This is a genomic window from Nocardioides exalbidus (genome assembly GCF_900105585.1).
GTDB lineage: Bacteria > Actinomycetota > Actinomycetes > Propionibacteriales > Nocardioidaceae > Nocardioides > Nocardioides exalbidus.
This window is the reverse complement of sequence record NZ_FNRT01000002.1, coordinates 3,386,811-3,444,481: the sequence shown is the minus strand read 5'-3', so window position 1 is coordinate 3,444,481 and position 57,671 is coordinate 3,386,811. Positions and strand designations below refer to the sequence as shown.

Annotated in this window: 39 protein-coding genes (2 of these 39 cut by a window edge); 15 read left to right on the top strand and 24 right to left on the bottom strand. The window is 71.6% G+C overall.

The window, feature by feature from the left end; translation table 11 throughout:
• The 4 genes from BLV76_RS16810 to BLV76_RS16795 all read left to right on the top strand — a co-directional run.
• A protein-coding gene (locus tag BLV76_RS16810; protein ID WP_139306610.1) for an HNH endonuclease crosses the window boundary here: on the top strand, nucleotides 1-1,057 show its 3' portion. It extends 296 nt beyond the left edge of the window; 1,057 of the gene's 1,353 nt are visible here — the last part of the coding sequence; its start codon lies beyond the left edge, outside the window; it ends in the stop codon at nucleotides 1,055-1,057.
• Between the two features lie 62 nt (nucleotides 1,058-1,119).
• Nucleotides 1,120-1,884 carry an HNH endonuclease family protein gene (locus BLV76_RS16805; RefSeq protein WP_217630371.1) on the top strand — a complete coding sequence of 255 codons (765 nt, stop codon included), beginning with the start codon at nucleotides 1,120-1,122 and terminating at the stop codon, nucleotides 1,882-1,884.
• A gap of 10 nt (nucleotides 1,885-1,894) precedes the next feature.
• Nucleotides 1,895-2,302 (top strand): NAD(+)--rifampin ADP-ribosyltransferase, encoded by a 408-nt coding sequence (gene arr / locus BLV76_RS16800; RefSeq protein ID WP_090972848.1) that lies wholly within the window; start codon nucleotides 1,895-1,897, stop codon nucleotides 2,300-2,302.
• A gap of 35 nt (nucleotides 2,303-2,337) precedes the next feature.
• Nucleotides 2,338-3,225, top strand: coding sequence for an NAD-dependent epimerase/dehydratase family protein (locus BLV76_RS16795; RefSeq protein ID WP_090970462.1), 888 nt, complete (start codon nucleotides 2,338-2,340; stop codon nucleotides 3,223-3,225).
• Here BLV76_RS16795 and BLV76_RS16790 read toward each other — a convergent pair.
• Nucleotides 3,215-4,300, bottom strand: coding sequence for an SDR family oxidoreductase (locus tag BLV76_RS16790; protein WP_217630370.1), 1,086 nt, complete (start codon nucleotides 4,298-4,300; stop codon nucleotides 3,215-3,217). The two genes, BLV76_RS16795 and BLV76_RS16790, sit on opposite strands and share 11 nt — an antisense overlap.
• Before the next feature lie 136 nt (nucleotides 4,301-4,436).
• On the opposite strand from BLV76_RS16790, the gene BLV76_RS16785 reads away from it, so the two are divergent.
• Entirely contained in the window at nucleotides 4,437-6,839 is a 2,403-nt protein-coding gene (locus BLV76_RS16785; protein WP_175539502.1) for an FdhF/YdeP family oxidoreductase, read from the top strand.
• A gap of 7 nt (nucleotides 6,840-6,846) precedes the next feature.
• On the opposite strand, the gene BLV76_RS16780 is transcribed toward BLV76_RS16785, so the two are convergent.
• Together BLV76_RS16780 and BLV76_RS16775 are read right to left on the bottom strand one after the other, a co-directional pair.
• Nucleotides 6,847-8,574, bottom strand: coding sequence for a DEAD/DEAH box helicase (locus BLV76_RS16780; RefSeq protein WP_090970457.1), 1,728 nt, complete (start codon nucleotides 8,572-8,574; stop codon nucleotides 6,847-6,849).
• Between the two features lie 9 nt (nucleotides 8,575-8,583).
• Nucleotides 8,584-9,156: a TerD family protein gene (locus BLV76_RS16775; protein WP_175539713.1), complete on the bottom strand. Its 573-nt coding sequence runs from the start codon at nucleotides 9,154-9,156 to the stop codon at nucleotides 8,584-8,586.
• An 84-nt stretch (nucleotides 9,157-9,240) separates the two neighbouring features.
• Between BLV76_RS16775 and BLV76_RS16770 the strand changes: the two genes are divergently transcribed.
• Both BLV76_RS16770 and BLV76_RS16765 read left to right on the top strand, forming a co-directional pair.
• Nucleotides 9,241-13,794, top strand: a complete 4,554-nt coding sequence (locus BLV76_RS16770; RefSeq protein WP_090970455.1) for an ATP-dependent helicase — start codon at nucleotides 9,241-9,243, stop codon at nucleotides 13,792-13,794.
• The gene (locus BLV76_RS16765; protein ID WP_090970454.1) at nucleotides 13,787-14,578 is read left to right on the top strand and encodes a DNA-formamidopyrimidine glycosylase family protein; all 792 of its coding nucleotides are present in this window, start codon (nucleotides 13,787-13,789) and stop codon (nucleotides 14,576-14,578) included. The genes BLV76_RS16770 and BLV76_RS16765 overlap by 8 nt, the downstream gene beginning before the upstream one ends.
• A 7-nt stretch (nucleotides 14,579-14,585) precedes the next feature.
• Here BLV76_RS16765 and BLV76_RS16760 read toward each other — a convergent pair whose 3' ends face one another.
• Nucleotides 14,586-14,912, bottom strand: coding sequence for a helix-turn-helix domain-containing protein (locus tag BLV76_RS16760; RefSeq protein WP_090970452.1), 327 nt, complete (start codon nucleotides 14,910-14,912; stop codon nucleotides 14,586-14,588).
• A gap of 83 nt (nucleotides 14,913-14,995) precedes the next feature.
• The gene (locus tag BLV76_RS16755; protein WP_245734712.1) at nucleotides 14,996-15,487 is read right to left on the bottom strand and encodes a CinA family protein; all 492 of its coding nucleotides are present in this window, start codon (nucleotides 15,485-15,487) and stop codon (nucleotides 14,996-14,998) included.
• An 18-nt stretch (nucleotides 15,488-15,505) separates the two neighbouring features.
• Here BLV76_RS16755 and BLV76_RS16750 point away from each other — a divergent pair, with 18 nt between their 5' ends.
• The gene (locus tag BLV76_RS16750; RefSeq protein ID WP_090970450.1) at nucleotides 15,506-17,284 is read left to right on the top strand and encodes a glycoside hydrolase family 15 protein; all 1,779 of its coding nucleotides are present in this window, start codon (nucleotides 15,506-15,508) and stop codon (nucleotides 17,282-17,284) included.
• A gap of 50 nt (nucleotides 17,285-17,334) precedes the next feature.
• Here BLV76_RS16750 and BLV76_RS16745 read toward each other — a convergent pair whose 3' ends face one another.
• From BLV76_RS16745 to rimO, 5 genes are all read right to left on the bottom strand, one after another.
• Nucleotides 17,335-22,227 (bottom strand): ExeM/NucH family extracellular endonuclease, encoded by a 4,893-nt coding sequence (locus BLV76_RS16745; protein ID WP_090970448.1) that lies wholly within the window; start codon nucleotides 22,225-22,227, stop codon nucleotides 17,335-17,337.
• Nucleotides 22,228-22,519: 292 nt separating this feature from the next.
• On the bottom strand, nucleotides 22,520-24,859 hold the full coding sequence (locus tag BLV76_RS16740) for a bifunctional metallophosphatase/5'-nucleotidase (RefSeq protein WP_139306608.1): 2,340 nt from the start codon (nucleotides 24,857-24,859) through the stop codon (nucleotides 22,520-22,522).
• A gap of 110 nt (nucleotides 24,860-24,969) precedes the next feature.
• Nucleotides 24,970-28,437, bottom strand: a complete 3,468-nt coding sequence (locus tag BLV76_RS16735) for an ExeM/NucH family extracellular endonuclease (protein WP_090970444.1) — start codon at nucleotides 28,435-28,437, stop codon at nucleotides 24,970-24,972.
• A 141-nt stretch (nucleotides 28,438-28,578) separates the two neighbouring features.
• Entirely contained in the window at nucleotides 28,579-29,223 is a 645-nt protein-coding gene (pgsA, locus tag BLV76_RS16730) for a CDP-diacylglycerol--glycerol-3-phosphate 3-phosphatidyltransferase (RefSeq protein ID WP_090970442.1), read from the bottom strand.
• A complete protein-coding gene (gene rimO / locus BLV76_RS16725) occupies nucleotides 29,220-30,680 on the bottom strand; it encodes a 30S ribosomal protein S12 methylthiotransferase RimO (protein ID WP_217630498.1) in 1,461 nt (486 codons plus the stop codon). The genes pgsA and rimO overlap by 4 nt, the downstream gene beginning before the upstream one ends.
• Before the next feature lie 145 nt (nucleotides 30,681-30,825).
• Between rimO and BLV76_RS16720 the strand changes: the two genes are divergently transcribed.
• Nucleotides 30,826-32,373, top strand: a complete 1,548-nt coding sequence (locus BLV76_RS16720) for an APC family permease (protein WP_090970439.1) — start codon at nucleotides 30,826-30,828, stop codon at nucleotides 32,371-32,373.
• Between the two features lie 5 nt (nucleotides 32,374-32,378).
• Nucleotides 32,379-32,795, top strand: coding sequence for a universal stress protein (locus BLV76_RS16715; RefSeq protein ID WP_090970437.1), 417 nt, complete (start codon nucleotides 32,379-32,381; stop codon nucleotides 32,793-32,795).
• A 5-nt stretch (nucleotides 32,796-32,800) separates the two neighbouring features.
• Here BLV76_RS16715 and BLV76_RS16710 read toward each other — a convergent pair whose 3' ends face one another.
• Both BLV76_RS16710 and BLV76_RS16705 read right to left on the bottom strand, forming a co-directional pair.
• Nucleotides 32,801-34,420, bottom strand: coding sequence for a helix-turn-helix domain-containing protein (locus BLV76_RS16710; protein ID WP_090970435.1), 1,620 nt, complete (start codon nucleotides 34,418-34,420; stop codon nucleotides 32,801-32,803).
• Nucleotides 34,420-37,032, bottom strand: coding sequence for an FtsK/SpoIIIE family DNA translocase (locus BLV76_RS16705; RefSeq protein ID WP_175539712.1), 2,613 nt, complete (start codon nucleotides 37,030-37,032; stop codon nucleotides 34,420-34,422). The genes BLV76_RS16710 and BLV76_RS16705 overlap by 1 nt, the downstream gene beginning before the upstream one ends.
• A gap of 227 nt (nucleotides 37,033-37,259) precedes the next feature.
• Here BLV76_RS16705 and BLV76_RS23370 point away from each other — a divergent pair, with 227 nt between their 5' ends.
• Nucleotides 37,260-40,697: a M4 family metallopeptidase gene (locus tag BLV76_RS23370; RefSeq protein ID WP_175539711.1), complete on the top strand. Its 3,438-nt coding sequence runs from the start codon at nucleotides 37,260-37,262 to the stop codon at nucleotides 40,695-40,697.
• A 75-nt stretch (nucleotides 40,698-40,772) separates the two neighbouring features.
• Here BLV76_RS23370 and BLV76_RS16695 read toward each other — a convergent pair whose 3' ends face one another.
• Both BLV76_RS16695 and BLV76_RS16690 read right to left on the bottom strand, forming a co-directional pair.
• A complete protein-coding gene (locus tag BLV76_RS16695) occupies nucleotides 40,773-41,642 on the bottom strand; it encodes a M56 family metallopeptidase (RefSeq protein ID WP_090970431.1) in 870 nt (289 codons plus the stop codon).
• Between the two features lie 10 nt (nucleotides 41,643-41,652).
• On the bottom strand, nucleotides 41,653-42,015 hold the full coding sequence (locus BLV76_RS16690) for a BlaI/MecI/CopY family transcriptional regulator (RefSeq protein ID WP_090970429.1): 363 nt from the start codon (nucleotides 42,013-42,015) through the stop codon (nucleotides 41,653-41,655).
• A gap of 106 nt (nucleotides 42,016-42,121) precedes the next feature.
• On the opposite strand from BLV76_RS16690, the gene BLV76_RS16685 reads away from it, so the two are divergent.
• The 3 genes from BLV76_RS16685 to cydD are packed head-to-tail and all read left to right on the top strand — an operon-like array spanning nucleotide 42,122 to nucleotide 47,951.
• Complete coding sequence (locus tag BLV76_RS16685) at nucleotides 42,122-43,540, top strand: cytochrome ubiquinol oxidase subunit I (RefSeq protein ID WP_090970427.1); 1,419 nt, start codon at nucleotides 42,122-42,124, stop codon at nucleotides 43,538-43,540.
• Nucleotides 43,541-43,575: 35 nt separating this feature from the next.
• Entirely contained in the window at nucleotides 43,576-44,592 is a 1,017-nt protein-coding gene (gene cydB / locus BLV76_RS16680) for a cytochrome d ubiquinol oxidase subunit II (protein ID WP_090970426.1), read from the top strand.
• On the top strand, nucleotides 44,589-47,951 hold the full coding sequence (cydD, locus tag BLV76_RS16675) for a thiol reductant ABC exporter subunit CydD (protein WP_090970424.1): 3,363 nt from the start codon (nucleotides 44,589-44,591) through the stop codon (nucleotides 47,949-47,951). Before cydB ends, cydD begins: the two co-directional genes overlap by 4 nt.
• On the opposite strand, the gene BLV76_RS16670 is transcribed toward cydD, so the two are convergent.
• The 3 genes from BLV76_RS16670 to dapA form a co-directional block, all read right to left on the bottom strand.
• Entirely contained in the window at nucleotides 47,886-49,661 is a 1,776-nt protein-coding gene (locus tag BLV76_RS16670; RefSeq protein WP_139306607.1) for a sensor histidine kinase, read from the bottom strand. The genes cydD and BLV76_RS16670 overlap by 66 nt on opposite strands.
• A 68-nt stretch (nucleotides 49,662-49,729) precedes the next feature.
• Nucleotides 49,730-51,415 (bottom strand): ribonuclease J, encoded by a 1,686-nt coding sequence (locus BLV76_RS16665; RefSeq protein WP_090970420.1) that lies wholly within the window; start codon nucleotides 51,413-51,415, stop codon nucleotides 49,730-49,732.
• Between the two features lie 52 nt (nucleotides 51,416-51,467).
• Nucleotides 51,468-52,358: a 4-hydroxy-tetrahydrodipicolinate synthase gene (gene dapA, locus BLV76_RS16660; protein WP_090970418.1), complete on the bottom strand. Its 891-nt coding sequence runs from the start codon at nucleotides 52,356-52,358 to the stop codon at nucleotides 51,468-51,470.
• 55 nt (nucleotides 52,359-52,413) lie between these two features.
• Between dapA and BLV76_RS16655 the strand changes: the two genes are divergently transcribed.
• Complete coding sequence (locus BLV76_RS16655; RefSeq protein WP_217630369.1) at nucleotides 52,414-52,764, top strand: TfoX/Sxy family protein; 351 nt, start codon at nucleotides 52,414-52,416, stop codon at nucleotides 52,762-52,764.
• A gap of 18 nt (nucleotides 52,765-52,782) precedes the next feature.
• Here the strand turns inward: BLV76_RS16655 and BLV76_RS16650 are convergent, their stop codons facing one another.
• From BLV76_RS16650 to BLV76_RS16620, 7 genes are all read right to left on the bottom strand, one after another.
• On the bottom strand, nucleotides 52,783-54,609 hold the full coding sequence (locus BLV76_RS16650) for a M12 family metallo-peptidase (RefSeq protein ID WP_090970415.1): 1,827 nt from the start codon (nucleotides 54,607-54,609) through the stop codon (nucleotides 52,783-52,785).
• 152 nt (nucleotides 54,610-54,761) lie between these two features.
• Nucleotides 54,762-55,172 carry an NUDIX hydrolase gene (locus BLV76_RS16645; RefSeq protein WP_090972838.1) on the bottom strand — a complete coding sequence of 137 codons (411 nt, stop codon included), beginning with the start codon at nucleotides 55,170-55,172 and terminating at the stop codon, nucleotides 54,762-54,764.
• 22 nt (nucleotides 55,173-55,194) lie between these two features.
• Complete coding sequence (locus tag BLV76_RS16640) at nucleotides 55,195-55,989, bottom strand: phosphotransferase enzyme family protein (protein ID WP_090970413.1); 795 nt, start codon at nucleotides 55,987-55,989, stop codon at nucleotides 55,195-55,197.
• A 41-nt stretch (nucleotides 55,990-56,030) separates the two neighbouring features.
• Nucleotides 56,031-56,573 (bottom strand): AAA family ATPase, encoded by a 543-nt coding sequence (locus tag BLV76_RS16635; protein ID WP_090970411.1) that lies wholly within the window; start codon nucleotides 56,571-56,573, stop codon nucleotides 56,031-56,033.
• Between the two features lie 7 nt (nucleotides 56,574-56,580).
• Nucleotides 56,581-56,931, bottom strand: a complete 351-nt coding sequence (locus tag BLV76_RS16630) for a GntR family transcriptional regulator (protein ID WP_090970409.1) — start codon at nucleotides 56,929-56,931, stop codon at nucleotides 56,581-56,583.
• The gene (locus BLV76_RS16625) at nucleotides 56,928-57,434 is read right to left on the bottom strand and encodes a dihydrofolate reductase (RefSeq protein ID WP_090970407.1); all 507 of its coding nucleotides are present in this window, start codon (nucleotides 57,432-57,434) and stop codon (nucleotides 56,928-56,930) included. Before BLV76_RS16625 ends, BLV76_RS16630 begins: the two co-directional genes overlap by 4 nt.
• Before the next feature lie 9 nt (nucleotides 57,435-57,443).
• On the bottom strand, nucleotides 57,444-57,671 hold the end of the coding sequence (locus BLV76_RS16620; RefSeq protein WP_090970405.1) for a thymidylate synthase. Its footprint extends 567 nt past the window's final position; the window shows 228 of its 795 coding nt (coding positions 568-795); the start codon falls outside the window, past its right edge; the stop codon is at nucleotides 57,444-57,446.

The window sequence follows — 57,671 nt, the reverse complement described above, 5'->3', positions numbered from 1 at the left end:
CGAGCAGCGCCTGCTGCTCTCCCGCCGACTGCACGACGACCTCCCCGGTGTGCACGCGAGCCTCGCCCGCGGCGACATCAACGAGACCCAGGCCCTGGCGGTCGCACGTCAGGTCGCGCACCTCGACCCTCGACAGCGTGGGCTCGTCGACACCGACATCACCGGAGGTGCCTCCGGACTGGTCGGGCTCGGCGACGAGAAGATCCGTCGGCGCGTCCGCCGCTCGTGCCTCACCGTGGCCGCCGACACCGAGACCCGACGCTACGAGCGCGCCCGGGCCGACCGCCACGTCACGGCACGCCAGCTCGACGACGGAACCGGACGCATCACTGCTGTCGTGCCGATCGAGCACCTCGCCGCGGTGCGGGCCCGCCTGAGCCAGGCGGCCGCCACCGCACGAGCCGCCGGAGACGAGCGGACCAGCAGCCAGGTCCGGGCCGACACGCTCGTGGAGCGGATCACCGGCCACGACCCCGCCACTCCCCTGCCCGTCCGGGTCAACCTGGTCATCAGCGCCGAGTCGTTGCTCGGTGACGACGACGAGCCCGGCGACGTGGACGGCGTCGGCTGGCTGCCTGCCTCGTTGTGCACCGATCTCGTGCGACGCGCGTCCGCGGCCGCCCGGGCGAGCCTGCGCAGGCTCTTCGTCACGCCGGCAGAGCGCCACCTCGTCGCGCTCGAGTCCCGGAGTCGCACGTTCCCGGCCGGGCTGGCCGAGCTCCTCGGACTCCGTGACGGCGGAGCCTGCCGCACGCCGGGTTGCGGTGCGCCCGTCCGTCACCGTGACCACGTCGTCCGCGACAGCGACGGTGGACCGACGTCCGCACACAACGGCCAAGGCCTCTGCGAGCGCTGCAACTACGTCAAGGAGACGCCCGGCTGGACCAGCTGGACGGCCTCGCCGCCCCAGGGACGACATGAGGTCCATGGCGTCACCGAGCACCTCCGCATCTTCCGATCGACGTCACCACCGATGCCCGGAGGGACAGGCACGCCGACACCGGCACGATCACCCGGCGAGCTCCACGTCCTGCGAGCCCTCAGGCTCGCGGCCTGACACCTCACGCGATGGACCCGAAAGCCCTGCCTGAACGGCCGAGGACGCCTAGGGTCGCGCCCATGGGCGGGATGCGGTGGCGTACGAGCGTCGCCACCGCCGCCCTCGCAGTCCTGGCTCTGGCGGGGTGCAGCCTCGACGGCGGCCAGGCTCCGGCGATCGCCGCCGACGGGATCGAGGCGTCCCCCGCGGCCGGGTCGAGCGGGCCCGTGCGACAGCTCCTGGGCTCGATCGAGGTGAAGGGCCGCGCACCGATGACCGACTACGGCCGGGACCGTTTCGGGCAGGCGTGGCTGGACGCGGACCGCAACGGCTGCGACACCCGCAACGACGTGCTCCGCGACCACCTGACCGACCTGGTCCTCGAGCCGGGCACCGGTGACTGCGTGGTCACGTCCGGGACGCTCGACGACCCCTACACCGCGGCCACCATCCACTTCGTGCGCGGCGACGGGACGCTCGTGGACATCGACCACGTCGTCGCGCTCGGCAACGCGTGGGCGACCGGCGCGGCCGCGTGGGACGTCCGCCAGCGGGCCGCGTTCGCCAACGACCCGATGAACCTGCTGCCCGTCGACGCCTCGGCCAACCGGCAGAAGGGCGACGGTGACGCCGCCACCTGGCTCCCGCCGAACAAGGCGTTCCGCTGTGCGTACGTCGCCCGCCAGGTCGGCGTGAAGGCGAAGTACGGCCTGTGGCTGACGCCGCCCGAACGCGCGGCGGTCGAGCGGGTGCTGGCGACCTGCCCCGACCAGGCTGCCGTCCCCGACTCGGGAGCGCCGCTCCTCGTCGACCACGACATCTCCGACCCCGGACCGCCGTCCTAGGGTGGTCGACGTGACCCAGCCCCTCGACGACGGGCCGTTCTTCCACGGCACCAAGGCCGACCTCCGGGTCGGCGACCTGCTGACCGCCGGGTTCCGGTCCAACTACCGGCCCGAGATCGTGATGAACCACATCTACTTCACCGCGCTCCCCGACGGCGCCGGGCTCGCGGCCGAGCTGGCGGCCGGCGACGGCGAGCCACGGGTCTACGTCGTCGAGCCCACCGGCCCGTTCGAGGACGACCCGAACGTGACCGACAAGAAGTTCCCCGGCAATCCGACGCGCTCGTTCCGCAGCACCTCACCGATCCGCGTCGTGGGCGAGAAGACCGACTGGACGCGGCTCACGCCGGAGGCTCTCCAGGCGTGGCGCGACCGGCTGGCGGTCATCGAGCGCGAGCGCGGCGAGATCATCAACTGACGAGGGCGCAAGGACCACCCGGGTAAGAAGAGAGCATGCGCATCTTCTTCACCGGCGGCAGCGGCAAGGCCGGCCGACACGTCGCCCCCTACCTCGCCGAGCAGGGCCACCAGGTCACCAACGCCGACCTCGTCCCCCTCGACCACGCGGACGTGGCGGACCTGCGGGTCGACCTCACCGACCCGGGCGAGGTCTACTCCGCACTGGCCGGGCTGGCGACCTTCGAGGAGCTGGACCTCCCGGAGAAGCCGTCCTACGACGCGGTCGTGCACTTCGCCGCGATCCCGGCGATCCTCAAGCAGGCGGACGCCGCGACGTACGCCACGAACGTCCTCAGCACCTACCACGTGCTCGAGGCCGCGACCCGCCTCGGCATCCCCAAGGTCATCTTCGCCTCCTCCGAGACCACCTACGGCGTGTGCTTCGCGCAGGGCGAGCGCAAGCCCCTCTACGTGCCCGTCGACGAGGAGCACCCGACGGTCCCCGAGGACTCCTACGCCATGTCGAAGGTCGCCGGCGAGGTGACGGCGCGCTCCTTCCACGCCCGCACCGGCGCCGACATCTACGGCCTGCGGATCAACAACGTCATCGAGCCCCACGAGTACGCCGAGATGTTCCCGGCGTTCCTCGCCGACCCGTCCCTGCGGCGCCGCAACATCTTCGCCTACATCGACGTCCGCGACCTGGGCCAGATGGTCCAGCGCTGCCTCGAGACCGACGGCCTGGGCTACGAGGTCTTCAACGTCGCCAACGCCGACATGTCGGTCTCGGCCTCGACGTCGGAGGTCATCGAGAGGTTCTACGACGGCGTCGAGGTGCGCCGCGAGATGGGACCGGACGAGACCTTCTACGCCATCGACAAGGCGCGCCGGCTCGTGGGCTTCGAGCCGCAGCACTCGTGGCGCGACGAGCTCACGGGATGATGCGGGCGTCGCGGTAGCGCTCGGCGTAGTCGAAGAACGCTGCCCGGGTGTCGCGGGTCGCGGAGAATCCCGCGGTGCGGCTCTTGTTCATGTCGGTGACGACCTCCATCTCGCGCCCGAGGTCGGCGTCGGAGTGCCACCACGACGCCACGCGCGACAGGTCCGCCTCGACGAGGCCGTGGTCGGCGGCCAGGCGGCGCCACACCGGCTCCAGGCCGGCCATCGACTCCTCCAGCGTGCGCGGTGCGTCGGCGTACCCCTCCCACTCCAGGTCGAACCACGCCGCGACCTGAGGCCAGAGCCAGCGCCACCGGAAGACGTCGCCGTTGGCGGTGTTGAACGCCTCGTCCTGGCCGGCGGGCGTGGTGGCCGCCCACGTCATCTGCTGGGCGAGGAGGTCGGCGTCGGTGACGTCGGTGAGGCCGTTCCACTGCTGCTCGGAGCCGGGGAAGACGAACGGCCGGCCCGTCTCGCGGCACAGCGAGGCGTAGGCGCACAGCGTGGCGACCATGTTCATCGCGTTGCCGGTGGCGAAGCCGAAGACCGTGTGGGAGCGGTGGACGCTCCAGGTGAACCCGTCGCGCTCGGCGGCGGCGAACAGCTCGTCCTCCTGCGCGTAGTAGAAGTTCGGGTAGGGCAGCCGCGGCTCGTCCTCGTGGAAGGGCGTGTCGGGCATCTCACCCTTGCCGTAGGCCTCGAACGGGCCGAAGCAGTGCTTGAGACCCGTCATCAGGGCGACGTGCCGCACCGAGCCGCCGGGCGACAGCGCCGCCAGGAGGTCACGCACGGCGCCACCGTTGACCCGGATGTTCTCCGCCTCGGTCTCCATCCGGGTCCAGGCGGTGATCGCCACGAATTCCGGACGCAGGTCGGCCAGCGCCTCCGCGAGCCCGTCGGCGTCGCCGAGGTCTGCCTGGACCGGGCGTATGTCGGGGTGCGGCGAGGTGCCGCTGCGGGACAGGCCGTAGGTCTCCCAGCCCTTCTCGACGAGGCGGCGCGCGACCGCCTGCCCGACGATCCCGGTGGCTCCCACGACCAGTGCGCGGCGCTGCGGGGTGATGGGTGACTCGGACAACGGGACGTCCTCTCGGTGGCGGGCGGCCGCCGTGCGACGGCCGTTCCACCAACCTACGGAGCGCCGCCGCACGAGGGTCCGACAGGACACCCCTCCGAACCTGCCGCCCCGCCCACGGGAGGCGCACTCTGGAGGTGTGACCCTCCTCGACGCGCTCCGTGACGTGCCCACCCGCCTGCGCAACGCAGCTCGACAGGTGCCGACCGACGACATCGACGAGCGTGACCTCGACATCGACTCCTCGGCGCACGCCGCCGCAGGCGCGACGGCCGTGACCGTGGCACTGCGCCGGGCGGTCGGCCAGATGGGCGTACGCCGCACCGGCAGCGCGCTGCTCCGGCTCAACCAGGTCGACGGATTCGACTGCCAGGGGTGCGCCTGGCCCGACCCGGCGCCCGGCCACCGGCACACGGCCGAGTTCTGCGAGAACGGCGCCAAGGCGGTCGCCGAGGAGGCGACCAAGGAGCTGCTCGACCGCGAGTTCTTCGCGACCCACTCCGTGGCCGACCTGTCCGACCGGTCGGAGTTCTGGCTCGGCAAGCAGGGTCGGATCACCGAGCCGATGGTGCTGCGGCCCGGGGCGACCCACTACACGCCGATCTCGTGGGACGACGCGTTCGCCACGATGGCCGGTCACCTCACCGGGCTGGCCAGCCCGGACGAGGCGGTCTTCTACACCTCCGGCAAGGCCTCCAACGAGGCCGCCTTCACCTTCCAGCTCTTCGCCCGCGAGCTCGGCACCAACAACCTGCCGGACTGCTCGAACATGTGCCACGAGTCGTCGGGCTCGGCCCTGACCGAGACCATCGGCATCGGCAAGGGCTCGGTCAGCCTCGACGACGTCCACCGCGCCAAGCTGATTGTCGTCGTCGGGCAGAACCCCGGCACCAACCACCCGCGCATGCTGTCCGCGCTGGAGGAGGCCAAGGCCAACGGAGCCAGGATCATCTCGGTCAACCCGCTCGAGGAGGCCGGACTCGTCCGCTTCAAGAACCCCCAGCACGCCAAGGGGCTCACCGTCGGCACGGCCCTGGCCGACCTCCACCTGCCCGTCAGGCTCAACGGTGACCTCGCACTCTTCCAGGCGATCGGGCACCTGCTGGTCGAGTGGGACGCGCTCGACCACGACTTCCTCTCGCGCTACACCACCGGCTTCACCGAGTACGTCGCCCACGTCGCCGACCTCGACTGGGACAAGGTCGAGGCGTCGACCGGGCTCTCTCGCGAGCAGGTCACCGAGGCGGCCCGGATGTTCGCCGACTCCCCCGCGACCGTGACGTGCTGGGCGATGGGCATCACCCAGCACCACAACGCCGTGGCCACGATCAAGGAGATCGTCAACGTGGCGCTGCTCCGCGGCGACATCGGCAAGCCCGGGGCCGGCCTGTGCCCGGTGCGCGGGCACTCCAACGTGCAGGGCGACCGGACCATGGGCATCTGGGAGCGCGTGCCGGACCACTTCCTCGACGCGATCCGCGACGAGTTCGGCTTCGAGCCACCCCGCGAGCACGGCTACGACACCGTCAACGCCATCCGCGCGCTGCGCGACGGCAAGGTGAAGGTCTTCATGGCGCTCGGCGGCAACTTCGTCGGCGCCACGCCCGACACCGACGCCACCGAGGCGGCGATGCGCCAGGCCGACCTGACCGTGCACGTGTCCACCAAGCTCAACCGGTCGCACGTCGTCCACGGCCGCGAGGCGCTCATCCTCCCCGCGCTCGGACGCAGCGAGAAGGACCTGACCGGCGGCATCGTCCAGCGGGTCACCGTCGAGGACTCGATGTCGGCGGTGCACGCCTCGCACGGCCCCCTGGAGCCCGCGTCCCCGCACCTCAGGTCGGAGGTCGACATCATCTGCTCGCTGGCCCTCGCCACGCTCCCCGATTCGACGGTCCCGTGGGCCGCCATGCGTGCCGACTACCGGGAGATCCGCCGCAGGATCGCCCGCGTCGTCCCCGGCTGTGCGTCGTACGACGACAAGGTCGAGCAGCCCGGCGGTTTCGTGCTGCCCCACCCGCCCCGCGACAACCGGATCTTCGAGACCGACAGCGGCCGGGCCGTCATCACGTCCACCCCGCTAGAGGTGCTCGACGTGCCTCCCGGGCGCCTGCTCCTGCAGACCCTGCGCTCGCACGACCAGTTCAACACCACGATCTACGGCCTCGACGACCGCTACCGCGGCGTCAAGGGCGGCCGCCGCGTCGTCTTCGTGCACCCGGCCGACATCGACGAGCTCGGGTTCCGCGACGGTGACCAGATCGACCTCGTCAGCGAGTGGGAGGACGATGTCTCGCGGATCGCCCGGGACTTCCGGATCGTCTCCTACGACCAGCCCCGCGGCTGCGCGGCGGCCTACTACCCCGAGGCCAACCCGCTCGTGCCGCTCGACTCCACCGCCGACAAGAGCAACCAGCCGGTCTACAAGTCACTCGTGGTCCGCCTGGAGCGTCCCGGCACCGCGACGGGTGGTGACGGTGGCGGGTCCGCGGACCAGGGCTCCGGGTCGTCGCGCACGGACACGCCGCACCACATGGCGTAGTCCCGCGTCAGGCGCCGTCCTCGGTCAGGGTCGTGACCGGCAGCCAGTCGGCACCGAGGAGCTGAGCGACGTCGGCCAGCCCGCTCGTGTCGCCGCCGACGGTGTCGGAGGCCGCGGCGATCCGTTCCACCATCACCTTGCCGACCTGCTCCTCGACGGTGCCCTCGGCGTAAGCGATGTGCCAGGGCGACACCTGGTGGTCCCGGTGGGTGCGGCCGGTGACCTGCCGTCCCGCGATGCCCGAGAAGCGGGCCTGGTGGAAGACCCCGACCCGGGGTTCGGTGCTGGCGACGCGGCCGTCGGCGAGGGTCTCGCCGGCGTGCAGGCTGATCGAGGCGACCGTGGTGAAGACGCAGACCTTCGCCTGTCCGGTCTGGAACCGGAGCCGCTCGGCCTCGGGGTCGAAGCGGTCCCGGCCGTAGATCGTGGCGACCTCGATCCCGGAGTCGCGCAGCCGGTCGGCGATGGGGTCGGCGGCGGTCGCGACGAACTCGACCGAGCAGGCCACCTGCCGCTCGGCCTCGACCTGCTGGGCGATCCACGCGACCGTCGAGTCGACGCGGATCAGCCCGGCCTTCTGCCGGAAGCGCAGGAGCGCCGCCCGGCCCTTCGCGGTGTTGCGACCGCGCCGGGCGAGGTCCATCTCGCGGCAGAACTCGCCCCACTCGGCGTCGTACGCCGTCCGCTCCGCGGGTGTGAGCTCCACCGGCATCCCCGAGAGCGGCACCGGCCCCCACGGCGCCGCGCGGTGCAGCATGGCCGGCGGTCGCTCGTCGTCGAGCCAGCCCCGGACGAGCTCGAGGTCGGCGGCGCGCCGGGCCGGGTCGGTGGTCCAGCTCGCGCCGTAGCGGCCCCGCTCCACGCCCACGCCGTGGCGCTCGAGCGCGGTGGCGAACGACTCCCCCGGGCTCGACGCGGAGGTCCACTCCCGCATCGGCTCGCCCAGCGCCTGCGCGTAGGCCGGGGCGAGGTACGGCAGCTCGAGCGGGGTGTGCCCCGGTGTCGCCGTCGTCGCGATGACGAACGGCGCCTGGTCGTGCGGGCGGCCGTGCCCGGAGATCCTCGCCCAGTGCTTCCACCGCTTGGTCGTCGTACGACGCAGGGCGTGCGCCTCGTCGGCGATGATCACGTCCCACGTGTGGTCCGCGACCTTCTCCAGCCGGTCCCACGTGATCACGACCCACTCGAGGCCGCCGTGCCCGAGCGCCGCGATCGTGCGGCACCAGTGGCCGATCGTGATTGCGGCCGGCCGGTCGGCCACGACGAGGACCCGGCGCGCTCCGCGCAGGTCGCCCACGGCTGTCGCGCCCAGGACCGCGGAGATCGTCTTGCCGACGCCGGGCTCGTCGGCCAGCAGGAACTGCCGCCCGCCGGCCCCCGCGTGCGCCGCGATCGCGTCGGCGGCCTCGAACTGGAGCCGCCGCGGCTCGAGGGCGTCGGTCGGCTCGGGGTCGGGCGTGGGGTCGTCGGGGTTGAGGGTGTTCTCGACGAAGCGCCCGAGCGTGAACGGACCCGGGGAGTACGGCGCGAGGTGCTCCGGCAGCCTGCGTCCGACGTGCAGGTGCGTCCTGACCGCCGGGTGCCAGGTCGCGCCGTCGACCTGGGTGCCGTAGGGCACGTCGAGCACCCACAGCCTCTCCCCCGGGCCGGTGACCGGCAGGGCCCGCGGCTGCCTGCCTCCGCGGCGCGCCGACGACGTACGTCGACGCGTCCCGGATCGTCGAGTGCTGGCCACCGGGGAACGCTAGCCTCGGACGAAGGGCAGCAGTGCTTCCAGGTCGTCCGTGGGCGTCTTGAGGGCGATGCCGGTCCCGACGGCACCGAGCTTCCAGCCATCGCCGTCGCGGAACAACCTCGCCATGACGAGCCCGGTCTCCCGCACGCCGAGCGTGAGGGTGAAGCGCGCGAGCTCGGTGCCGTCGTCGTCGAGGACCCGGCAGTAGGCGTTGCGGATGAACTCCAGGGAGTGCCCCTGGTAGCTGCTGACCAGGAAGAGGATCGACTCGACCTTGGCGTAGACGCGGCTCAGGTCCACGGTGATCACCTCGTCGTCGCCCTCGCCCTTCCCGGTGGTGTTGTCGCCGAGGTGGACCACCGAGCCGTCGCGGGTCTCGAGGTGGTTGAAGAAGGCGAGGTCGAAGAACTGTCCGCCGGCGAACTGGATCGCCGACGCGTCGAGGTCGATCGGCGCTGCGCCGCTCCCGATGAACCCGGCCGTCGGGGCGTGGTCCCAGCCGACGGCCATCTGCACCCTGGTCAGGGTCTTCCCACCCTCGGCGGTGAGGGCGAGCTCCTGGCCCTCGGTCAGCTCGATCACGGGTTGCTCCTCGGGTAGGCGTCTCCTCCGAACGTACAGGCGACCCGGCGTCCGCTGTCGTACGCCAGTGGCAGACTCCAGAGCATGACCGCACTCGACCGCTTCAGCGCACCGACGCGCGCGTGGTTCGAGGCGTCGTTCGCGGGTCCGACCCCGGCCCAGGAGGGCGCCTGGACCAGCATCGCCGAGGGTCGGCACGCGCTCGTCGTGGCACCGACCGGCAGCGGCAAGACGCTGAGCGCGTTCCTCCACGCGATCGACCGGCTGATGACCAGCGAGCGGCCCGACGACAAGTCGAAGCGGACCCGTGTCCTCTACATCTCCCCGCTCAAGGCGCTCGGCGTCGACGTCGAGCGCAACCTCAGGGCCCCGTTGACCGGGATCCGCAACACGGCGGAGCGGCTCGAGGCGACGGTCCCCGACGTGACCGTCGGCCTGCGCTCCGGCGACACCAGCCCGGCCGATCGGCGCAAGCTCGGCTCGGCGCCGCCCGACATCCTCATCACGACGCCCGAGTCGCTGTTCCTCATGCTGACCAGCCAGGCGCGCGAGACGCTGCGCGGTGTCGACACGATCATCATCGACGAGGTGCACGCCGTCGCCGGCACCAAGCGCGGCGCCCACCTCGGCATCAGCCTCGAGCGCCTCGACGCCCTGCTCGACAAGCCCGCCCAGCGCATCGGGCTCAGCGCGACGGTCCGCCCGCTCGAGGAGGTCGCGCGCTTCCTCGGCGGCACCCAGCCGGTCGAGATCGTCGCCCCGCCCAGCACCAAGGAGTGGGACCTCAAGGTCGTCGTGCCGGTCGAGGACATGACGATGCCGGAGGAGTACGACGAGGAGGCGGGCGACCCGGGCCGCTCCCAGAGCATCTGGCCCCACGTCGAGGAGCACGTGGTCGACCTCGTCGAGCAGCACCGCTCGACCATCGTCTTCGCCAACTCCCGCCGGCTCGCCGAGCGGCTGACCGCCCGGCTCAACGAGATCGCCGCCGAGCGGGCCGGTGTCGAGCCGGAGGACCCCCTGGCCGGGAAGCAGCCCGCCCAGGTCATGGCCCAGTCCGGCCAGAGCAGCGGCGCCGAGGGCATCATCGCCAAGGCCCACCACGGCTCGGTGTCCAAGGAGCAGCGGGCGATCATCGAGGACGACCTCAAGCGCGGCCGGCTCCCCTGCGTCGTCGCGACCAGCAGCCTCGAGCTCGGCATCGACATGGGCTCGGTCGACCTCGTCATCCAGATCGAGTCGCCACCCAGCGTCGCCAGCGCCCTCCAGCGCGTCGGTCGCGCCGGCCACCAGGTCGGCGAGACCAGCAGGGGCGTGCTGTTCCCCAAGCACCGCGGCGACCTCGCGCAGACGGCGGTCGCGGTCGAGCGGATGCGCAGCGGTGCGATCGAGAAGATGGCGATCCCGGCCAACCCTCTCGACGTCCTCGCCCAGCAGGTGGTCGCCATGCTCGCGATGGACGAATGGCAGGTCGACGAGATGTTCGCGCTGATGACGCGCGCCGCGTCCTACACCCAGCTCCCCCGCTCCGCCTACGACGCGACCCTCGACCTCCTCAGCGGCCGCTACCCCAGCGACGAGTTCGCCGAGCTGCGTCCCCGCATCGTCTGGGACCGCGTCACCGGCGCACTGAGCGGACGGCCGGGCGCCCAGCGCCTCGCCGTCACCAGCGGCGGCACGATCCCCGACCGCGGGCTGTTCGGGGTCTTCCTGGTCGGCGAGAAGGCCTCTCGGGTCGGCGAGCTCGACGAGGAGATGGTCTACGAGTCGCGCGTCGGCGACGTCTTCGCCCTGGGCGCGACCAGCTGGCGGATCGAGGACATCACCCACGACCGCGTGCTGGTGACACCTGCGCCCGGCATCCCGGGCAGGTTGCCGTTCTGGAAGGGCGACGCCCTCGGCCGGCCCGCCGAGCTCGGCGCCGCCGTCGGCGCCTTCACCCGCGAGCTCGCCGCCAAGCCCCACGCCAAGGCGGTCGCCCACGTCCGCGAGCGCGGTCTCGACGACTACGCGGCCAACAACCTCGTCACCTACCTCGGCGAGCAGCGCGAGGCCACGCAGGTCGTCCCGAGCGACACCCAGATCGTGGTCGAGCGCTTCCGCGACGAGCTCGGCGACTGGCGCCTGGTCGTCCACTCGCCCTACGGCACCCCCGTGCACGCACCCTGGGCGCTCGCGATCAACGCCCGGCTGCGCGAGCGCTTCGACGTCGACGGCCAGGCGGTGGCCTCCGACGACGGCATCGTGATCCGGATCCCCGACACCGACGCCGAGCCCCCGACGGGCGAGGTCATCGTCTTCGAGCCCGAGGAGATCGACCAGATCGTCACCCAGGAGGTCGGCGGCTCGGCGTTGTTCGCCAGCCGGTTCCGCGAGTGTGCCGCTCGCGCCCTCCTGCTGCCCCGTCGCGACCCCGGCCGGCGCAGCCCGCTGTGGCAGCAGCGCCAGCGCAGCGCCCAGCTCCTCGAGGTGGCGTCGCAATACCCTGCGTTCCCGATCGTCCTCGAGGCCGTGCGCGAGTGCCTCCAGGACGTCTACGACCTGCCGGCGCTCGTCGCGCTGCTCGGCCGGGTGCAGCGCCGCGAGATCACCGTCGTCGACGTCGCGACGACCCAGCCCAGCCCCTTCGCGCGCAGCCTGCTCTTCGGCTACGTCGCCCAGTTCGTCTACGAGGGCGACTCCCCCATCGCCGAGCGCCGTGCGGCCGCGCTGTCCCTCGACCAGGGCCTGCTCGCCGAGCTGCTCGGCCGCGCCGAGCTCCGCGAGCTGCTCGATCCCGAGGTCCTCACCGAGGTCGAGGCCGAGCTCCAGTGGCTCGCCGACGACCGGCGCGCCCGCGACGCCGAGGCCGTCGCCGACCTGCTCCGGCTCGTCGGCCCGCTGTCGACCGAGGAGATCCGCGCGCGGTCCGTCGACGGGGCCGACGTCGAGGGCTGGCTCGCCTCGCTGTCCGACGTCCGCCGCGTCGTCGAGGTCCGCATGGCCGGCCAGGACCGGTGGACGGCCATCGAGGACATCGGCCGGCTGCGGGACGGGCTCGGCGTCCCGGTCCCGGTCGGCACGCCCGACGCCTTTCTCCAGCTGCCCGAGGACCCGCTCGGCGACCTCGTGTCGCGCTACGCCCGCAGCCACGGCCCGTTCACCACGACCGAGGTCGCCGCGCGGCTCGGCCTCGGCGAGGCCGTCGCCCGCCAGACCCTCCAGCGGCTCGCGCACCGCGGTCGCGTGCTCGACGGCGAGTTCCGGCCCTCCGGCTCCGGGAGCGAGTGGTGCGACGCCGAGGTCCTCCGCAAGCTGCGCAGACGCTCGCTCGCCCGGCTGCGGCAGGAGATCGAGCCGGTCAGCCACGACGCGGTCGCCCGCTTCCTCCCCAGCTGGCAGAAGGTCGGCGGCCAGCTCCGCGGGCTCGACGGCGTGGTCGCCGCGATCGACCAGCTCGCCGGCTGCCCGGTCCCGGCCAGCGCCCTCGAGCCGCTCGTCCTGGCGGCTCGCGTTCGCGACTACGAGCCCTCGATGCTCGACGAGCTCACCGCCTCCGGCGAGGTCATCTGGGCCGGCCACTCCCCGCTGCCCGGCAGCGACGGGTGGGTCAGCCTCCACCTCGCCGACCAGGCGCACCTCACGCTGCCCGAGATCGAGTCGCCCGAGGAGCCGGACGGCCTCCAGCGAGCCGTCCTCGACGCGCTCGACCCGGGCGGCGCCTGGTTCTTCCGCCAGCTCTCCGACCGCGTCGGCGCGACGAGCGACGCCGAGCTGAGCACGGCCCTGTGGGAGCTGGTCTGGAGCGGCCGGGTCACCAACGACACGCTCGCCCCGCTGCGCAACCTCGTGCGCAGCGGCACCCCGTCCCACCGCACCCGCCGCACGCCGCCACGGCTCGGCAGGACGACCACCGGGCGGGGCGGTGCCTCGCGGGGGGGCCGGATGCCCGCCCGCACCGGCCCGCCCGAGACGGCCGGCCGGTGGGCCCTCCTGCCCGAGCGCGACGGCGACCCGACGCGGCGTGCGCACGCACGCGCCGAGCACCTCCTCGAGCGGCACGGCGTGGTGACCCGGGGAGCGGTGATGAGCGAGCGGGTGGTCGGGGGCTTCGCCGGCGTCTACAAGGTGCTGAGCGCCTTCGAGGACACGGGCCGCTGCCGCCGCGGCTACTTCATCGAGGGACTCGGCGCGGCGCAGTTCGGCAGCGCGGGGGCGATCGACCGGCTGCGGACGTTCTCCGAGCCCGAGAGCCGGAAGTCCGGTGCCAAGCCGGCCGTCGTCGCGCTCGCCGCGACCGACCCGGCCAACGTCTTCGGCGCCGCCCTGCCCTGGCCCGAGCCGGTCGATCCCGAGCGGGCCGGCCACCGACCGGGCCGCAAGGCGGGCGCCCTGGTCGTGACGGTCGACGGCGAGCTGACCGTCTACGTCGAGCGGGGCGGGAAGACGCTGCTGACCTGGAGCGAGGACACCGAGCTCCTCACCCCGGCGATGACCGCGCTCGCCGAGTCGGCACGTCGGGGAGCACTGGGCCGGTTGACCGTCGAGAAGGCCGACGGCCAGCAGCTCATCGGCAACGGCGGCGAGACACCGATCCGGCTCGCGCTGTCGGCCGCCGGGTTCGTCGCGACCCCGAAGGGACTGAGGCTCCGTGCCTGAGGGTGACACCGTCTACCGTGCGGCCGCGAAGCTCGACCGAGCGTTGACCGGGCACCGGCTGACGGTGACCGACTTCCGGGTGCCGGCCTTCGCCACCGTCGACCTCCGCGAGGGCGAGGTCATCCGCACGCTGTCGCGCGGCAAGCACCTGCTCACCCGCATCGACCACCAGCGCGCCTGGACGCTCCACACCCACCTCAAGATGGAGGGGTCGTGGCACGTCTACCCCGACGGTGAGAAGTGGCGCCGGCCGAACGACCAGGTCCGCATTGTGCTCGGCATCGAGGGTCGCAACGCGGTCGGCTTCCAGCTCGGCATCGTCGAGCTCGTGCCGCGTGAGGCGGAGGCCGACCTGACCTCCCACCTCGGTCCCGACCTGCTCGGTCCCGACTGGGACGAGGAGCGGGCGGTCGCCAACCTCCGCAGCGAGCCGGGTCGCCCGGTCGCGCAGGCCCTCCTCGACCAGCGCAACCTCGCCGGCATCGGCAACATGTACATGGCCGAGCTGTGCTTCACCATGGGCGTCAACCCGGCCAACGCCGTGTCCACCGTCGACCAGCTGCCTCGCCTCGTGCGGCGTGGCAGGCAGATGCTCGAGGTCAACAAGGAGCGCGCGATCCAGACCACGACGGGCGACCTGCGCGAGCGGGAGCGGTTGTGGGTCTACCGGCGCGACAAGTCGCCCTGTCGCCGGTGCCGGACACCGATCGCGGTGACGATGCTCGGCGAGCCGGGGCGGGAGCGGGCGACCTACTGGTGCCCGAGCTGCCAGCCGGAGAAGTAGCGGCGGGTCAGGCAGCGGAGGCGACGACGTCGCCGGCCGTCGCGATGGGGGTCGTGATCGGTGCGGGCTTGATCGTCGGCACGGCCAGGCCGAGCGCGACCTCCTCGAGGGCCACCGCGTCGGCGACCTCGCGCAGGACGTCGGACAACGGCAGGTCCATCGCCTGGCACAGCGACGCGAGCAGCTCGGAGGACGCCTCCTTCTGCCCGCGCTCGATCTCGGAGATGTAGCCCAGGCTCACCCGCGCCTCGGCGGAGAGCTCGCGAAGGGTCATCCCGCGCTGCATCCGCGCGCCGCGCAGCACCTCGCCGAGCAGTCGTCGGAAGAGCACCATGCGCGAGTCCTTCTGTTCGATGTCGGATGAGTCGAGGGGAAGTCGTCTGGCCCAACGCTACCCGAGGGCCCATTCTTCCCGGGTCACAACCTCGGATCCGGGGCGAGCACGTCCCCCAGGACCGACAGCACCTCCGCGCACGTCGCCTCACGGATCGCCCGGCGATCACCGGCCAGGGCCAGCAGCCGGGTCTCCACGGAGCCCGGCCCGGCGACGGCGACCCACACGGTCCCCACGGGCTTGCCGTCCTGCGGGTCCGGCCCGGCGACCCCGGTCGTGGCCAGGCCCCACGTCGCGTCGAGACGACGGCACACGCCCGTGGCCATGGCGGCGGCGCACTCCTCGGAGACCACCCCGTGGGCGTCGACGACCTCTGCCGGCACGTCGAGCGCGGAGATCTTCACCCGGGTGGCGTAGGAGACCACGCCTCCGACGAAGCTGCGCGAGGCGCCCGGCACGTCGGTCAGCATCGACGCCAGCAGGCCCCCGGTCAGCGACTCGGCGGTCGCGACCGTCTCGCCGCGCCGGGCCAGCTCGTCCAGGATCTCGGGCAGCATCAGCTCGGGCAACCGCATGTCCGCGACACTAGCGACATGGCACTCCCCATCGAGGACTACGCCCTGATCGGTGACCGCGGCACGGCCGCGCTGGTCGGGAAGGACGGATCGATCGACTGGCTGTGCTTGCCGCGCTTCGACTCCCCGGCCTGCTTCGCCGCCCTGCTCGGCACCGAGGACAACGGCCGGTGGCTGCTCGCGCCGGCCGACGAGGTCGTCTCGACCAGCCGGAGGTACGTCGACGGCACGGCGATCCTGGAGACCACCTTCACCACCGCCGACGGCGAGCTGGTGCTGCTCGACGTGATGCCGGTCGGCGACGACCGCGCGGACGTCGTACGCCGCGTCACGTGCACCCGGGGTCGGGTGCTGGTCCGCCACGACTGGGTCGTGCGCACCGACTACGGTCGCGTGCGGCCGTGGGTCACGCGCGAGCACGCGCACGGCAACGAGGTCGTGATCGCGGTCGCCGGCCCCGACAAGCTGGTGCTGCGCGGACCCCGGCTGCCGGAAGGACACCGCGGCCACCACCGCGACGAGTTCGAGATGCGCGAGGGTGAGGAAGCGACGTTCTCCACGACCTGGGTGCGGTCGTGGCGCGACGTGCCGAAGCCGCTGGGCTTCGACGAGCGCATCGAGGCGACCAGCGACCAGCAGCGCGAGTGGTCGGCGCGCTCGCCCAGCGACGTGCCGCACGCCGACCTGGTGCGGCGCAGCCTGCTCACCCTGATGCTGATGACGCATGCCGACACCGGCGGCATCGTCGCGGCGCCGACGACCTCGCTGCCGGAGGACTTCGGTGGCGAGCGCAACTGGGACTACCGGTTCTGCTGGCTGCGCGACGCCGCGCTGACGCTGGAGTCGCTGCTCGGGGCCGGCTACGCCGACGAGGCGCTGGAGTGGCGGCACTGGCTCCTGCGCGCGGTGGCGGGCGACCCGGCAGACCTGCAGATCATGTACGCCGTGGACGGCGGTCGCGACCTGCCCGAGCGCGAGCTCGACCACCTCGCCGGCTACGCCGACAGCCGCCCCGTACGGATCGGCAACGGTGCGGTCACGCAGCGGCAGAACGACGTCCTCGGCGAGGTGATGATCGCCCTCGAGCTGGCGCGTGAGGCCGGGCTCCACGAGACCCGCAACTCGTGGGCGCTGCAGCGCGCGCTGGTCGACGAGCTGGCCGACCACTGGGACGAGCCCGACAACGGCCTGTGGGAGATCCGCGGTCCGCAGCGTCACTTCACCCACTCACGGGTCATGGTGTGGGTCGCCTTCGACCGCGCCGTGCGGGCGGTCGAGGAGCACGGCCTCGAGGGTCCGGTCGAGCGCTGGCGCGACCTGCGTGACCGGGTGCGCGAGGAGGTCCTCGACAAGGGCTGGGACGCCGAGCGGGGCACCTTCACCCAGCACTACGACACGCGGGAGGTCGACGCCTCGCTGCTCAACATCCCGCTGGTCGGCTTCCTCCCCGGCGACGACCCCCGCGTGCTCGGCACGATCGACGCGATCACCGAGGACCTGATGCGCAACGGCCTGCTGGTGCGCTACCGCACGCAGACCGGGGTCGACGGCCTGGAGGGTGGCGAGCACCCGTTCCTGGCGTGCTCGTTCTGGCTGGTCTCCGCCCTCGCGAGCGCCGGGCGCCGCGACGAGGCCGAGTCGCTGATGGAGCGGGTGTGCGGCCTGGCCAACGACGTGGGCCTGCTCGCCGAGGAGTACGACACGACGTACGACGACGGGCGGGGCCGGATGGCCGGCAACTTCCCGCAGGCGTTCAGCCACCTCGCCCTCGTGCAGGCGGCCCTCGCCCTGCGGTAGCAGGACGAGGGCCGCGAGCCCTGCCGGTGCGCGGACCGGCAGCGGGTGGGTCAGCGCGTGATGCGCAGCTTCACCACGGTCCTCTCGGCGGCGACGTCACCGTTGCCCCGGTAGCGGACGACGATCTTCTTGGTGCCAGGGTTCGCGAAGGCCGGCAGCTTGATGATCGCCACGCCCTTCTTGTTCACCTTCACCTTGACGACCTTCTTGGTGCCCTTCACCTTGGCGGTGACGGTGCCCTTCGGGCTCGCACCATCGGCCTTCACCTTCACCTTGAACCGGACCTTCTCGCCGACCTTGCCCTGGGTGTTGAAGGACTTGATCGTCGCCTCGGCCTTCTCCTCCGGGGACGGCGTCGGCTCCGGGTTCGGGGTCGGGGTCGGCGTCGGGTTCGGCGTCGGGTTCGGGTTCGGCGTCGGGTTGGGGGTCGGGTTGGGGGTCGGGTTGGGGGTCGGGTCGGTGGTCGGCGGGGTGGTCGTGCCCGCCTTCACCGGGAGCGTGACCCGCGTCCTCGACGGAGCGGCGACGAGCTCGACCGTGGCACCCGTGGGCGTCCCGGCCGGGACCGTCAGGTTGATCGACGCGACGCCGGACGTCACCGGGAACTCGCCGATCACCGTGCGCGTCGTGCCGTTCACCAGGGTCGCGGTGACCTTGGTGGTGGCGGGGCTGCCCTGCGAGGTCAGGTCCAGCGTGGTGCCGGTGATCGGCGCCACGGTGTCACCGGTCGCCGTCCCGAGCCGGAACGTCGCGGCCTGGCCGGCGGTCAGCTCGGTCGGCAGGCTCGTGGCGAAGACCTGCTGGCGCGCGAAGTCGGGCGACAGCGGCTTGTTCGCCGCGAGGTAGTCCCGCCAGAGCTGGCCGTCGAGCACACCGGTGTCGACGGACCTGCCCTGCGTGAACGCACGGAAGTTGTCTCCGCCGGCCGCCAGGAAGGACAGCGTCGAGACCGTGTAGGTCCTGGCCGGGTCGAGCAGCACGCCGTTGATGCGGACAGACGTGATCCGCTCGCCCGCGGGCTTCGACTTGTCCGCCGTCACCTCGACGTTGTCGGACAGGGCGAGCTGGAGGTAGGGCCGGCTCGGGGCAGGCCCGCTGAGCACGGTCTGCCACTGCTGCTCGAGGACGGCCTTCAGGGTCGCACCCGACATCTCCACGATCGCGACCGTGTTGTTGAACGGCAGGACCGCGTTCGCCTCGGCGTAGGTCACCACGCCGTCGACGTTGGCCGCGTTGGAGCTGGTGTCGCCCTTGTAGAGCAGCTCGGCGCGCAGGCCACCCGGATTGGTGATGCCCAGGTCCGGCTTGGCGAACTTCGCCGCGCCGTCGCGGAGGGCGTTGGCCACCAGGTCGCCGAGGGTGGACTCCGAGGCCCGGTCGTCGCGCGTGCCACCGGTGTAGCCACCGGCGCCCTGCGTGCCGCCCGTGTGGGCGGTCGTGATGTCACCGGTGATCCGGCCGATCTCCTGGTTGCCCACGACCGCCGCCTTCGCCAGGGCAGCGTCGACGATGGTCTTGACCTGCGAGACCGCGCCGAGCTCCAGGTTCGCCTCGGCCGCGCGGGCCACGTTCTTCTGCGTGTGCGAGGTGACCTTGCCGGTCGCCGGGTCGAAGGTCAGGACGATCTGACCCACGAACTCGCCGTAGCTGCCGGTCTGGAGGACCGGACGCGTGGTGCCTGCAGGGGCACCGGGCACCGGGGCGTCCCAGGCGTACTGCTTGTGCGTGTGGCCGGTGAAGATGGCGTCCACCTCGGCGGACGTCTTGGTCACGATGTCGGTGAAGGCGCCCGGCTGTGCGAGCTCCTGCTCCAGGGTCGCGCCCTCAGGGGTGCCGGCACCGGCACCCTCGTGGTACTCGGCGACGATGATGTCGGCCTCGCCGTTGGCCCCGCTGCCGTCACTGAGCTGCTCGGCGACACGGTTGACCGCGGCGACCGGGTCACCGAACGTCACGTCGGCCACACCGGCCGGCGACACGAGCGAGGGGGTCTCCGACGTCACGACGCCGATGACACCGACGGTGACACCGCCGACCTCGTAGGTCTGGTACTCCCGCAGGGCCGGGGTCGTGGTGCCCTTGCGGTAGACGTTGGCACCGAGGTAGTCCCAGCTCGCAGCAGGCTCGACGCGGCCGGTCAGGTCGGCGAAGCCCTGGTCGAGCTCGTGGTTGCCCACGGCAGAGGCCTCGAGGCCGAGGACGTTGAGGACGTCGATGGTCGGCTGGTCCTTGTCGAGCGACGAGGCGAACAGCGACGCCCCGATGTTGTCACCGGCGGAGAGGAACAGGGTGCGGGCGTTCTGGGCCCGCAGCTGCTCGACCGTGGTGGCGAACCTGGTCGTGTTGGCGTCGATCCGACCGTGGAAGTCGTTGATGTTCAGCAGCTGGACGTCGACCGGCCCGGTGGGCGCCGCGCTGGTGGACAGGCCGACCTTGATCGGGTCGTGGTCCGAGGCACGGAACTGGTCGGGCTCGTAGAAGTCGGTGACGTTGTAGTTGTAGCGGCTGTACTCGAACGCGATGGCCTCACCGGAGTTGATGTTCCAGATGTCCGAGCCGGTCACCATCTCCACGCCCGCCGGGTTGGCGAGCACGTGGTCGAGCGAGCCGGACTGGCCGCTGAACGAGTAGGTGTACTCGCCCTCGGGGGCGAGGCTCTCGTAGTCGTCGCCGTAGAGGACCTGCATCGGGTCCTCCATGGAGTAGGAGTTGAAGTCACCCGTCAGGAAGATCGCACCGTTGCCGCCGAGGTCGTCGGAGAACGCCGTCGCGAAGTCGGACAGCGCGCCCGCCTGCGCGATGCGGTCGGGGTTCGAGAGACCTTGGCCCGTGCCGTCGTCGGTGCCGGAGCCCTTCGACTTGAAGTGGTTGACGACGACGGTGAAGGCCTCCGAGCTCGGGGCGCCCGCCTCCTTGAAGCCCTGGGCGAGGGGTTGGCGCGCGTTGTTGAACGCGGCGTTGCCGACCAGCACCTTCGAGCCACCGACCATGGCGACCTCGGCGGGCTGGTAGATGAACGCGTTGCGGATGACGTCCTGGGCGCCGACGGCCGGGAGCCCGGACGCGTCGGGCGACGGCACGAGGGCCCACCTGGTGGAGCTGGCCGCCTGGTTGAGCGCGGCGACGAGCGTCGAGAGCGCCTGGTCGCGGTTCTTGCCGAACTTGACCGAGTTCTCGATCTCCTCGAGCGAGACGACCGAGGCGTCGAGCTTGTTGATGGCCGCGACGATCTTGGCCTGCTGGCGCTGGAGGTTCACGTCGTTCGCCGCACCGCGCGGACCGGTGTCACCACAGGAGTTCGCGGTGATCGGGTTGCCGGCGCGGTCGTTGTACGTCGACGTGCAGCCCGCGAGCGCAGCGGTCTGGGTGAAGTAGTTGAGCACGTTGAACGACGACAGCGAGATGTCGCCGCCGACCTCGGCTGGGGTGGCCTCGGCGAGCCGCGTGTTCTGGAAGGTCGCGGTGCTCGCGCCGGCGCCGGTGACCTGCTGGCGCGGCTGGAACTTCCAGAGGTTGTTGCGGTACTCGAGGATCACACCCCCGTTGCCCAGCGTCGCCCTGGCGCCCACCCGGACGGGGTTCGCCTTCGACAGCCACGGCAACGCGATGGCCTTGGTGGTGGCGCTGCCCAGGAAGTTGGTCGACGCGCCGTCGTCGAGGACTACGCCGCGCGCGAAGTTGTCCGCGTTGGCGCGTGCGATCGCCGCGGCGTCCTGCGCGTCGGCGACCTCGGTCGGCGTGAGCAGCGGGCTGTCGCCCGTCGCGAGGCCGATCTCGGCGTACTGGTTGGTCGAGTAGGTGTTGCTGACCGTGAAGGTGTCGGTCGGCGCGAGGAGCATGCCCTCCTGCGCCTCACGACCGGCCTCGGTCGTGGGGTAGGCGATCGCCAACGGGGTGACCGGCGCCAGAGCGGTCGAGAGCTCGCTGATGCCACCCGAGGCGGGGGTGATCTGCGTGGTGCCGTTGAACTCCGACACGGGCCCCGTGACCTTGACCGAGTCGCCGATCTCGAGGCCCTGCGGGTTCGTGAAGCCGGTCCCGCCGTAGACGAAGATCGCGTCCGAGGCGCCGGGGGTGGCGTCGGTCGTGCCGCCGGTGCCGGCCGTCTGGACGTACATGCCGTTGTAGCCGCCGGTGGCGTACATCGCGGTGACGACGCCCTCGACCGTGACGGTCTGGCCGACCATCGGGCTCGTCGCGGTGTCGGTGCCCTGGACGGCCGCGATCGCGACGGGCGTGCCGGGCTCGGGCTGCGGGTCGGGGTCGGGGGTCGTGCCACCGCCGCCGGACGGCGTCGGTGACGGCGCGGCGGTCGTGAAGTCCGCGGAGTTGCTGTCGGAGTCGGCACCGGTGGCGTTCCGGTTGAGGGACACCGTCGTCGACGCCGAGCCTGCCGCAGCCGTCTCGAAGGTGTTCGATCCCGAGGCACCAACCATGTCGACGACGCCGGCGTTCGCGCCGGTGGTCCCCGCGACGTTGCCGGACACCGTCAGGGCCGACGCGCTGGTCTGGAGCAGGACCTGGCCACCGGCGGCAGCCATGGTGAAGGCGGGGTTGGCCGTCTGGTCCGGCGCCGGGAGCGCGGAGCCGTTGGCGCCGGTGGCGGACATCTGGACGAGCCAGGTGCCGTTGGCGGGGACCGTTCCGGCGAGGGCGAACGGCGTACCACCGGAGCCCCCACCCGCGGAGCGGTAGGAGAGGTAGAGACCGGACAGGGACAGCGGAGCGCCGGTCGGGTTCTTGAGCTCGACGTAGTCGGCGTTGTAGAGCGCACCGTTGTTGCCACCGGCGCCGTAGACCTCGTTGATCACGAGGGCCGTGCCCGCGGGGTTGGCCGAGGCCGGCGCGACGGCGCCGACGGCCAACGCCAGCGAGCTGGCGAGGAGGGTGATGCCCGTGGCAGCCGCAAGGGGCCGGCGCAGGGGCGAGGGACGAGAAGGCATGAAGGAATGACCCCCAAGGGAGGAGTGGAATGGACCCGAGAGGTCCCCGGTCGGGGGCCGGGCCCAGTCATTCGCGACGACGTGTCCCCCCGGTGAACGGTCGTTGTCCCGTCGCTGACGCCGGCGCGGCACCACGTCCACAATCGGGGCTGGATACAGCCGAAAGTCCCATTCCAGCGGGGTTCTGACGCAGGTGCTGTGAGGTGCCGCACACGCCGGAGGCCCGGCCGTCGATGACGACCGGGCCTCCGGGTGCTGCGGTGGTGCGGTGCTCCTGGTCAGGAGCGGTGGATCACTTGTTGTTGATCTTGATCTTCACCGCAGCCGACTTCGTGCGGACCTTCTGGCTGCCGGCGTACTTGACGACGACGCGCTTGGTGCCGCTCTTGGCGAACTTGTCGAGCCGGATGAACGCCCGGCCCTTCTTCAGCTTGGCGGTGTACTTCTTGCCGCCGACCTTGACCACGATCTTGCCGGTCACCTGCGAGATGCCGAACGCCGAGGCCTTGATCTTGACCCGCGCGCGGGTCTTGTTCTTGACGATGCGCTCCGGCTTCACGCGGACCTTGAGCTCGCCCTTGGCCTTGCGGATGTCGACCGGGATCGAGAACGTCGTGCCTGTGGTCGGGCCGGTGAAGGTCAGCATCTGCTTGCCCTTGCGGACCTTGCCCTTGAGCGCGATGGAGACCGCGCTGGTCCCGGACTCGTCGTTCTGGGTCGCCCCGATGGTGTTGTCGACCTTGGCCGAGGTCACGCCGGCGTTGCCCACCTTGACTGCGAGGGTGGCGTCCTTGGCGTCGGCCGGCGTGCTCATCGCCAGCGAGGAGAGGTTGAGCTTGAGCTCCTGCCCGAGGCGGTAGAAGCGCGGTGCGCCAGCCGGCCACGACACTCCGACCTGGCGCTGGTCGGCCTTGACCGCGAGCGGCGTGGTGGCCGCCTTCGCCGCCATGTAGTCCACCATTGCCTGCAGGTCGGCCTTGCCGGTGTCGCGCACGGCCGTCGCTGCGGTGAACCCGCGGAAGTTGTCACCGCCACCGGCGAGGAACGAGTTGGCCGTCACGGAGTACTGCGTGGCGGGCTCGATCGCCTTGCCGTTGAGGTACATGCCGGTGACCCGGTTGCCCTCGGGCCTGGTCGGGTCGTAGGTGGCGAAGAAGCCCTCGGACACGCCGAGTCGGAGGAAGGCGCGGGTCGGGACGTTGCCCGATCCGTCACGCTGCCACTGCTGCTCCAGGACGGTCTTGATCTGCGCCCCGGTCATCTTCATGTTGACCAGCGTGTTGGCGAACGGCTGGACGACGGCGGCCTGCTTGTAGGTGACGTCGGCCGGGCCGTTGATGTCCTGGCGGAGACCGCCGGGGTTCATGAAGGCGATCTGGGCGGCGCCGGCCTCCGGCGTCGAGGTGGCCCACCGGTGGACCTCGGCGACGAGGTTGCCGAGGGTGGACTCACCACCGCGGTTCTCGGTGGTGCCGTCGCCGAGCTTGGCACGGTTGAGGGCTCCGCCGACCTTGCCGAGCACCTTGGCGCCCAGCACGTCGGCCTGCGCGACAGCGGCGTTGACCGTCGCCTGCACGGTGTTCTTGGTGGCGACGGCACCCGAGTCGGTGACGGTGACCGTGTTGGCTCGGACGATCTCGCCGCCGTCGAACGTCACCGCGTTGGTGTCGGGGTCGACGGTGAAGAGGAGCTTGTTGAGGTTGGTGCCGTACTGACCGGCCGAGACCACCGGGCGGCCGTTGATCACGTGGTTGTAGGCCAGGTGGGTGTGCCCGGAGATGATCGCGCTGACATCGGAGTCGACTCCGTTGACGATGCGTCCGAAGGCGTTGTTGTTGCTCGACGCGGAGGCCAGGCTGGTGTCGGGGGCACCCTCGTGGACCAGCAGCACCACCATGTCGGCGCCTTGCGCCTTGAGGCGGTCCGCAGCGGCGTTCGTCTCGTTGATGATGCTCGAGACGGCCACGTCGGCGATGCCGCTCGGGCTCACCAGGGACGGGAGGTCCTCGGTGACCCCGCCGATGAATCCGATCTTGACGCCGCCGGCGACCGTGGTCGTCCAGGTGCCTCCGTCGGAGGTGTCCGCCGGGTCGGGGGTGCGGGCGGTCACGTCGGGCAGGGCGTACTGGCCGTCGGACTTCTTGCGGACGTTGGCGGCGATGTACTGCCAGTTCGCGCCGCCCTCGGGGTTGGTGGTGGCGTCGTAGGCGCCCATCACGCGGTTGACCAGGTCGCTGTAGCCCGCGTCGAACTCGTGGTTGCCCGCGGCCGACACGTCGAGTCCGGCCGCGTTGAGAGCATCGATGGTCGGCTTGTCGCGCTGGATGAACGACTCGAAGGTCGAGGCTCCGATGAGGTCGCCGCCGGCCGCGAAGACGGTCGGGCCGGTGGGCGCGTGGGTTGCCTCGAGCTGCTTGACGGCGCCGACGAACTGCGCGGCACCCGCCTCGTTCGCACCGTTGCTGGTGTTGGGCAGGAGACGCCCGTGGAAGTCGTTCGTGCCGAGGATCTGGATCTGGACGGGCGCGGCTTGCGCCGGCGCCGCCAGCCCTACGACGGCGATCGGGGCTGCGAGCAGCCCCGTCAGGCTGGCAGCAAGCGCGAACTTGCTGCCGAATCGGGTTGCTGACACGAGGTGGCCTTTCGGTTGAGTGCGTGCGAGTCGCGTCACCCTAACCCGGTGGGGGTGTCGGGCTCTGCGGGTGCGCGACCCCACGTTGGCGGGGTCGCGCACCGGGTCCTTCACCGGCGGGTGACCGTGAAGGTGATCCAGGTCTTGGCGTCGAGGGTCGTGCCGTCACCGGCGTAGGACACCTTGACGCGACGCTTGCCGGGCCGGTCGAACTTCTTCAGCCGGACCGTCGCCCTGCCCTTCGTGAGGGTGGCGCGGTAGGTGCGCCCGGCGACGGTCACGGTGACCTTGCCGGTCGGGCGGAAGCCGTCCGCCCGCACGTCGACCTTGACGCGGGCCCGGGTCTTGCGAGCGACGACCTTCATCGGGCGCAGCTTTGCCTCGACCGTCGCTCGCGCCTTGCGCACCACGACGCTCACGATGCCTGTCGCGGCCTGGTGGCCGGAGTCGCCGGCGTAGGTCACGGTCAGCCTGTGGGTGCCGACCGGGAGCGACTTCTTCGCGAGCACGACCGTGGCCTTGCCCGATGCGAGCGTCGCCGACCCGAGCTGGCGCGAGCCCAGTGAGACGGTGACCTTGCCGGTGGCGCCGGCCGGGGCGACCGCGACCGCCACCGAGCCGGCCTTGCCGTAGCGGATCTTCTCCGACGTGGCCGACACCGTCGTCGCCACGAGCGGCGCGGCCTTGGTCAGCCCCAGCACGACTGGGTCGTGGTCGGAGGAGCGGTAGGGCCCGGCGGCGTGGAAGTCGGTGGCGTGGTAGTTCCAGCGGCTGTACTCCAGGGCGAGGGACTCGCCGCCGTTGATGTTCCACGTGTCCGTGCCGGTCGACCGGGCGAGCGCCGCCCGGTTGACGAGGATGTGGTCGAGCGACCCCGACAGCCCGGAGAACGAGTAGGAGTACTTGCCGTTGCCGAACTCCTTCTCGACGTCGGCGTAGCCGGCGTCGTAGAGGATCCGGAGCGGGTCCTCCATCGTGTAGGAGTTGAAGTCCCCCGCGAGCACCACGGACTGCACGCCGGTCGAGGTCTGCAGACCGGCCACCCAGTCGCGCAGCGCGGTGGCCTGGAGCTTGCGCGATCCGTTGGACGCGCTCTGGCCGTCGCCGGAGTCGGCGTCTCCCGGGTTGGGTCCGGCCGAGCCCTTGGACTTGAAGTGGTTGACGACGAACAGGAAGGGATCGCCTCCCGCGTCGGACCTGAAGACCTGCCCGAGCGGCTCGCGCGCGTTGTCGAACGCCTCGCCGGCGTCGCTCAACGTGCCGAGGGCACGAGCCTCACCGACCCGGTCGACCTTCGCGGGCTTGTAGATGATCGCGTTGGTGATCACGTCCATCCCGTCGGCCGGGAGCTCGGTGGACGACGGGTTGGCGGCCCAGGTGCCGGCACCGGCAGCCGCGTTGAGCGCGGCGACCAGGCTGTTGGTGGCCTCGTCGGGCGTCTCACCGAGGGTCTTGGAGTTCTCGATCTCCATCAGCCCGACCACGTCGGCGTCGAGCGCGTTGATCGCTGCGACGATCTTGGACTGCTGGCGCTCGAAGTCCTGGGGGTCCCAGGCGCCGCGCTGGTCGCAGCCGCCGTTGACGGTGTTGCCGTCGTCGAAACGGTCGCGGAACGGCGTGCACCCGCCGTCACCGATGTTGTCGTCGTTGGCGTCCCCGAGGGTGGTGAAGTAGTTGAGGACGTTGAACGACGCCACCTTGAGGTCGGCGGTCCCACGCTTGTTGATCAGGGCCTTGTCGGGCGCCGCGGTGCGCGTGTCCTCGAAGGTCGCCGGGCTGCCGGCGTTGGCCGGACCGACGACGGTCGACAGGGGCTGGAAGCGGTAGGTGGGCGCACTGGGCGAACCACCCTGGGTGAAGATCACGTCGCTGGTGAAGCTCGCCCTCGCGCCCACGATGACCGGCGCGGTCGTCGAGATGTAGGGCGGCGTCAGGTTGCCGTTGAGCAGGCAGCCGGTCGGGCGCGGGTTGCACTCGGTCGCGTTGCCCGTCAGGAGGAAGTTCGTCGACGCACCGTCGTCCAGCACGATCGCGCGTGCCGCGTTGTCGGCCTCGACCGCACTGGACGCGGCCGGACCCGGCAGCTCCACCTCGGTGCGCTGGATCAGCGGGGTGGTGCCGGCTGCGAGGCCGACCTCACCGAAGTTGTTGGTCGAGAAGGTGTTGCTGACCGTGAAGTCACCGGTGGGGCGGTAACGCATCCCCTCGAGCGACTCCTTCTGCGCCGCGGAGCGTGGCCAGGTGGCCGTGGTCGTGGTGGTGACGGGGGCAGGAGTCCCCGGCAGCACCTCGATGTCGCCGGGGACGACCTCGACCTGCGTCGCGCCCGCGAACTCGGTCACGGTGCCGGTCACCTGGACGTAGCTGCCGACGGCGGTCGACACGGAGCCGGAGGTCTGGCGCACGAAGACGGCGTCGGACGCGGTGTGCGTGGCGAGGTCGATGTTGGCCGATCCGGTGCCCGGCGTCTGGACGTAGAAGCCGAAGAACCCTCCGGACGGGTAGGCAGCGGTGACGACGCCGCGCGTGATCACCTTCTGGCCGACCAGCGGCGACACGGCCCCGGTGCCTTGCACAGCGGAGATCGGGATGAGCGACGCCTCCGGCGTGATGGTCATGGTGAAGGTCACGTCGTCGGTCGCCGCGGTCGGCGTGGCCGAGTCGGTCACCGTCGCGGTGACCTCGAAGGATCCGTCCTGCGTGGGCGTGCCGGAGACCGCGCCGTTGCCGGCGACCGTCACGCCGGCGGGAAGGCCGGAAGCGGTCCAGGCGTAGGGCGTCGTGCCGCCGGTCGCGGCGAGGGTGAACGGGGTGATCGCGACGCCTGCCTGCCCGGTCCTGGCGCCCGGGTCGGTGGCGGCCAGCGGTCCGGCGACCGTGGTGCTCGTGGGGCTCGGCGTGGTGGCGGCGTCGAAGTCGGCAGCGTTGGAGTCGGTGTCGACGACGACCGCGGGCGTGCCGGCGGTCTTCCGCGAGATCGAGGTGCCGTTGGCGGTCGCGGGCGCGGAGTTGCGGGTGGCCGGCGCGATGACAGCACCCTCGTAGCTCGTGGTCGACGTCCCCCAGCCCACGAAGTCGATCACGGCGGCGTTCGAGATGGTGCCGGTGCCCGGGTCGAGCGGCGCGGTGCCGTCGACGAGGTAGATCTGGCCGCCCGTTCCGGACAGGCTGAGGTTCGTCCCGGTCGTTGCGGCGTCGGGGGTCACGGGAAGTGGCTTGTCGGTGACGGTCGCGCCCGGCGCGGCCTGGACGAGGAAGTAACCGCCGGGCGCGATGGTCTTGGCGGGGAGGGCGAACACGCTGGACGCACCCGGGGTCCCGGTCGACGGGGCCGCCGAACGGTACTGGAGGCTCAGCCCGCCGACCGAGATCGGCACGGAGCTGGGGTTGTGGAGCTCGATGAAGTCGTTGGTGAAGGCGGCACCGGTGTTGCCACCACCGCCGTAGACCTCGTTGATGACGAGGCCCGTGCCGGCCGGGTTGGCCTGTGCCGCGAGGGGCGTCAGACCGGCAGCCAGGACGGCCAGGCCGACGCCTGCCGCGAGCCGACGCGGCGAGAGGGGCGCGGATGTGCGCATGTGTGCTCCGAGTGTGCGGGTGGATGTGTCTCGCGCATCCTGACCCACGCCACCGACACTTGGCGACCGCCGTGGGGCTACTTGTTCCGCGAACGTTGCCAAAAGATCGCCGCCCGTCCTGTCACGACGTGACGGCGACGCTCAGGCAGCCGGGGAGCTGGTCCCGCGCCGCTGCTTCCACACGTCGCGGAAGAACTCGTAGCCCGACCACAGCGTCATCGCCACGGCAGCGGCGAGCATCACCTGTGCCAGGTAGAACAGCACCTCGCCCGTCGGACCGGGCCAGAAGTCGAAGGCCCCGCCGTGGGCGTCGCCGTGCGGCAGCGGCCAGATCAGCCCGGCGAGCGCGAAGGCCTGCAGCACGGTCTTGATCTTGCCGCTCTGGGCGGCGGCGATGACGACGTCCTTGAGGACCGACAGCCGCAGCAGGGTGACGCTCCACTCGCGCAGCAGCACCACGATCGTGACCCACCACCAGATGTCGCCGACGATCGAGAGGCCGATGAAGGCCATGCCGGTGATCGCCTTGTCGGCGATCGGGTCGGCGATCTTGCCGAAGTCGGTGATGAGGTCGTGCTTGCGGGCCAGGTCGCCGTCGATCTTGTCGGTGATCATCGCGACCGCGAAGATCACGAATGCCACCCAGCGCCACGTGGTCGAGGTGCCGTCGTCGACGAGCAGCGCCCAGCCGAAGAACGGGACGAGCACGATCCGCAACGTCGTGAGGACGTTGGCGATGTTGAAGTTCGACGCCTGCTGCTGTCCGGTCGTGGGGTCGGTGCTCATCGGGCGCCCTCGATCGTGGCGACCAGGTCCACGCCGTCCGTGCCGGTGACGGTGGCGGTCAGCAGGTCGCCGACCTGCGCGTCGTCGGCGCCCAGCACGAGCGTCGTACCGTCGACCTCCGGGCCCTGGTGGGCCGCGCGGCCCTCGACCGCGCCGTTGTCGTCGGCGTCGGTCACGGACTCGACGAGCACGACGACCTCCTCGCCGATGCGCTCCTCGGCCCGCTGGGCGTTGAGCTCCTCGACGAGCGCGGTCACGTGCTCGGTGCGGGCGCGGATCTCGTCCTCGTCGAGCTTGAGGTCGTCGGCGAAGCCGGCCGCCTCGGTGCCGTCCTCGTCGGAGTAGCCGAAGACACCGGTGACGTCCATGCGAGCGGCCTCGAGGAAGTCGCAGAGCTCCTGGAGCTCGTCCTCGGTCTCGCCCGGGAAGCCGACGATGACGTTGGACCGCACCCCGGCCAGCGGGGCCAGGCCGCGGATGGTGGAGAGCAGGCCGAGGAAGCTCTCCGGGTCGCCGAAGCGGCGCATGCGTCGCAGCACCGTGGCGCTGGCGTGCTGGAAGGAGAGGTCGAAGTAGGGCACGACGCCCGGCGTCGAGGCGATGGCCTCGATCAGGCCCGGTCGGGTCTCGGCCGGCTGGAGGTAGGAGACGCGGACGCGCTCGATCCCGTCGATCGCGGCGAGCTCCGGGAGCATCGTCTCGAGGAGGCGCAGGTCACCGAGGTCCTTGCCGTAGGACGTCGAGTTCTCGCTGACGAGGAAGAGCTCCTTGACGCCCTGCGTGGCCAGCCACGCGGCCTCGTGCACCACGTCGCTCGGGCGACGGCTGACGAAGGAGCCGCGGAAGGCCGGGATCGCGCAGAAGGTGCAGCGGCGGTCGCAGCCGCTCGCGAGCTTCAGCGGGGCCATCGGGCCGGAGTCGAGGCGACGGCGTACGGCGCGGGGTCCCGTCGCGGGCGCACCGGCGCCGATCTCGGAGGTGTCGGCCTGCACGTCGTGCCCCGGCACCGAGATGGTCGAGGCGTCGCGGTCGACGGGAGAGATCGGGAGCAGCAGGCGCCGGTCCGACGGCGTGTGGGGGTGGTGCACCTCCCCCGCCACGATCGCGCGGAGCTTGGAGGCGATGTCGGGGTAGTCGTCGAAGCCGAGGACCGCGTCTGCCTCGGGCAGCGACTCGGCGAGGTCCTTGCCGTAGCGCTCGGCCAGGCAGCCCACCGCGACGACGGCCTGCGCCTTGCCACCGTGCCCGGCCGACGCCTTGAGGTCGGCCGCCTCGAGCAGCGTGTCGACGGAGTCCTTCTTCGCCGCCTCGACGAAGCCGCAGGTGTTGACCACGACGGTGTCGGCGTCCTCCGGGTCGGCGACGAGCACGAAGCCACCCGCCTCGAGCCGACCGGCCAGCTCCTCGGAGTCGACCTCGTTGCGTGCGCAGCCGAGGGTGACGACGGCGACCTGCAGCGGGGCCGCGGCGGTCAGGGGCTCGTGTTCAGTGGTGGTCATCGCACTGTGAGTATGCCGGTTCGGGCGTCCACTTCCCCCATTCTGGCCTTCCGCGACGGCGCCCTCCTCCGGTAGACATTCGGGACCGGGGAGCGGAGATCCCATGACAGATCCCACATCAGTCACACAGGCGCAGCAGGGCGGGCTGAAGGCCGGGGCCATCGGCTTCACCGACGCGCTCGTCATCGGGCTGGCCTCGACCTCGCCGGCCTACAGCCTCGCCGCGATCATCGGCGCCGTCACCGCGCTCGCCGGGGTCAACGCCCCCGGCATCCTGCTGGCGTCGTTCGTCCCGATGGCGCTCATCGCGGCCGCGTTCCTCTACCTCAACCGCGTCGACCCCGACTGCGGCACGACGTTCAGCTGGGTGACCCGCGCGATGGGTCCGTGGTTCGGGTGGCTCGGCGGCTGGGCGATCATGATGACCGGCGTCCTGATCGTCGGCTCGCTGGCCGACGTCGGCGTGCGGTTCGCGCTCTACGGCGTCGGCGACCTCGTGCGCAGCGATGCGCTGGTCGACGCCGGTGACAACGCCTGGATCCGGATGCCCGCGGCGATCGTGCTCGTGCTGGTGATGACGTGGATCTGCGTGCTGGGCACCGACGTCTCGGCGAAGCTGCAGAACTTCCTGATCCTCGTCCAGGTGGTCTCCCTGCTGGTCTTCGCCGTCGTCGCGCTCGTCCGGGCGACCCGGGGCGACAGCCCGCTCGACGAGCTCACGCCGTCGATCGGCTGGCTGAACCCGTTCGGTGCGGGCGGTGCTGCCCTGAGCTCGGGACTGCTGCTCGGCGTCTTCGCCTATTGGGGCTGGGAGTCCGCGGTCAACCTGAGCGAGGAGACGACGGACGGCGACAAGACCCCCGGCCGCGCGGCCATGCTGTCGACGGTCGTGCTGCTGGCGACGTACGTCTCCGTGGCGGTCGCCGTGGTCGCGTTCGCCGGCACGCAGTGGCTGACCGACAACGCCGGCGAGGAGGAGTTCGTCTTCTACGTCCTCGCCACGGAGGTGCTCGGCGGCTGGGGCTGGATCCTGCTGCTGTCGGTCTCGACGGCCGCGATCGCCTCCACGCAGACCACGATCATCCCGGCCTCCCGCACCGGGCTGTCGATGGCGCGACGCGCGGCGATCCCGCCCGCCATCGGACGCATCCACCCGCGCCACCGCACCCCCGACGTCAGCACGTGGGTCGTCGCGGTGATCGCGATCGCCTGGTACGTCGGGATGTACCTCATCAGCGAGAACGCGCTCTTCGACTCGCTCACCGCGCTCGCGCTCCTGATCGCGTTCTACTACGCCCTGACCGGCGTGGCGTGCGCGATCTACTACCGCAAGCACCTCACCGAGAGCGTGCGCAGCTTCGTGCTCATCGGCGTCGGGCCGGTGGTCGGGGCACTGATGCTGGTCTGGCTGCTCGTGCTGTCCGTGCGCGACCAGTCCGACCCGGCGAACTCCTACAGCGGACAGGCGTGGTTCGGCGTCGGGCCACCGCTGGTCATCGGCGTCGCGGTGTTCCTCGTCGGCGTGGCGTTCATGCTCTTCTGGCGCACGCGCGACGCCACCTACTGGGCCGAGCGGCCGTCGCTGCCGGACCCCGACGTGGTGCACGGCCTCAAGCCGCCGCGCCCCGACCCCGACGGACTGGAGGGCTGAGGACGATGACCGTGCTGCTGGGCTACGACGAGTCCCCCGGGTCGGAGGCCGCGCTGGCCGCCGCGATCGAGGTGGCGACCAAGTTCGGCGAGGACCTGGTCCTCGTCTACGGTGCCGCGCCACCCGGCGGGATGGGCGACGAGGCGCGCGTGCACCGCGAGGCGCTGATGGAGATGGGGCGTACGGCGACCGCGCGCGCCCTGTCGCTCGCGCAGGACGCTGGCATCGAGACCACCGTCCGGCTGGTCGACGCGAAGCCGGCCGACGCCCTCGTGCAGGTCGGCGACGAGCTCGACGCGACCGTCATCGTCGTCGGCACCGCGGGCGACAGCCCCTTCCGCGGCGCGCTCCTCGGCTCCACGCCCCACAAGCTGCTGCACCTGGCCAACCGCCCGGTGCTCTGCGTGCCCGTCGGGCGCTGAGGGAGTCAGTCGACGACGTAGGTCCCCTGCCCGGCGACGCCGGGCTCGCCGACCGCGCGGGCGTCGCCGCCGGCGAGGGAGACGGTGACGGAGCCGTCGGTGGACATCACGCGGACCGGAGGGGACGCCTCGAGCTCGCGCGTCTGCCCCACGGCCAGGTTGCCCTTGAAGACCTCCTCGCCCGTGCCGTCGCGGACGACGACCTGGGCGCCGCCGGACGGCGCCGTCACCACGACGGCGACCGGGTCGGCGGGCGCGGCGTTGCCCGTGCCCTGCGGACCGCCGGAGCCGTTGAGGACCGGGGTGTTGCCACGCACGTCGGGCGGGGTGTCCATCACCAGCCGGGCGATCGACCAGGCGAGCACCACCGCCATCACGACGGCGACGAGGACCGACCAGTTCGGGCCACCGCGGGTGCCGCGGATCGAACCGTTCGCACCGGTCGCCAGCTCGGCCTCGAAGACCCGGCGCGGGTTGATCGGGGCGTGGGCGTAGCGCTCGTCGTACGACGCCAGCAGCGGGGCCACGTCGATGCCGAGCACCCGGGCCAGGGTGCGCAGGTGCCCGCGGGCGTAGAAGTCGCCACCGCACGGCTCGAAGTCGTCGACCTCGACGGCCTCGATCACATGGGGACGGATGCGGGTGCGATCGGCGAGCTGGTCGACCGTCAGTCCGAGCCGGGTGCGGGCCGCGGCGAGCTCCGGCCCGATGACCGGGTCCTCGGCCGGCTCGACCTCGAAGTCGTCGAGCACCAGCGGCTCGACGGGCTCGCCGGCACGGGCGATCGCGCGGACGCGGTCGCCCCACGACTGGGTCTCCTCGACCAGGCTCACCCGGCCGGGGCTGCGCAGCTCGCGCCCGACGGGCTCGTCGTCGAGGTCCGCGTCGTCGGCGGGCACGAAGTCGCGGCGGACCTCCGAACGCCGCGCCACACCGGTCTCGCGGAGGGCGGCGGGCGTCGGGCTCGCGACCACGGGCACCTCGACGACGACCTCGTCCTCGACGACCTCGTCCTCGGTGATCTCGTCCTCGACGGTGGGCTCGAGCACGACGATCTGGCTGGCGTCGCGGGCGACCCGGCCGAGCGCCCCGGTGAGGTCGTCACCGGCGCCGACGACACGCGTGGACAGCCCCAGCGGCACGGCGAACGGGGCGCCGTGCAGCAGCCGGGAGAAGGTGGTGTGGCGCTTGCCCGCACCGGTCAGCTCGGACTCGATCAGCTCGAGGTTGTGCGGCACCACCACGAGGCGGCCGTCGCGGAGCAGGCCCCGGCGCGGCGTGTGCTCGACGTGGTGCACCGCGGTCCACGGCAGGCCGCGCCAGGTGCGCCCGAGCCGGATCCGGATGCCCTGGGCGTCCGCGACCAGCAGCGGCGTGCGCGCGTCGACGAGGCCCACGAGCCAGTAGGCGCCGAGCAGCCCCATCGCCACGACGAAGGCCCAGTCGAGGGCCGAGCCGGACTGGGTCGCGCGACCGAAGTAGGCGATGGCGACCGCCGAGGCGGTCAGGCCGACCCCGGCGGCGACGCCGGCGTGGCGGCGTACCTCCACGTGGTCGGGGACGGCGGCAGGCACCGGGCCTGCGGCATCCTCGTGGACCTCGTGGTCGTCGATCATCGTGCTCATCAGGCTCCCCCCTCCAACGTGGCGATCACGGAATCGAGCTCGTCCGGCTTGACCAGGACGTCACGCGCCTTCGAGCCCTCGCTCGGGCCGACGACACCACGGCTCTCCATGATGTCCATCAGTCGCCCGGCCTTGGCGAAACCGACGCGCAGCTTGCGCTGAAGCATCGACGTCGAGCCGAACTGCGTCGACACGACGAGCTCGATCGCCTGGACGACCAGCTCCATGTCGTCGCCGATGTCGTCGTCGAGGTCGCGCTTGGACTCCTTCGGCGCCGTCACGTCCTCGACGTAGGTCGGCTCGAGCTGGTCCTTGCAGTGCTTGACGACCGCGTGGATCTCGGCCTCGGTGACCCACGCACCCTGCACACGCACGGGCTTCGAGGAGCCCATCGGCAGGAAGAGGCCGTCACCCTGGCCGACCAGCTTCTCGGCTCCCGGCTGGTCGAGGATGACCCGGCTGTCGCCCAGCGAGCTGGTCGCGAACGCCAGTCGCGACGGCACGTTGGCCTTGATCAGGCCGGTGACGACGTCGACCGACGGTCGCTGCGTGGCCAGCACCAGGTGGATGCCGGCGGCGCGGGCGAGCTGGGTGATGCGGACGACCGAGTCCTCCACGTCGCGCGGCGCGACCATCATCAGGTCGGCGAGCTCGTCGACGATGACGAGGAGATAGGGGTACGGCGTCAGCGTGCGCTCGCTGCCCGCCGGGACCTCGACCTTCCCGGCCCGGACGGCCTTGTTGAAGTCGTCGATGTGGCGGAAGCCGAAGTTGGCCAGGTCGTCGTAGCGCATGTCCATCTCGCGCACGACCCAGGCCAGCGCCTCGGCGGCCTTCTTCGGGTTCGTGATGATCGGCGTGATCAGGTGCGGCACGCCCTCGTAGGCGTTGAGCTCGACCCGCTTCGGGTCGACCATGATCATCCGCACCTCGTCGGGCGTGGAGCGCATCAGGATCGAGGTGATCAGCGAGTTGATGAACGACGACTTTCCCGAGCCGGTGGCTCCGGCGACGAGGAGGTGCGGCATCTTGGCCATGTTGGCCACCACGAAGCCGCCCTCGACGTCCTTGCCGAGTCCCGCCACCATCGGGTGGTGGTCCGAGCGGGCCGTGGTGGACCGGAGCACGTCGCCGAGGGAGACGATCTCCTTGTCCGTGTTGGGGATCTCGATGCCGATCGCCGACTTGCCGGGGATCGGGCTGAGGATCCGCACGTCGGCGGAGGCGACGGCGTAGGCGATGTTCTTGGACAGCGCCGTGACCTTCTCCACCTTGACCGCCGGGCCGAGCTCGACCTCGTAGCGGGTGACGGTCGGGCCGCGGGTGTAGCCGGTGACCGTGGCGTCGATGCCGAACTCGTCCATCACCTGCATGAGTCGCTCGACGACCGCGTCGCTCGCCTTCGACCGCGCCTTGTGCACCGAACCGGGCTTGAGCGCGGAGTTGTCGGGGAGCGAGTACGTGATGTCGCCGGACAGAGCGAGCTGCTCGACGCGCGCGGGGAGCGGGGTGTGCGGCGGCGGCTCGACCTTGCCGGTGTCGTCCTTGCCCACGGCGGGCGTGACCTCGGTCGGCGCGTCGGCGCCGATCGGGTCGGCGAAGAGGTCGATGCCGTAGTCCTCGCTCGGCTCCTCCGCGCCGTCGAGCACGGGCTTCTTCCGCCGACGCTTCTTGAGCTCGCGGTCCGACAGGACCGGGCTGTCGTAGGCGGGGTCGCCCATGTCGGGGTCGACGTCCTCGTCGAGCATCGAGCGGCGGCGGGCGCGCACCGGCTTCGTCGGCTCGTCCGCGGCGGCCTCCTCGACTGAGGTGCGGCCGAGGGCCTTGTCACGCAGCGCGGCGAGCTTGACCGGGATCTGGTAGACCGGCGTGGCGGTGATGATCAGGATGCCGAAGACGGCGAGCAGCACCAGGAGCGGAACGACGACGTAGGGCGTCTGCATGAGGTCGAGCAGCAGGCTCGAGGTGACGTAGCCGACCGCTCCCCCGGCCTCCTGGAGGTTGGAGGCGTCGCCCAGGACGGGCTGTGGGTTGCCGTTGGCGATGTGCACGATGCCGAGCAGGCCGAGGCCGAAGGCGACCCAGCCGATCACCTGGCGGCCCACCGGACCGTTGCGCTCGGGGTCGCGCAAGGTGCGCCAGCCGGCGTAGACGAGGAAGAGCGGGACGAACCAGCCGACCTTGCCCACCGCGCCGGCGGTGACGGAGCGGGCGAGCTCCATGACGCCACCGGGGAGCTGCCACCACACGGCGGCGGCGACGACCATCGCGACGCCGATGAGGAACAGGCCGGCACCGTCGCGACGGTGCTCGGGGTCGAGGTCACGCGCGGACTGCCCGATCGACCGGGCGACCGCGCCGAGGCCGTGGGCGATGCCCAGCCACACGGCGGCGACGCCGCGGAAGAGCGCGCCGAAGGACCGTGCCACCGGACCCTGCCCGCTGCGCACGGCGCGCGGGGCAGGGCGCGAGGACGCGCTCGATCGGCTCCGGCCCTTCGCAGTGCTGCGAGGGGCCGGGCGCTTGCTGGTACTCCGTGATCGGGTGCTCGAACCCTTCTTGGACGTGCTCGAGCTCCGCGACCCCGGCGGGGAAGACGTACGGGTCGCCATGGTCCGAACCCTACGGCGCAGTCACACCAGTCACACGGATCACACGAGTGCGTGTCGCACGCGAGTGCGTCCAGCGGCCGTGCCGAGCGCCGCAGATCTTCCCGCCGGATGTTTCGATGACGAAAAATCGAACGCAGGGGGGTTCCTGACCGAACGGACGGTGCCTAGGGTGAGCCGGGTCACCCCACTATTCGGGTCGGGGCGAACCACTCATGGAGGAAGACCACGTGAAGCTCCTCAACAGGGGGCTTGCACTCGCAGTCGTAGGGGCGGGCCTGGCGGCCCTTCCCACGCTCGGGATGCAGGCATCAGCGGCACCCAGTGCCGACGCATCGCTGCTCTCGCAGTTGCGCAACCAGGCCGACAGGTCTGTCACTGTCACCGACCAGGCGGCATCGGGCGAGATCGGCTTCGTCCGGACGAAGGGCGACCTGATGCCCGCTCGCCAGGCCTCTGACGCGACGAGTGCCGGCGCCAAGGCCGACGCCTACGTCGACAAGTACGCCTCTCTCTTCGGTGCCAGGTCCGGCGAGTTGACCCAGACCGGCGTCTCGACGACGCCCTACGGGTGGACCGTCTCCTACCAGCAGTCCTACAAGGGCGTTCCCGTGTGGGCCGGCGAACTGAAGGCCCATGTTGCCGACGACGGCGACCTCACCGCGGTCACGGGCTTCGCAGCACCCGACCTGTCCCTCAGCGTGACACCGGCGAAGTCGGCCACCGCCGCCGCCGAGCGCGCGGTCATGGTCGTCAAGGGCGACCCGGCCACGAAGGAGGACGGCAGCGTCGTCTCCACCGAGGGCGTCAAGGCCGTGTCCAACAACCTCGTGATCTACCGCGAGGGCGTCGTCAAGGGCGAGCAGGGCAAGGCTGTCCTGGCCTACGACCTCGAGGTGTCCAACGTCACCAAGGACAGCGGCTCGATCCGCGACCGGGTCATCCTGGACGCGAACACCCTCAAGCCCATCAACCGCTTCTCGATGATGGCCGACGACCTCGACCGCGAGCTCTACACGACGAACTACGACCCGGACGACCCGGCCCACGACGGGGACGCGCCCGGCGAGGTCGCCGTATCCCCTGTCTGGGCAGAGGGCGACGACCCGTCGGTCATGAACCAGGACCAGCAGAACCTGATGGACTCCTCCGCCGAGTCGTACTGGATGCACTTCAACACGTGGGGCATTGACTCCTACGACAACGAAGGCGGTACCCGGACCACACTGCACAACCGTCCGGACGCCTGCCCGAACGCCTCGTGGAACGGCTCCTACACCAGCTACTGCGACGGCGTCTACGCCGACGACGTCGTGGCGCACGAGTGGGGACACGCCTACACCGAGTACCAGACCGGCCTGATCTACCAGTGGCAGTCAGGTGCCCTCAACGAGGCCTACTCCGACATCTGGGGGGAGACCGTCGACCTGCTCAACGGCCGCGAGGACGAGGGCGAGGGCAACCTGACCACGAAGCGCCCCGACGGGCTGTGCTCCACCCACACGCGTGGGGGCGTGACCGCAACGATCAACTCGCCGGCAGCTGTGGCCGGGGACTGCGCGAGCGCGGCACCTGCTGCATTCGGCCCTCAGTTCACGCCCTCGGGCGTCACTGCGGACGTCGTGGTGGCCACCGACGCATCGGACCAGGCTGGTCCGAGCACCACAGACGGGTGTTCGACCATCACCAACGCAGCGGCTCTGGCGGGCAAGTGGGCCTACGTCGACCGTGGCACCTGCGCGTTCGCGCTCAAGGTCAAGAACGTGCTTGCCACTGACGCAACCGGCATCGTCTTCGGCAACACCGGGCCCGGCGCTGTCTCGGTGTCCGGCAACTACCCGGACATCTACGGCGTGATGGTCAGCCAGGCCGACGGCACCCGCATCAAGTCCGCAGGCGCCGTGTCGCTGACGGTCAAGGAGCAGCCGCGAAACGCGTTCGACTCCTACCGCTGGTTGATCGGTGAGAAGTCTCCGGCCTTCGGCGGCGCGATCCGCGACATGTGGAATCCGACGTGCTACGGCGACCCGGGCAAGGTCTCGGACGCTGAGTACTACTGCACGTCCGACGACAACGGCGGTGTCCACGGCAACTCGGCCGTGCCCAACCACGGCTACGCCCTGCTCGTCGACGGAGGTACCTACAACGGCCAGACGGTTCGCGGACTGGGAATCGACAAGGCTGCGAACATCTACTTCTACGCCCAGAACTACATGGGCCCGACGTCGGACTTCGTGGACCACGCCGACTCTCTCGAGCAGGCCTGCTCGGACCTGACCGGCGAGCCCATCAACGAGCTGACCGTCACCCAGGACGCCGAACCCGGCCTCGCCGACGAGATCACGGCCGACGACTGCGCCCAGGTGACCAAGGTGGTGGCGGCCGTCGAGCTGCGCACCGACCCGACCGTCCAGTGCCAGTGGAAGCCGCTGCTCGATAAGGGCCCCGCGCCGACTCTGTGCGGTGAGGGAACCACGAGCCGGGTCGTCTTCAGCGACAACTTCGACTCCGGTATCTCTGCCTGGACCGATAGCTCCGAGGGTGAGAACCACTACCCGTGGCGCTCCACCGCTGTCTACCCGGGGCGCGACAACGTCGGTCGCGTTGCCTTCGGTGCCGACCCCGACGCCGGTGACTGCGCTGCCAACGACATCTCGAGCAGCGACGCCATCACCAGCCCGGCGATCCTGGTGCCGTCCGGAAAGGCACTGCGTCTCTCGTTCGACCACTACGTCTCCACGGAGGCGGGCTACGACGGTGGCAACGTGAAGCTGAGCGTCAACGGAGGTGACTTCGCCCCGATCCCGGCATCGGCATACGTGTTCAACGCACCGAACACGACGCTGACCAACGACGGGACGAACACCAACCCGCTCGCGGGCGAGCCCGGCTTCAGCGGGACCAACCCGGGCCGAGCGACCGGCTCCTGGGGCAACTCGCAGGTCAACCTCGAGGCGGCCGGCGCCAAGGTCGGCGACACCATCCAGATCCGCTTCGACATGGGCCGTGACGGATGCGGCGGCGTCGACGGATGGTACGTCGACAACGTGTCGGTGACGGTCTGCGACGACACCAACACCACGGTCACGGCGATCCACACCCCCGAGCCGTCCGAGTTCGGTACGGCGTCGAAGATCGACGTCACGGTGGCCGCGACGACAGGTACCCCGACCGGCTCGGTCGACGTGCTCAAGGCCGACGGCACCAAGCTCGGATCGGCTGCCCTGAGCGGCGGCAAGGCATCTGTCGCACTGCCGGCGGACCTGCCTGTCGGGACCCACGTCCTGACGGTCAACTACACAGGCAACGGCGGGTTTAAGGCCTCGTCCGGCACCGTCAAGGTGACGGTGAAGGACAAGGTGACACCGCCGTCCGAGCCGAAGGCGAAGTCGAAGACCGACGCCAAGATCGTCCCGGCCAAGCCGAAGTTCCGCGAGGACTTCAAGGTGGTCGTGAAGGTCAAGGCGAAGGGCGAGAAGCCGAAGGGCAAGGTCGTCGTCAAGATCGACGGCAAGAAGGTCGCGACCAAGAAGCTCAAGAAGGGCCGACTGGTGCTGATGGTGCGCAAGGACTACGCCATCGGCAAGCACAAGCTCGTCGTGACCTACAAGGGCAGCAAGGACGTGAGGAAGAGCAAGGAGAAGATGACGTTCAGGGTCGTTCGCTGACCTCGGACGACAGCTGAGCAGCACCACCCGGAGGCCCCTGCGGAGCGATCCGCCGGGGCCTTCGGCGTGCCGCTGCTAGTCCCGCAGCCCCGTCAGCCAGGGCAGCACGACCAGGACCGTGGGGAGCGCCAGGATCGCCGCCGCGAGCACCACCGCGGAGACCGACTGGAGCCGGTGCGGCTCGTCGTCACGGAGCACCTCGACGCGCGCCACCAGTGACGACCCGGCCGAGCCCAGCGAGCCCGCGGGCGCCGCCGAGCCCGCGAGCGTGACCAGCGCGGCCAGGAGCGCGCGCCGGTCGCCGGAGCGTACGGCGGCGCGGTCGGCGAGGACCTCCACCAGCACCTCGACCTCGTGCTGGGCGGCACCGCTCGCGACCCAGCGCGGGAAGGCACGGTGCAGCACGGCGAAGGCCTCGAGGACCAGGTCGTGACGCGCGCGCAGGTGCGAGCGCTCGTGGTCGAGGACGGCACCGAGCTCGTCGGGCGTGAGGCGGGTGAGCGTCGAGCGGGAGACGACGATCCGCGAGCCGGTCATCCCGGGCACGCAGTAGGCGACCGGCAGGTCGTGCTCTAGCACCGACACTCCCCCGTCGACGCGGGCCACGAGGTCGACGCGCTCGCGGTGGCGCCGGCGCATCCGTCGCAGCTCGGTGCCGGTGCGGTGCGCGCTGAGGAGCAGCCGGGCCAGGACGATCAGCGTCAACGCCCCGGCGAGGACGGCGACGACGAGGTCGGCGGTCGCGATCGGCGGGGTCCAGAGCCGGTCGGTCGCCAGCGAGAGCCCGGCGCCGAGGGCCGCCAGGACGGCGGCAAGCGCGGTGCTCTGCCACAACAGCATCGCCGCGGCCGGCGTACGTCTCAGGCGCGACCAGCGCGACAGCAGCGAGGGGAAGGGTCCGGCCAGCAGCACGGCGAGTGCCCCCAGCAGGACAGGGGTGAGCACGGGCAGCCCGTCAGGTCAGGTCGGCGAGGGCGCGCCGCAGGGCGGCGAGGTCGTCGGCGCTGGCCTCGCCGACGAACGACACGAGGGCCTGGTCGCGGTCGGCGCCGGTGCCCTGGAGCGCCTCGTGCATGAGGTCGGCGGTCATCGCGGCCCGGCTGCGGCGCGGTGCGTAGCGGAAGGCGCGGCCGTCGCGCTCGCGGGCGACGACGTCCTTGGCGACCAGCCGGTCGAGCACCGTCATCACGGTCGTGTAGGCGAGGTCGCGGTCGGCGAGGCGCTCGTGGACCTGCCGGCCGCTGGCGGGACCGGCGCTGTCCCAGAGGGTCTCCAGCACGGCCTGCTCCAGCTCACCCATGCGCGACCTCGGACTCATGGCGGGAAGTCTAGGCCACTTCGCCACGAACTACGACACGGCGTAGTATCTACTACAAGTCGTAGTAATCCCTCCTCGATCAACACTCGTGCTCCGAAGGGTCGCCATGGAAGTCCTCGACATCGCTCGCTGGCAGTTCGGGATCATCACCGTCTACCACTTCCTCTTCGTCCCGCTCTCCATCGGACTGACCGCCGTCATCGCCGGCCTGGAGACCGCGTGGGTGCGCACCCGCAACGAGGACTACCTCCGGCTGACGAAGTTCTTCGGCAAGCTCTTCCTCATCAACTTCGCCATCGGCGTGGTGACCGGGATCGTGCAGGAGTTCCAGTTCGGGATGAACTGGTCGGACTACTCCCGCTTCGTCGGCGACGTGTTCGGCGCACCGCTCGCGATCGAGGGCCTGCTGGCCTTCTTCATGGAGTCGACCTTCCTCGGCCTGTGGATCTTCGGCTGGGACAAGCTCCCCCGGGGCCTGCACGCGGCCTGCATGTGGACCGTGCACGTGGGCACGCTCGCCTCGTCGTGGTTCATCCTCGCGGCCAACTCGTGGATGCAGCACCCGGTCGGCTACCGCTTCAACGAGGAGTCGGGTCGCGCCGAGCTCACCGACTTCTGGGCGGTGATGTTCAACAAGGTCCAGCTGGTGACGTTCCCGCACGTGATCTTCGCCGCCTACATGACCGCCGGCGCCTTCCTGCTCGGCGTCTCGGCGTACCTCTACATGAGGCGGAAGCACGAGGCCGACCGCCCGATGTACCACCGGGCCATCCGCATCGGCGCCGCGATCACCCTGCTGGCGGGCATCGGCGTGGCCGTCACCGGCGACCTCCAGGGCAAGGTGATGACCGAGGTCCAGCCGATGAAGATGGCGGCCGCCGAGGGGCTCTACGAGACCAGCGAGGGCTGTGCACCGTTCTCGGTCCTCACGGTCGGCACGCCCGACGGTGAGCACGAGAAGTTCGCGATCACGGTGCCGTGCCTGCTGTCCTTCCTCGGCACCGGCTCCTTCGACGGCACGGTGCAGGGCATCAACCCGCTCAAGGAGGAGTACTCCCAGACCTACGGCGAGGCCGACTACACGCCCGTCATCCCGGTGACCTACTGGTCCTTCCGCTTCATGATGGGCCTCGGCATGTTCGCCGCCGCGGGCGCCGCGCTGATCCTGTGGCTGACCCGCAGGGGGCGTACGCCGTCGGTGCGGTGGGTGGGCTGGCTCGGGCTGTCGCTGCCGATCGCGACCACGCTGGCCTCCTCGTGGGGCTGGATCTTCACCGAGATGGGCCGCCAGCCCTGGGTGGTGTTCGGCCTGATGCGCACCGAGGACGCCGTCTCCCCCGGCGTCTCGGTCTTCGAGGCCGCCACCTCGCTGATCGTGCTGACGCTCCTCTACGCCGTCCTGTTCGTGATCGAGATGAAGCTCCTCGTCACCTACATCAGGAAGGGCGCCGACCCCTTCGTCGAACCGCCGGACGTCACGGTCGGCGGCGCCGACGACGACCGTCCCCTGACCTTCGCCTACTGACCCCGATCGACCTCCCCACCGAAAGGGGACCTCCCATGGAGCTCACCACCGTCTGGTTCGCCCTGATCGCGCTGCTCTGGATCGGCTACTTCTGCCTCGAGGGCTTCGACTTCGGCGTGGGCATGCTGCTGCCCGTGCTCTCCCGCAACGAGACCGAGCGTCGCGTCATGATCAACACCATCGGCCCCGTCTGGGACGGCAACGAGGTGTGGCTGCTCGTCGCCGGCGGCGCCACGTTCGCCGCGTTCCCGGAGTGGTACGCCACCCTCTTCAGCGGGTTCTACCTGCCGCTCCTGCTGATCCTGGTCGCCCTGATCGTGCGGGGGCTGTCGTTCGAGTACCGCCACAAGCGCGACGACGCCCGCTGGAAGGCGCGCTGGGACCTGGCGATCTTCTGGGGCTCGCTCGTCCCGTCGCTGCTGTGGGGCGTCGCGTTCGCCAACATCGCGGCCGGGGTGCCGATCGACGCCGACAAGGAGTTCACCGGCAGCATGCTGACCCTGCTCAACCCGTTCGGACTGCTCGGTGGTCTCGTGATGCTGACCCTCTTCGCGGCGCACGGCGCGATGTTCGTCGCGCTCAAGACCGACGGCGAGATCCGGCACCGCGCCCGCAAGCTCGCCGTCCGGATCGGGGCCGTGGCGGCCGTGCTGGCCGTGGTGTACATGGCCTGGACCCAGGTGAGGACCGGCTCGGCCGCGTCCGCCGTCGTCTTCGTGGTCGCCGCCCTGTCGCTCGTGGGTGGCCTCGGCGCAGCGCAGGCCGGGCGTGAGGGCTGGGCGTTCACCGGCACGTTCGTCACCATCGGCCTCGCGGTCCTCGGCCTCTTCCTCGCGCTGTTCCCCGACGTGATGCCGTCGACGACCGACCCGGCGTACTCCCTCACCACCACCAACGCCGCCGCGACGGCGTACACGCTGAAGGTGATGACGTGGGTCGCGGTCGTCTTCACGCCGATCGTGATGGGCTACCAGGCGTGGACCTACTGGGTCTTCCGCAAGCGGATCGCCGTGCACCACATCCCCGACGCGGAGCTGGCCGAGGCGCGATGAGGCCGCTCGACCGGCAGACGCTCCCCCACCTGCTGCCCGCGCGACGGGCGCTCGCGCTCGTCGTCGCGAGCGGGGTCGCGGGCGGCCTGGCGACGGTCGCCCAGGCGTTCGCGCTCGCGGCGCTGGTCGTCGCGGCCGTCGGCGGGCACGACTGGACGACGGCCGGGTGGTGGCTGGTCGCGCTGGTGCTGCTCCGCACCGCGACGTCGTACGCCGCCCAGCGCGCGGCCGCACGCGCAGCCGGGCAGGTCTCCGAGGCACTGCGAGACCGGCTGCTGAGGGCCGCGCGCCGGGGCGGGGACGTCTCCCCCTCACGACTCTCGGTGCTCGCCACCCGCGGTGTCGCCGGGGTCGAGCCCTACGTCACCCGCTACCTCCCGGCCCTCGTCCCGGCCGTCGTCCTGCCGGTCGTGACGCTGGCCGCGATCACCTGGCTCGACCCGCTCTCCGGGCTCGTGGTGGCGCTGACCCTCCCGCTCGTCCCGGTCTTCGCCATCCTCGTCGGAATGACCACCCGCGACCGCGCACAGGCCCAGTGGCGCGCCCTCGAGGTGCTGTCGGGGCACTTCCTCGACGTCGTGCGCGGGCTCCCGACCCTGGTCGCCCACCGACGCGCGGACGCCCAGGTGGGCACGATCCGCGCCGTCACCCACCGCTACCGCCGCGCCACCGTCGACACCCTCAAGGTCGCCTTCGCCTCCTCGTCGGTGCTCGAGCTGGTCGCCACCTTGTCGGTCGCCCTCGTCGCGGTGACGGTCGGCCTGCGGCTCGCCTCCGGATCGGTGGACTTCCAGGTCGCGCTGACGGTGCTGCTGCTGGCGCCGGAGGCCTACTGGCCGCTGCGCCGCGTGGGCGCGGAGTTCCACGCCGCTGCCGAGGGCACGGCCGCGCTCGCCGACGCGGACGCGCTGCTGGCCGCCGCCTCGTCGACCGCGACCGGCACCGCGCGACCCACCAGCACCCGGCTGGCCCTCTCCGTCCTCCGGGTCGGCCACGACGAGCCGCTCACCGAGTGCCTCCACCTCGCCCTCCCGAAGCGCGGGCTCGTCGCCGTCGCCGGTCCGTCCGGGTGCGGGAAGTCGACCCTCCTCGCCACCCTGCGCGGCGAGCTGCCGCCGGCCTCCGGCGAGGTGCTGGTCGGCGGCACGCCGCTCCCCGAGGTCGATCCCGCGTGGTGGCGGGCCCAGGTCGCCTGGGCTCCGCAGCGGCCGTGGCTGCTCCCCGACACGATCGCCGCCAACGTCAGGGTCGGACGCCCCGAGGCCGGGGACCACGAGGTCTGGTCGGCACTGGCGAGCGTCGGGCTCGCGGACGTCGTGCGCGACCTGCCCGACGGGCTCGCGACCGTCCTCGGCGAGGACGGCGCGGGGCTGTCGGCCGGCCAGCGCGCCAGCGTGGCCCTGGCCCGGGTCGTGCTGGCACGCCGCCCGGTCGTGCTGCTCGACGAGCCGAGCGCCCACCTCGACGAGGAGACCGAGCAGGTCCTCGTCGAGACGCTGACGCTGCTCGCGCGCACCAGCCTGGTGCTCGTCGTCGCGCACCGTCCGGCCGTGCTCGACGCCGCCGACCGGGTGGTCACGCTGGCCCCTGCGGCGGCCCGCGCACCCTCTCCCGCGCCCGTGGCCGCTCCCGACCCGACCCCTGCGCCGACGCCCTCCGTGGTCGCGGCCGAGGAGGACGACCCACTACCCCGCTGGGGCATCGGCACCGCGACCCTCCTCGGCGCCCTGAGCACCGCATCAGGTGTCGCCCTCACCGCCACCGCCGGGTGGCTGATCACCCGGGCGAGCGAGCAGCCGCCGGTGCTGCACCTGATGGTCGCGATCGTGGGTGTGCGGCTCTTCGGCCTCGCCCGTCCCGTGCTGCGGCACGCGGAGCGGGTGCTCAGCCACGACGTGGTCCTGCGCGAGCTGGCCGAGCGGCGCGCACGCGTGTACGCCGACCTCGTCCCGCTCGTGCCCGGCCGGCTCGGCCCGCGTCGCGGCGACCTGCTCACGAGCGTCGTCGACGACGTCGACGCGCTGCTCGACGAGCGCCTCCGGGTGCGCCAGCCCGTCGTCACCGCGGCGCTCGTCGGCGTGGCCGCGGCGGTCCTCGCCGGCCTCGTCGCCCCCACGGCCGGAGTCGTGGTCGCCGCCGTCGTCGCGACCGGGGTGGTGGCCTTCCTCCTCGCCCGGCGCGGGGCGGCCACCGCCGAGCCAGCCGTCGTCGCCCACCGGGCCGCGCTCGGCACCCGGGTCGAGGAGGTCGCGCACGGCCTGCGCGAGCTCGAGCAGTGGGGCGCTACGGAGGCCGCACTCCGCCTGGTCGACGAGCAGTCCACCGCCCTCTCCGACGCCGTACGACGCTCCTCCCGCGCGAGCGCTGCCGGTGCTGCCCTGACCACGGCTGCGGCCGGCATTGGGGTCGTGGCGGTCGCGACGCTGGTCGACCCGGCACGGGTCTCCCCCGCCCTGCTGGCCCTCCTCCTGCTGGTCCCGCTCGCCCTGTCCGACGTGACGTCCGGGCTCGCCGACGCGGGCGCGCTCTCCGTGCGCGCGCGGGCGGCACGCCGGCGGCTCGACCGGCTCTCGGCCACCGCTCCGGCCGTCCTCTCACCGGCCGTCCCCGATCCACTGCCCGGCACCCACGACCTCGTGCTCGACGAGGTCGCACTCGGGTGGGACGACGTGCCCGTGCTCTCGCTCGACCTCACCCTCCGCGCCGGCGAGCACGTCGGGGTCACCGGCGCCTCGGGCAGCGGGAAGTCGACGCTCGCCGCGACGCTGGTGCGCTTCATCGACCCGGTCGCGGGCGACGTACGACTGGGCCCCGTCGAGTCGGGTGCGGTCGACCTGCGCCGTCTCACGCTCGATGACGTGCGCCGCACCGTCGGGCTGGTCGACGACGACCCCCACGTCTTCGCCTCCACGGTCGCCGAGAACGTCCGGCTGGCCCGGCCCGGCGCGAGCGACGACGAGGTCCGCGCAGCCCTGACCGCGGCCCGCCTGGGCCCATGGGTGGCCGGGCTGCCCGACGGGATCGGCACGCACGTCGGTGCGGGGTCCCGTGAGGTCTCGGGAGGCGAACGCGCCCGGCTGGCGCTCGCCCGCTCGCTGCTCGCCGACCCCGCGGTGCTGGTGCTCGACGAGCCGACCGCCCACCTCGACGGCCCGACCGCGCGCGCCGTCGCGACCGGCCTGATCGAGTCGGCCACCCGCGCCGGTCGTTCCGTCGTGTGGATCACCCACGGCACGGTGGGCCTCGACCGGATGGACCGGGTCGTGCACCTCTCGCCGGCGAGGCTTGCGGAGTCAGTCGTCCCGGGGCGAGCGCAGCGGCAAGGTGAACCGGAAGGTGCTGCCCGCACCGAGCTGTGAGGTCAGCGTCAGGGCGCCGCCGTGGGACTCGGCGATGCGCTGGGCGATGGGCAGGCCGAGCCCGGTGCCGGGGATCGAGAGCGCGTTGGGGTTGGTCGAGCGGTGGAACGCGGAGAAGACGTGGCCCTGGTCGGCCGGGGAGATGCCGATGCCAGTGTCGCTGACGTCGACACTCACCTCGTCGTCGCCCACGGTCATCGCCACCGTCACCGAGCCGTCCTCGGGCGTGTACTTCACGGCGTTGTCGACCATGTTGTCGATGACCCGGGCGAGCTCCTCGGGGTCGCCGAACACGATGACCGGCGGCGACCCCGAGTTGAGGAACTCGAGGCGGACCCCGGCCTGCTTGGCCCGGATCTCCAGCAGGTCGACGCTGGCCTCGCACAGCTCGGCGAGGTCGACCGCGCGACGCACGGTCTCGCGCCGGCCCTGGATGCGGGAGTAGTGGAGCAGGTTGGCCACGAGGTTGCTGAGCCGGCCGGCGTTGCGGATGATCGCGTCGATCGAGGTCAGCTCCGGGTGCCGGTCGGAGATCAGCTCGGCGTGGCCCAGGATCGCGGTCAGCGGTGTCTTGAGCTCGTGGGAGATGGTGGCGATCAGCTCGCTGCGGTAGCGCGCCAGCTCGCGCAGCTCCTGCACGAGACGCTGCTCGGTCTCGAGGACCCGCGAGGCACGCACGATCTGGGCCAGCAGCCGCGCGACCTCGAGGACCGCATCGGTCTCCACCTGGGTCAGCAGGGGTGCGTTGCGCGAGTGAGCGAGCACGAGGTAGCCGACCAGGTCGTCCTGGGAGACGAGCGGGCACACGACCAGGCGCTCGGCGCGCAGGCCGTGCATCACCTCGCGGAGGCCCTTGGCGCTGCGGGGCAGCAGGTCGGACCCGCTGTCGCCCGCCTCGAGCTCGAGCACCACGGGCCGCAGGTCGAGGGCGAGCAGGTCCTCGCGGACCTCGGGCAGGTCGAGCTCCGCGGTGAAGGCCATCGGCCACGCCGCGCCGAGCTGGCTGCCCTGGGCGTCGGTCGGGAACGTCCGCACCCACGCGACCACCGCCCCCAGCGCGTCGCCGACGGCACCGACCCCGGTGCGGAGCGCCTGGGCCAGCCCCTGGTGCGTGCCGGCACCGGCGACGGTGGTGAGCATCCGGTCGAGCCGGGCACGGTCGGTGAGGCGCTCGCGCTCACGGGCGTTGGACAGCGCCACGCCGGCCTGCACCGCGAACATCTCCAGCAGCTCGCGATCGGCCTCGTGCGGCACCTTGCCGTCGGCCGGGAGGTCGACCGCCATGTTGCCCAGGAGCTCGCCGCTCGCGGAGTAGAGCGGGGCGTAGAGCGCGTGCTCGGGGTGCCAGGCGTCGGGGTCCGCCGCGGGCTCGAAGTCGGGGATCCAGGCCGCACGCAGGCGCTCCTCCGACATCCGGCCGGCGGGGACGAAGCGGAGGATGCCCCACTTGTCGGCCTCGCGGAACTCGTCGAGGATCTGCTCGGCCGGCGTGCGCCGGTGCAGGATCTGGCTGACGACCTCCGGCGGGCCGGCGACGTTGGTCATCACGAGGGTGTCGCCGTCGAGCCGGGCGATCGCGGCCACGCCGTAGCCGAGGACGTCGACCACGCCGTGCGCGATCTCCTCGAGGATCACCTCGGTGTCGGTGGAGGAGTTCACGCGGCGCATCAGCTCCGCCAGCCGGCGCAGCGCACCCTGGTTGTGCGGCATCTCCACCTCCCCCCGAGGCTCTGGCCGACGTCGTCAGGACCGCCCGCCCACGTGTGACTCTAGGACCGTCAGGCCTCGATCACCACAGGAATGATCATCGGACGTCGACGGTGCGCACGGTTGACCCACCGGCCGACGACGCGTCGCACGGTCTGCTGGAGCTGGTGGGCGTCGGTCGCCCCGTCGGCGACCGCGGCGTTGATGGCGTCGATGATCGGCTGGCGGATCTCGTCGAACGTCGTCTCGTCCTCGGCGAACCCGCGCGCGTGGATCTCGGGCCCGGAGACGACCTTGCCGGTCGCGGAGTCGACGACCACGATCACCGACAGGAAGCCCTCCTCGCCGAGGATCCGGCGGTCCTTCATCGAGGCCTCGGAGATGTCGCCGATCGTGGTGCCGTCGACGAAGACGTAGCCCACCTCGACCTTGCCGGTGACCTTCGCGACGCCGTCGACCAGGTCGACCACGACGCCGTCCTCGGCCAGCACGACGTTCTGCACGCCGGTGGCGCGGGCGAGGTCGGCGTTGGCGCGCATGTGGCGGATCTCGCCGTGCACCGGCATCACGTTGCGCGGCTTGACGATGTTGTAGCAGTAGAGGAGCTCGCCGGCGCTGGCGTGGCCGGAGACGTGGACGAGCGCGTTGCCCTTGTGCACGACGTTGGCGCCGAGGCGGGACAGTCCGTTGATGACGCGGTAGACGGCGTTCTCGTTGCCGGGGATCAGCGAGCTGGCCAGGACGACGGTGTCGCCCTCCTCGAGGTGCACGAAGCTGTGGCTGCGCTGGGCGATCCGGCTCAGCGCCGACAGGGGCTCGCCCTGCGAGCCGGTCGAGATCAGCACCTGCTTGTGCGGCGGCAGGTCGGCGAGCTCCTTGGCGTCGACCATCACCCCGGGCGGCACGGTGAGGTAGCCGAGCTCCTGGGCGATGGCCATGTTGCGCACCATCGAGCGGCCGACGTAGCCGACCTTGCGGCCGTGCGCGACCGCGGCGTCGAGCACCTGCTGGACGCGGTGCACGTGGGAGGCGAAGCAGGCCACGATGATGCGCTGGTCGCTCTTGGCGAAGACCCGCTCGAGGACCGGGGAGATGTCCTTCTCCGAGGTCGTGAAGCCGGGGACCTCGGCGTTGGTGGAGTCGGTGAGGAACAGGTCGACGCCCTCGTCGCCGAGCCGGGCGAACTCGTTGAGGTCGGTGATGCGGCCGTCGAGCGGCAGCTGGTCCATCTTGAAGTCGCCGGTGTGGAGCACCACGCCGGCGCCGGTGCGGATCACGACCGCGAGCGCGTCGGGGATCGAGTGGTTGACCGCGACGAACTCGAGCACGAACGGACCGAAGGTGATCGTCTGGCCCTCGGCGACCTCGTAGTGCACCGTCTCCTTGAGCCGGTGCTCGCGGAGCTTCGACCCGAGGAGCGCGAGGGTGAGCTTGGAGCCGACCAGTGGGATGTCGCCGCGCTCGCGCAGGAGGTAGGGCGTGGCGCCGATGTGGTCCTCGTGGCCGTGCGTCAGCACCAGTGCCTCGACCGCGTCGAGGCGGTCCCGGATGGGCTCGAAGTCGGGCAGGATCAGGTCGACGCCGGGGTGGTGGTCCTCGGGGAAGAGCACGCCGCAGTCGACGAGCAGCAGCCTGCCGTCGTACTCGAACGCGGTCATGTTGCGGCCGACCTCGCCCAGTCCACCGAGCGGGATGACCCGGAGGCCTCCTGCGGGGAGGGGGGCGGGTGCGCTCAGCTCGGGGTGGGTGTGGCTCAAGGGAATCCTTACGTTGTCGGACGGGTGCGTCGCAGCCTGACCGGTGGAGTGGTCAGAGGAGGCCGGCGGCGACCAGGCCGGCGCGCAGCGCCGCCACCTCGTCGTCGTCCAGGGCGACCAGCGGGCCGCGCACGCGGCGGTTGTCGAGCACGCCGAGCAGCTCGAGCGCTGCCTTGGCGGTGGTGGCCCCGTAGTTGGGGACCCCCATGATGGCGGCGAACGCCGGGGCGAGGCTGCTGTGGATGCGCAGCGCCTCGGCGTGGTCGCCGGTGGACCAGCTGTCGATCATCGCGGCGAGCCGGGTGCCGGCCGCGTGGGCGCACACGGACACGAGGCCGACGCCGCCGTAGGCGAGGTAGCCGAGCGTGTTGACGTCGTCACCGGAGTAGACGGAGTAGCCCAGCTCGACGAGCTCGGCCGTGCGCGGGAGGAGCCCGGTGGCGTCCTTGACCGAGACGACGTGGTCGTAGGACCGCATCGCCTCGTAGGTCTCGAGCTCGATCAGGGTCGCCGTGCGGCCCGGGACGTCGTAGAGCATCACCGGCAGGTCGGACGCCTCGACGACGGAGGTGAAGTGGTGGCGTACGCCGACCTGGCCGGGCTTGTTGTAGTAGGGGCTGACGAGCAGGATGCCGTCGACGCCGATCTTCTCGGCCTGGCGGGCCAGCTCGACCGAGTGCGCGGTCGCGTTGGTGCCGACGCCGGCGATCACGGTGGCGCGGTCGCCGACCGCGTCCTGCACCGCGCGGAGGATGTCGCCGTCCTCGGCGACGGAGGTGGTGGGGCTCTCACCGGTCGTCCCGCTCACCACGACGCCGTCGTTGCCGTGGGCGACGAGGTGCGCGGCGATCTTCGCGGTGCCGTCGAGGTCGACGCTGCCGTCCTCGTGGAACGCAGTGGCCATCGCCGTGAGCAGGCGGCCGAACGGTGCAGAAGTGCTCATGGCCGAAGGTTATCCCTCCCGCTCGGCTCCGCTGTCAGCGCCGAGCCACGTCGGCGTGGCCCTACTCTGGACCATGGCCTACGACGAGGTGCTGGCGCAGCGGATCCACGACGTCCTCGACGGCGAGCCGGGGCTCACGACGAAGAAGATGTTCGGCGGTCTCGGCTTCATGCTCGACGGACACATGGCGGTCGCCGCGGGCAGTGGAGGTGCGCTGATGGTGCGCGTCGACCCCGCCGACGGTGAGGCCTGGATCGACGGCGGCGCGGTCGCGCCGATGGAGATGCGTGGCCGTGAGATGAGCGGGTGGCTCCTCGTGGACCGGTCGGCGCTGGCCACCGAGGAGCAGATCGGGCTGTGGGTCGGGCGCGGTGCGGCCTTCGTCCGGACGCTGCCGCCGAAGTGACCGACCGGCGAGCCGGGTTCAGCGCGCGACGAGGCGGAACTTCATCCGCGTCGAGCTGTCGGCACCGTCGAGGTCGACGTTGAAGGTGCTCGTGGCGCGCGCCTTCACCTTGCCCGTGATGACGATGCGGTCGGTGAGCACGCGCCACCGGAGGCCGGCGGGCAGGCGGTAGTCGACGCTGGCGTCGGTCACCGGGCCGTCGAAGCGGATCTCGGCGCGGTACTTCTTGCCGACCTTGGCGCGCGGGAGGGCGCGGGTCAGGAAGGAGATGTCCTGCGTGGAGCGCGGCGCGGTCGTGGTGGACGAGGACGACTGCGAGCTCGAGGACTGCGTGCTCGAGGTCTGCGTCCCGCCGTGCGTCGACGTGCCGGTCTCGGTCGTGGTGGTCGGGATGTCCGTGGTCTCGGTCGTCGTGGTCGGACGACCCGCGTAGAGGTCGACCCGGTAGTTGCCGATCGAGCCGTAGTCGCTGTAGCGGCCGGCCTCCTGGGGGTTGCCGTAGCCGACACCGTCGATGACGGCGGTGTAGGTGGAGGGGGTGCTGGGCAGATCGGCGGTCCACGTCGCCGACATGGTCTCGTCGGAGGCCTCGTCGCCCACCGGGTTGGCCGCGGCGATGGTGAGGCCGACGGCGTTCTGGATGCTCACCTGGACGTCGGTGTTGGACAGACCGGCAGGCCCGGACACCGAGAGCGTGGTCGTGCCGCTGGCGGTGAAGGTGAACGCGTCGACGTCGGTCCGGGTGCCGATCACGCCGGAGGTGGTGCTGCCCACGGTGATCCGGGTGGCGCTGACCTTGTCGTCGCCGTGGTCGTCGGCGAGGAGGGGCGCGTTCTTCGCGATGATCGCGAGGTCGTCCTCGGTGTTGTTGGCACCGGAGTACTCGCCCAGCGACCACTGCGAGACCCGGGCGTTGTAGGACGTGCCCATGATGGGGGCCCAGCCCTTGGCGCCGCCGTAGTAGTTGGTGTCGCTGGTGCCCTCGTGGCTGAGGCCGAAGCTGTGGCCGATCTCGTGGCTGACGACCTGGCCGATGTTGTAGCCGTTGGTGCCGGCGCCGTAGGTGAAGGCCCACGACGGCTGGTAGCCCGTGCCGTTGACGGTGCCGAACATGCCGACGTAGGACAGGCCGCCGCAGGCGCAGCTCTCGCCGACCGAGTTGGTCGGGGTGATCACGATCGGCATGCCGTAGGTCGTGTCGGCGGTGCTGGTGCGGGTCAGCGCCGACGTGTCGGGCTTCTTGGTGGTCACGTTGACGTCGAAGGGCGCGTAGTCCTCCGAGACGACCTTCCAGGCCAGGAAGATCTGCGCCCGCTCCTCCTCGTTGAACGTGCTCGCGTCGTCGTCGATCGAGAACGGGGCCGAGACGATCTCCGCGCCGTTCTTCCACTTGGTGCCGGAGTAGGTGGCGCCGTCGAAGTCGAGGTAGATGGTGCGGCTCGACTGCGGGCGCGAGGAGAGGTCGAAGACGTCGGCGGGCACCTGGGAGGCGGCCAGCTGCGCCGGCACGTCCCGCTGCACGCTCGCGGGCGCCGCCTCGTCGGCGACGTAGAGGCGACCGCATCGGTCGACCCACGTGGTGCCGTCCTCGGAGAAGTGGTCGAGCTGGCCGAGCGTGAGGTTGTTGATCGAGCGGATGAGCGCGGCGCTGACGCCGGTCGCGATGGCCTCGTCGAGGCGCACGGGCGCGGACAGCGGCGCCGAGAGGCAGAGGGGGTCGGTCACCGACGCGGCACCCGCCTGGGGGGCGAGTGCAGTGGTGGCGGCGAAGCCCGAGAGGCCGAGCGCCGCTGCCACGAAGGCACGTACGACGAGGGCGGGGCGGCGGTGCGACCGAACGGACACGGAGGTTCCTCTGGTGGAAGTCGATGCCCCCGAGTGGGGACATGACCATGAAACCGACCGGTAGTTCACTATTTGTCTACATGCGATCGACGGTAAGTAGCCCGTTGGGTAACGTGCCCGGGATCACACCGCGCCTCGGGCAAAACCGCAGGTCAGAGACCTGAGAGTCGCCTGAGAACGGGGAGCACGTGGTGCTCGAGCATCGGCGCGAGGTCGTCGGGATGACCCTCGAGCGGGGTCCACCGCACCTCGGCGATCTCGGCGGACGCCACGGGCTCGTCGTCGGACACGACGTGGAACACCGTGGAGTGGAGCGTGTGGCCCGGCTCGTTGGCCGCCTCGGAGAGGAACTCGCCCAGCAGCGTCGCTTCCTCGACCTGCAGGCCGACCTCCTCGTGGGTCTCGCGCAGCGCCGCCTCGAGCGCGGACTCCCCCGGCTCGAGCTTCCCGCCGACCAGCATGAACCGCTCGGTGCCGCGCTTCCGCACGGTCAGCACGCAGCCGTCGCGCACGAGTGCGATCGCGGCCACCACGATGTGCTTGTCGGCGCGCTCGTCGGGCATCTGCTCCACGGGGTGGAGCCTGTCATGCGCCTCCGAGCCCGCTCCGGTGGGCCTCGACCCACGCGATCTCCTCGAGGTCGCGCTCGATCGAGCCGTCGGCGACCCACGTGGCCTGCGGCTCGACCCCGCGCGCCGCCAGGTCCTGCTGGAGCCGGATGACCGCACGGATCCGCTCGATGACGGCGTCGGCGACGTCGAACGGCGGCAGGTCGCCGTACGCCTCGACGAACGTGCGCACCCGCGCACCCCGGTCGGGGACCTCCGGGAAGTGGTGCCACTCGAGTGCGTGCAGGTCCGAGCGGAGCGGCGCGAACCAGTGCAGCGCGTACGCCACGTCGTCCACGCGCGGGGCCGGGTGGAGGAAGTCCCAGTCGATGAGCGCGACGGCCTCGTTGTCGTGCCAGATGAAGTTCCAGGGCCCCGGGTCGCCGTGGCAGAAGACGGTGTCGCCGCCCGTGGTCGCCGGCGCACCCCACACCGCGTCGGCCGGCGGCGTCCAGCCGGCACCGGCGTCGTGGACGCGCCGCAGCAGGCGTGCGGCCGACGCGAGGCCCTGGTCGGTGTGCTGGTGGTACCAGCCCTGCCCGCCGTCCTCGCCCTCGATGAACCGCAGGGTCTCCACGCCGCCGTCGATGCCCAGCGGTTCGGGCACGCAGTCGAGGCCCTGCGCGCGGAGGTGGTGGAGGTAGGCGTGGACGGTCGCGCTGCCGGGGCCGGCGGGCCGGGTGACGACCCCTGCGTCGAACGAGACGGGCCGGTGGAGCTCGTTGGCCTCCGCGGCCCGGTCGACGGCGGCGAAGGGCGACTCGTCGGTCATGGCCGCCACCCTGACGTGGCGCGGGTCAGGCGGACAACCGGTTATCGGCCGAGCGCCGCGACCAGTGCGGCGTAGGTCCCGTCCTCGTCGCCCTCGACCGAGTCGACGACGAGGGTGCCGGGACGGCTGGCGACCAGCGCGTCGAGCCGCTGCGCATGGCTCGCGATGACGGCGTCACCACCGGCGTCCTCGACCAGCCGCTGCACCTCGGCGTGCCACGGGTCGTCGCCCGCGCGCCGCCGGAAGCGTCCGGTGACATCACCGGCCGGGTCGCGGAGCACCACGTGCACGAAGTCGGACCCCACGCCGACCGGCACGGCGGCGAAGGCGTCGAGCTCGGCGCCGTTGGCGAGCAGCTGCGGCAGCACCACGTCGCCCGAGGGGAGGTAGCCCCCGATCAGCGCCTGGGCAGCCGGCCGGACGTGGCCACCCACCGCGGAGAACGACTCCCGCCAGCCGCCGACCCACGTGCGCAGCAGGTCGATGTCGCACACGAGCGTGCCCGGGTGGTCGTCGGCCCACCGACGCGCGAGCGTCGACTTCCCGACCCCGGGAGCCCCGTTGAGCAGGATCAGCCGGGTCACGTCCGGGTCACTGCCCGAGCGCGCGGCGTACGGCGTCGAGCGCGGCGTCGTCGGCGAGCCCGAGCTGGCGCACCGTGGCGACGTAGGCCGACGCGGCGGCGCGCACCGACGACTCCACGCCGGTGCCGGTGACCACGGTGCCCGCGCGGCCCCGGGTCTCGACGACGCCGAGCGCCTCGAGCTCCTTGTAGGCGCGGGCGACCGTGCCCGGCGCCAGGTCGAGCGAGGACGCGAGGGTCCGCACCGGCGGCAGCCGGAAGCCGGGCTCGAGCTCGCCGTCCTCGACCTGCGACCTGATCGCCTCGCGCACCTGCTCGAAGGGCGGCACGCCGGACCCGGGGTCGACGACCAGCCTCACGCCGCCGCCTCCATCCGCTCGAGCCACGTCCACTGGCAGCCCTCGCCGACCTCGCGGCGTACCTCCACCCACTCGTCGGCGGCGAGCTCGGGGTAGAACGCGTCGCCCTCGGGCTCGAGGTCGACCTCGGTCAGCACCTGGTGCGTCGCCCAGGGCAGCGCGAGCGCGTAGATCTCCCCGCCCCCGGCGACCATCACGTCACCGGGCAGCAGCGCGGCGCGGGCGAACGCGTCCTCGAGCGAGTGCGCGACCTGTACGCCGTCGAAGCCGGGGTCGAACGACTCGTCGCGCGTCACCACGATCGTGGCGCGCCCCGGGAGCGGGCGGCCGATCGAGTCCCACGTCCGGCGACCCATGACCAGCGTGTGGCCGAGCGTCTCGCGCTTGAAGTGGGCGAAGTCGTGCGGCAGGTGCCACGGGATCTCGCCGCGGTTGCCGATCACCCGGTTGCGGGCGTGGGCGGCGACGAGGACGACCCGCTGGTCGGGGCGGAGCGAGCTCACGGTGTCCTCTCAGACGGCGATCGGCGCCTTGATGACCGGGTGCGGGTCGTAGCCCTCGACGGCGACGTCCTCGAGGTCGAAGCCGTCGATCTCGGTGATGGCCGGGTTGAGCACGAGCGTCGGGAGGGCGCGCGGCTCACGACCGAGCTGGAGCCTCGCCTGCTCGACATGGTTGAGGTAGAGGTGCGCGTCGCCCATGGTGTGCACGAACTCGCCGACCTCGAGGCCCGTGACCTG

Excerpts from the sequence above, each read along its gene's own strand:
- BLV76_RS16805 (WP_217630371.1), top strand. The coding sequence starts at position 1,120 with ATGGGCGGGATGCGGTGGCGTACGAGCGTCGCCACCGCCGCCCTCGCA.
- BLV76_RS16795 (WP_090970462.1), top strand. The coding sequence starts at position 2,338 with ATGCGCATCTTCTTCACCGGCGGCAGCGGCAAGGCCGGCCGACACGTC.
- BLV76_RS16770 (WP_090970455.1), top strand. The coding sequence starts at position 9,241 with ATGACCGCACTCGACCGCTTCAGCGCACCGACGCGCGCGTGGTTCGAG.
- BLV76_RS16760 (WP_090970452.1), bottom strand. The coding sequence starts at position 14,912 with ATGGTGCTCTTCCGACGACTGCTCGGCGAGGTGCTGCGCGGCGCGCGG.
- BLV76_RS16755 (WP_245734712.1), bottom strand. The coding sequence starts at position 15,487 with ATGCGGTTGCCCGAGCTGATGCTGCCCGAGATCCTGGACGAGCTGGCC.
- BLV76_RS16750 (WP_090970450.1), top strand. The coding sequence starts at position 15,506 with ATGGCACTCCCCATCGAGGACTACGCCCTGATCGGTGACCGCGGCACG.
- BLV76_RS16745 (WP_090970448.1), bottom strand. The coding sequence starts at position 22,227 with ATGCCTTCTCGTCCCTCGCCCCTGCGCCGGCCCCTTGCGGCTGCCACG.
- BLV76_RS16735 (WP_090970444.1), bottom strand. The coding sequence starts at position 28,437 with ATGCGCACATCCGCGCCCCTCTCGCCGCGTCGGCTCGCGGCAGGCGTC.
- pgsA (WP_090970442.1), bottom strand. The coding sequence starts at position 29,223 with ATGAGCACCGACCCCACGACCGGACAGCAGCAGGCGTCGAACTTCAAC.
- BLV76_RS16720 (WP_090970439.1), top strand. The coding sequence starts at position 30,826 with ATGACAGATCCCACATCAGTCACACAGGCGCAGCAGGGCGGGCTGAAG.
- BLV76_RS16715 (WP_090970437.1), top strand. The coding sequence starts at position 32,379 with ATGACCGTGCTGCTGGGCTACGACGAGTCCCCCGGGTCGGAGGCCGCG.
- BLV76_RS16710 (WP_090970435.1), bottom strand. The coding sequence starts at position 34,420 with ATGAGCACGATGATCGACGACCACGAGGTCCACGAGGATGCCGCAGGC.
- BLV76_RS16705 (WP_175539712.1), bottom strand. The coding sequence starts at position 37,032 with ATGGCGACCCGTACGTCTTCCCCGCCGGGGTCGCGGAGCTCGAGCACG.
- BLV76_RS16690 (WP_090970429.1), bottom strand. The coding sequence starts at position 42,015 with ATGAGTCCGAGGTCGCGCATGGGTGAGCTGGAGCAGGCCGTGCTGGAG.
- BLV76_RS16685 (WP_090970427.1), top strand. The coding sequence starts at position 42,122 with ATGGAAGTCCTCGACATCGCTCGCTGGCAGTTCGGGATCATCACCGTC.
- cydB (WP_090970426.1), top strand. The coding sequence starts at position 43,576 with ATGGAGCTCACCACCGTCTGGTTCGCCCTGATCGCGCTGCTCTGGATC.
- cydD (WP_090970424.1), top strand. The coding sequence starts at position 44,589 with ATGAGGCCGCTCGACCGGCAGACGCTCCCCCACCTGCTGCCCGCGCGA.
- BLV76_RS16670 (WP_139306607.1), bottom strand. The coding sequence starts at position 49,661 with ATGCCGCACAACCAGGGTGCGCTGCGCCGGCTGGCGGAGCTGATGCGC.
- dapA (WP_090970418.1), bottom strand. The coding sequence starts at position 52,358 with ATGAGCACTTCTGCACCGTTCGGCCGCCTGCTCACGGCGATGGCCACT.
- BLV76_RS16645 (WP_090972838.1), bottom strand. The coding sequence starts at position 55,172 with ATGCCCGACGAGCGCGCCGACAAGCACATCGTGGTGGCCGCGATCGCA.
- BLV76_RS16640 (WP_090970413.1), bottom strand. The coding sequence starts at position 55,989 with ATGACCGACGAGTCGCCCTTCGCCGCCGTCGACCGGGCCGCGGAGGCC.